Origin of the sequence: Aquabacterium sp. (assembly GCF_036279655.1) — a bacterium.
Classification (GTDB): domain Bacteria; phylum Pseudomonadota; class Gammaproteobacteria; order Burkholderiales; family Burkholderiaceae_C; genus Aquabacterium.
Genome location: NZ_DASUIT010000094.1, coordinates 1 through 42072 on the forward strand (window position 1 = coordinate 1; position 42072 = coordinate 42072).

Here is a 42072-nt window from a genome sequence, read left to right on the forward strand (position 1 = left end):
CGACGAAGCCGGGCGGCAAGGCCGACAGAGCCTCCGTCAACTCGATCCGAACCACATCGGAGCCCCCTTGCTGGGTGGCCGTGATGGATTGGATGACCGGCGCCGCCGAAGCGTAAGAGACGGCCGCGCATGCGCCAGCCATCGACCAGATCAGATGCTTGAAGTTCATAGTCATTGCGCCCCCTCCTGAAGCTGCAAGGCGGCGGGCCGCTCGATCCATTCGCCTGCGGCGTCCTGCACGATCTCGCGCAGCGAGATGTCTGTCTCGGTGATCTTCATGATCTTTCCGTAGTTCTGCCCAAGGTAGTCGCCCACCTTGACCTGATAGAGAAGGCTGTCCACCTTCAGCAAAGCGTACTGAACGCCTTTGCGTGTCACGCTACCCACCATGGACATGCTGTCCAGCGGGAAGGCTTCCAGCGGCTCCTTGCGGCGGTTCAATTCGGCCGCCACAGCAGAGTTCGGCGTGGCCATCTCCTGCCTGATCGCCACCGTCATCTTTTGAACGCTGAAGGGCTCGACAGCCTCACCCATCTCGTATTTCTGAGGATTGAATTTCTGTGGTGGCGAGATGGGCTGAACACTCGGTCGGGTCCGATCACGCTCCTGATTCATCCACTCTTGCAACTCGTCGTTCTGAGAGCCACAACCGGCGATCAACGCCAGAACCAGTGCGGCCGAAGTCACCCGGACAATGCGCGTCATGACTTGACCTCCTTTTCAGCACCGGCCTTGCCGTCCTTGTTCTTCTTGCCTTTGGCGGACAGACGCTGCGCATTGACTTCTTCCGGGTCAAGGTAGCGGAAGGTCCGCGCCGTTGCCTCCAACATCAAAGGCCCGGCTGATGCGTCTTTGCCACCACTGACCGTCACGATATTGAGATTGTTGAGGGTCACGATTCTGGACAAATTGGCGATGTCCCCCGCAAAGGAGCCAATGTCGTGATAACGCCCAGAAACCTTGATGGCAATGGGCAACTCTGCATAGTAGTCCTTGACAACCACTTGCCCTGGTTTGAACAACTCGAACTCCAGACCTCGCCCCAGGCCCGCCTGGTTGATGTCGGACAGCAGCGCATCCATCTCTGCCTTGCCTGGGAGTTGCTTCTCCAGCTGCGTCACGTACTCTTGCACCTGAACACGCTGCTTCTTGAGCTCACTCAGGTTCACCGCCTGCGCGAGCTTGGTCTGGTATTCCACCTTCAGCGTAGGCTCCTTGGCGCGCTCTCCCTCCAGCTCATCCGATTGAGCGGACAGAAGGAGCAACCAGCCTGCAATCAGCGCAGCGACAATCGCTGCAGCAAACGCTGCCACCTTGGGCAAAACGGGCCATTGCCCAGGCTCGTTGGGATTGAGCCCCTTGAACTGGTCTTGCGCTTCGGCAAACCAGGCATTCAGATCGATATTGAGTTTGGGATTGGCCATGGTTTCTCCGCACTCAATTCACTTGAGGAGCCGAAGCCCTGGATGCAGGTGCCGAGGCACCGCTGGCTGCCGCGCCTGCCGCCTGTGGACGCTTAAGCCCCACCTTGACGGAAAACTCGAACAAGCGCTTGGGATTCTTGCTGTCCGCGAGCGTCACGGATGCGGCCTTGATCTCCTGCAACTCAGGGCGCTCCAGCCACTGCGAGTTGTAAGCCGTATGGCGCAGGAACTCTGACACGCGCTCGTTGGTCTGAGCCACCCCACTGACCATCACCGAATCACCATCTTGCCTGATCTGCTTGAGGAAGATCCCTTCGGGCGTCTGACGCACCAGTTCATTGAGCAAGTGCACGGGCAGGTTGCGATCGGTCTGAAGGTCTTCGACGGCCTTTTGACGGGCCTTCAAGGCTTCGATCTCCTCCTTGAGGGTGGAAACATCCTTGATCTGCTCGTCAAGCTTGGTGATTTCCGACTTGAGGAACTCGTTGCGGGCCTGCTGGGAGCTGATCATCTGCTGCTGCACCGCGTACCACAGTGCCACCAGCACCAGGCCTGCCACCGCCGACAGACCCAGACCAATGTAGAAAGCCTGCTTGCGCAGGCGACGTTTTTCTTCGCGGTGCGGCAGGAGGTTGATCAAAATCATGCCAGGAACCTCCGCATCGCCAGACCGCAGGCCGTCAGGTAGGACGGCGCTTCACGGCGCAGCTTGCTTTCACGAACGGCCGAGCCCAGCTTCATGCCATCAAATGGATTGACCACCATGGACGCAAAACCGGTGAGCTCGGTCACGCGCTCCTTGAGGCCGGGCAGCGAGGCCGTGCCCCCCGCGAGCATCACGTAATGGACCTTGTGGTGCGGGGTACTGGTGAAGAAATACTGCAACGCTCGGCCAATTTCCTGAGACAGGCTGTCGACAAATGGTGACAGCAGACTGGACTGGAAATCTTCCGGCAGATCACCCGACAGTTTCTTGCTTTCGGCCTCTTCGAACGAAAACCCGTACTGGCGAGAAATCAACTGCGTGAGCTGCGCCCCGCCAAAGGCCTGGTCGCGGTCGTACAGCAACTCGTCGTCACGCAGCACTTTCAGGCTGGTGGTCTCGGCGCCGATTTCAAACAGGGCCACCAGGGCGTCCTTGCCTTCGCCCGGCAGAGCGGCGATCAGGCGACGCATGGCCAGGCGCGACGCGTAGGACTCGATGTCCAGCACGGCCGGCTTGAGTCCGGCGGATTCCGCCAGACCCTGGCGATCCTGCACCCGGTCCTTGCGAGAGGCGGCAATCAGGACTTCCACATCCCCTGCGGAAGTGGGACTGGGGCCGACCACGCAGAAATCCAGGCTGACCTCATCCAATGAGAAGGGGATGTACTGGTTGGCTTCGGCCTCGACCTGCATCTCCAGCTCTTCTTCACGCAGACCACCCGGCAGCATGATCTTCTTGGTGATCACGGCCGACTGGGGCATGGCCATGGCCACGAACTTGGTGCGTGTGCCACTTTTGGACACGACTTTGCGGACCGCCTCGGCGACCTCGTCAAATTTCTCGATCTGCCCATCGGTGATCCAGCCCTTTTCAAGGGGCTCGGAAGCGAATCGCTCCAGGATCATCTCGCCAGCGGTGTTCTGGCTGAGTTCGACAAGCTTGACGCTGGACGAGCTGACGTCAAGCCCGACCATGGGCGGGTGCTTGCGGCCCAGCAGCGTGTCTAAGAAGCTCACACAATCCTCCACGCACTCACAAAGAGCGCTGGAAAGTTAATAAATCACTTCAATGCTAGCAGCAAAGTTTTTGTCTATGAAACTGAATGTAGCCCGGCTTTCCCCCTAGTCGTTGCGCAATCAAGACGGCTTACAAGCGGTTTCAAGGTTTCTGCACACCGCTCAGGGCTTCCTATAATCCCTTCTCCGAGTCTTGCATCGACCTTGATGAGTGCCCCTACCCCCCGCCCCGCATCTCCCTCGCCTCGCGCACCGGGCCCGCACTCGAACAGTTGGTGGATACAGTGGCTGCTTCGCCCCCTGGCCTGGCTGGTGGGGCTGGCCGTCGCCGGCGGGCTGGCCGCCACCATGCTGATCTGCATGGGTCTGGCCGTGATCTACCCCAATCTGCCGTCGCTCAACGGCCTCATGGATTACCGACCCAAGATGCCGCTGCGCGTCTATTCGGCTGACAACACCCTCATTGGCGAGTTTGGCGAAGAAAAACGCACCTTCCAGCCCATCGCCCAGATGCCCAAGGTGATGAAGGAGGCCGTGCTGGCCATTGAAGACGCACGCTTTTACCGCCATGGCGGCGTGGACTACATCGGGGTGTTGCGTGCCGGTCTGGCCAATTTTGGCGAGGCGCGCAGCCAGGGCGCCTCGACCATCACGATGCAGGTGGCCCGCAACTTCTACCTGTCGACCGAAAAGACCTTCTCCCGCAAGATCTACGAGATCCTGCTGGCACTCAAGATCGAAGGCATGCTGAGCAAGGACCAGATCCTGGAGCTCTACATGAACCAGATCTACCTGGGCCAGCGGGCCTATGGCTTTGCCGCCGCCTGTGAAACCTATTTCGGCAAACCCCTCAAGGACATCACTGTGGCCGAAGCCGCCATGCTGGCGGGTCTGCCCAAGGCCCCCTCGGCCTACAACCCGCTGCGCAATCTCAAGCGAGCCACGATCCGGCAGCAATACATCCTGGACCGGATGCTCGACAACGGCTTCATCACGGCTGAGCAGCACGCCAAGGCCAAGTCGGAGACCCTGGTCTATCGCAGCAAGGCCCCCGTGTCGCGTGAGGGTGAATATGTGGCCGAGGCAGCTCGCGCCCTGATGTATGAGCAATACGGCGCGGAGGCCTACTCGCGCGGCCTCAACGTCTACACCACGGTCAAGATGAGCGATCAGGTGGCCGCCACCCGCGCCTTGCGCAAGGGCCTGCTGGACTTCGATCGGCGCCAGGCCTGGCGGGGCCCCGAGGCCTACATCGACCTGCCCGCAGACCCCAAGCAAGTGGATGTCCGCGTGGCCGAGGCCCTGGAAGAACACCCCGACAGCGACAACATCAAGTCAGCCGTGGTGCTCAGCGCGGAGCCCCGTCGGGTGGTGGCACTGCTGCAGTCCGGGGAGTCCATCGACATCCGCACCGAAGGGCTCAAAGGGCTGGCAGCCGCCTTGTCGGACAAGGCACCCCCCAAGCAGCAGATTCGCCGCGGCGCCGTGGTGCGCGTGTATCAAAATAGCAACAATCAGTGGCAGATCACCCAGTTGCCTGAGGTCGAAGGCGCCCTGGTGGCCATCGATCCCCGATCTGGCGAAGTGCGCGCCATGGCAGGCGGTTTTGATTTCGAACGCAACAAGTTCAACCACGTGACGCAGGCCTGGCGCCAGCCGGGCTCCAGTTTCAAGCCCTTCATCTATTCGGCCGCGCTGGAAAAGGGCTTCACCCCGGCCACCACGGTCAATGATGCACCCCTCTTCTTCGATGCCGGCACCACGGGCGGTCAGCCCTGGGAGCCCAAGAACTACGACGGCAAGTTTGAAGGCCCCATGCCACTGCGACGGGCACTGGCCAAGTCCAAGAACATGGTCTCCATCCGCATCCTGAAGTCGGTGGGTCCTCGCTACGCACAGGACTGGATCACCCGGTTCGGTTTCGAGGCCGACAAGCACCCGGCCTACCTGACCATGGCGCTGGGCGCCGGCTCCGTGACGCCCCTGCAGATGGCCGATGCCTATGCGGTGTTTGCCAACGGCGGTTACCGCGTCAACCCGACGCTGGTGACCAGGGTGACCGACTCGCGCAATGCCGTGCTGGCGCAGCACCGCCCGGCGGTCCTGGACGAGTCCATGCGCGCCATCGACGCACGCAATGCCTTCCTGATGTCCAGCCTGCTGCAGGAGGTGACGCGCTCCGGCACGGCCGCCCGTGCCCAGGCCAGCCTGGGGCGCCCCGATCTCTACGGCAAGACCGGCACCACCAACGATTCGATGGACGCCTGGTTTGCCGGCTATACCGCCCGCGTCGTGGCGGTCGTGTGGATCGGGCATGACCAGCCACGCAAGTTGGGTGACAAGGAAACCGGCGGCGGCCTGGCCCTGCCCGTCTGGATCGACTTCATGCGCACGGCCCTGCGCGGCATGCCCGTGGAAGAGCCCACGCCCCCCGAGGGCGTGATCAACATCGGTGGTGAATGGTTCTACGAGGAATACACCGCCGGCACCGGCGTGCGTGAACTCACCCCTGATGAAAACGATGCTGCGGCGCCGGACGCGCCCAATGCGGATGAAAAACGCAGCATCCTCGACCTGTTCGGCGGCAAGCCGGAGGTACAGCCCTGAATCCTCCCGGCGACCGCCGCCGGGCGCTCAGAAGTTCAGGGCCCTCCCGCTCTGTTCAGAGGCACAGGCCGACAGCACGGTGAAGAAATCCTCTCCGGTGCGTGTGTCCAGCCAGCGCTGTTCGCCGGCATACTTGAAGTGGTAGCCGCCACTGCGCGCCGCCAGCCACAATTCGTGCAGCGGCGGCTGGGTGTTGATGATGAGTTGGCTGCGATCGGGCAGCGTGAGGGTCAGCATGCCGCCGGAGCGCGCGCTGTCGATGTCGATGACATCGCCATCCAGCCAGCGGTCAATGGTGGCCTCCACCCTGGACAAGGTCGTGCGGGCCGCCTCAAGATACATGGCATCGGGCCAGCCCGAGGGCGTTTCGTGATCAGACATGGGTCATCCTTAAAATCAGCGCATGAACAGCTTGTCAAAAATTGTAGTGAGCCCGGACACGGACCGGCGTCACGCACGTCAATGGCCCCTGGGAACCGTCGGCATGGTACGTCTTGTCGGCCTGGCCTGCGCGATCACCCTGATCGGCACGCCCCTGAGCGGATGTGGACAAAAAGGGCCGCTGGTCCTGCCATCACCGACAGAGGCTGCCGCCTCCGCAGCCTCGGCCTCCCGCTGAACTTCCTTTTTTTATCCTTCCGCACACGATGTCCTCCCCCAAGCTGCCCGGCGCCCCCTTCCTGGCCTACCGCGATCAGGAATTGCACCTCGACCAGATCAATCTGAACCAGTTGGCGCACGAACACGGCACGCCGCTGTATGTCTACTCACGCCCCGCCATGCTGGCGGCACTGGCCCCTTATCAGCGCGCGCTGACGGGCCGTGCGCACCTGATCTGTTACGCCATCAAGGCCAACTCCAATCTGGCGGTGTTGCAAACGTTTGCGCAGGCCGGTTGCGGCTTTGACATCGTCTCGGCGGGCGAGCTGGCCCGTGTGCTGGCTGCGGGTGGAGAGGCGACCAAGGTGGTTTTCTCCGGCGTGGGCAAGACCCGCGCTGAGATGAAAACCGCCATCGAGGCGGGCGTGAAGTGCTTCAACGTCGAGAGCACCGCCGAGCTGGAAGTGCTCTCGCAAGTGGCCCAATCGCTCGGCCAAGTGGCCAGGGTGAGCCTGCGCGTGAACCCCGACGTGGATGCCGGCACCCACCCCTACATCTCGACGGGGCTCAAGGGCAACAAGTTCGGTATCGCTCACGAGGTGGCGGTGGCCACCTACCAGCGGGCCGCCCAGTTGCCCGGCATCGAGGTGGTCGGCATCGATTGTCATATCGGCTCGCAGATCACCGACACCGGCCCCTACCTGGACGCCCTGGACCGCGTGCTGGACCTGGTCGAAGCCATCGAATCACACGGCATCCGGATCCACCACCTGGACCTGGGCGGCGGACTGGGCATCACCTACACCGACGAAGTGCCTCCCGCCGCCGATGAACTGATCGCCTTGCTGATCTCGCGCATCGATGCGCGCGGCCATGGTCACCGCGAACTCATGTTCGAGCCTGGCCGCTCTCTCGTGGGCAATGCCGGTGTGCTGCTGACCGAAGTGATGTACCTCAAGCCGGGCGAACAGAAGAACTTCTGCGTGGTGGATGCCGCCATGAACGACCTCATGCGCCCGGCGCTATACGAGGCCTATATGGGCATCGTCAACACCCGATTGAGTGGTGACAGCCCGGAAGTCTGGGATGTGGTGGGCCCGGTGTGCGAGTCGGGTGACTGGCTGGGGCGTGATCGCAGCCTGGCGGTTCACAGTGGTGACGTGCTGGCCGTGCTGTCCGCTGGCGCCTATGGCATGACCATGGCCAGCAACTACAACACCCGTGGCCGTGCGGCCGAAATCATGGTGGACGGGGATCAGACCTGGGTGATCCGCCAGCGCGAATCGGTGCAGGAATTGTTCGCCAAGGAACGGCTGATTCAAACAAATGTTTGATGGCCGGTGGTTTAACAGCGGGTCGCCTTGAGGGGGCAAAACCCCCTCAAACCGTTGCCACACAGCAACGAAAACGTCGTTTTTAGGTCAACCCCAGGCCCACGCAACCCCCAGGTCTGGTGGAATGGCATCCAGCTTCCTCACGGAAGTGCGGGGTGGTGGAAGTCCTTGCGCGGAAGTTGCCCCACCCTTACGTTCAACATTGGAGATACTCTTCATGAAAAAGTCACTCATCGCTCTGGCCGCTCTGGGCACCCTTGCCTCCGCCGCCATGGCTCAATCGTCGGTCACGGTCTACGGGATCATTGACCTGGGTCTGGTCAAGCAAAACCGTGCGGATGCCGAGTACGCCCTGGGTGGCGTCGGCATGCAAAACGAAGAGCTGAATGTGGCTCAAGCCACGAAGTCGCGTATCGGCTTCCGTGGCGTCGAAGACCTGGGCGGCGGCCTGTCGGCCAAGTTCGGCCTGGAACACCGTCTGCAACCGGATGTGGGTGCGACCAACACGTCGGGCGGCAACCAGTTCTGGGACATGTCGATCGTCGGTCTGACCAGCCAGACCTTTGGTGAAATCACCCTCGGTCGTGACTACGGCCCCACCTTCTACGCTCAGTATCTGCTGGACCCCTGGCTCAACCAGGGTATCGCTGAAGTCGGCGGCACGTCCTACGCCTTCGCGGGTTACAACGCGGGCAACCATCAGGCTCGTCTGAACGACGCCATTTTCTACAAGGCCAAGGCAGCCGGCTTCACTTTCATGGCCGCAGCCTCCATGTCTGAAAAAGACGGCACCGACAATCGTTACGCCGTTGGCGCCATGTACGAAGCTGGTCCGCTGTTCTTGACGGCTGCCTACGATCAGTCTCCCTCGCAGATCAATAACGACGAAACCGACACCTTGTTCATCATCGGTGGTGCTTACGATTTCGGCGCAATCAAGCCCCGCGTGAGCTTCGCTCAGTCGAAGATCCAGACCCCGTTTGGCGGTGAAGCCAAGCCCAAGTCCTTTACCCTGGCCGCCACGGCGCCGCTGGGTGGCGGTCTGCTGAAGGTGGGTTACACCCAGATCGATTGGGACAATCCCAACCCCTTGCTGCAAGCAGGCATTCTTGGCAAGCTGCTCGACAGCGATAGCAGCAATGACGCTGCAGCCGTTGGTGCGCGCACCGCTCTCTTGGCCGCCGGCGACACCAAGCAGCGCAAGTTCTCGCTGGGCTACGAGTACAGCCTGAGCAAGCGCACGGCCATCTACACCGATGTCACCAGCGGCAAGACCAAGAACAGCGACACCGTGACCGGCATCGATCTCGGCATCCGTCACGCTTTCTGATCTGAGTTCGCTCAGTTCCTGACAGTCAAAAGCCCCGCGCAAGCGGGGCTTTTTTCATGCCCAAAGCATTCGCACACACCACCGCATCGCCACCCCAGATGCGAAAAAGCCCTGCCGGCGACCGGCAGGGCTCACACAAAGAAGCTGCAATGCCTGCGGAGGGCTGCGATCAGAAGGAGTGGCGGATACCGAAGGCGATGCCGTGGGCGTTCTTGCCATCGTCCGTGGCCTGACCGACGTTCAGCTTGACCTGGTCGTCGTTGGACACGGTGGTGATCAGGGCATACAGGGCGGTGCGCTTGCTCAGGTTGTAGACGCCCTTGATGGCCACAATGGTGGCGTCGTCCTTGTTGTTGGCGGTCTGCTCCTGGTCCTTGACCTGGGCCACGGAGGCCTGCAGGCTGAAGTCCTTGGTGACAGGCACACCGACCTTGATGCCGAACAGGGTGCGGTCTTCTGCCGTGCCCGAGGTGCTGTCCTGGTTGTAGTAGGCCGTCAGCTTGGCGGCGCCGAAGTCGTAAGAACCGTACAGCAGCACACCCTTGTCGGTCTTCTTGGCCGACGAGGTGTCGGTCTTGGCATTGATGTAGCCCAGGCCGGCACCGAAGGGACCGGCTGCGTATTGCACGTTCAGGCCGAAAGCGGTGCCCGAGCCTGCGGTGGCATCGTCCTTGGCTTCGGTGCCCACGGCAGCAGAGGTGCCCGTGGCGGTGCTGTACTGGATTTGCGCGGTCAGACCGGGGACCACAGCAGGCACGTAGTAGGTGATGGCGTTGTCCAGGCGACGGTACTTGTCACCCGCAAACGTCTTGGCGATCTTCAGATCGTCATAAGCCTGAGCGCCCAGGATGGCGCTGTTGCCGGCCAGCAGGCCGATGGACGAGTCGATGCGCCCCAGGCGCAGTTCGCCAAAACCACCTTCCAGGCCGACCCAGGCGGCACGATCCCAGAAGCGAGGGGTGTTGCCCTGGATACCGGTGTCCACCTTGACGTTGTGCTCCAGCACGAACTTGGCCTTCAGGCCATCACCCAGGTCTTCCACACCCTTGAAGCCCAGACGCGAGCTGGCGTAGTTGTCAGAGGTCACGCGGGTCACCGACTCGGTGCCCTTGACGCTCTCGATGGAGGCGTCCAGCACGCCGTAGATGCTCACGGATTGAGCCAGGGCTGCGCCAGACAGGGACAGCAGAGCGGCCGCAGCCAGGATGGTCTTCTTCATTCAATTCTCCAAAATCACGACAGGTTCTGACATCAATGCGCCAGGAGGGAGCATCGCGCCAGACTCGAAGTATCGGAACGCAGCCCACGCAGACACAAGGAAGCATTGCGTCTATGCATATGAGCGCGAAGCGCCGCCGAACCGAACGAATTGCAACAAAACTGTTCGAATGGTTTTGTGACAGTTCCGTCACGTATCGTGATCTCATCGGATCTGTTGCGCACTTGCAACATCCATGACTCACCACACCACGCGGCCATGAAAAAGCCCCGCTGAAGCGGGGCTTGGGATGCCTGCCCTGACGGGCAGACGGATACAGGCAGAACGCCTGATCAGAAGGAGTGACGGATACCGACGGCCAGACCGCTGCTGTTTTCACCGGCAGAGGTGGTCACACCCGCCACGCCCAGGTTCGAGCCAGCGTCGTTGTCGACCGTGGTCAGCAGGCCGTACACCGCCGTGCGCTTGGACAGGTTGTAGTTCAGCTTGAGCGACACGATGGTGGCGTCGTCTTCGCCAGCAGACTTGGCAGCGTTCTTGACTTGCGACACACCGGCCATCAGCGTCAGCTGGTCAGCCAGGGGCACCCAGACCTTGGCACCGAGCAGACGCTTCTGCTCGGCAAAGGTCGAGCGGCTGTCCACGTTGTAGTAGCCCAGCACCTTGGCCACGCCAAAGTCGTAGGAGCCATAGGCCAGCGCGGCCGAATCTTCATACGAACCGGTGGCGCCGGCCTTGACGTTGATGTAACCCGCGCCCAGGGCGAAGGGACCTGCCGCGTACTGAGCATTCAGGCTGTAGCCCTTGCCCAGGTCATTGGCGCTGGACTCATCGCCAGAAGCACGCGTGGTGTACTGGATCTGAGTTGTCAGGCCGGACACCAGCGTGGGCAGGGTGTAGGTGATGGCGTTGTCAAAACGACGGTAGGTATCGCCAGCGAAGGTCTTGGCGATCTTGAAATCGTCATAAGCCTGAGCACCCAGGATGGCGCTGTTGCCGGCGATCAGGCCAATGGCCGAGTCGATGCGACCCAGGCTCCAGTTGCCGTATCCAGTGTCCAGACCCACCCACGCTGCGCGGTCCCAGAAACGCGAACCGCTGCCAGCGGAACCGACGTCCGCGCCCACCGTGGATTCCAGAGCAAACTTGGCCTTCAGACCACCGCCCAGATCCTCCACCCCCTTGAAGCCCAGGCGCGAGGTGGCGTAGTTGCTCGAGGTCACGCGCGTGACGGAGTCATCGCCCTTGACGCTTTCAACCGACAGATCCACGACACCGTACAGGGTCACGGAGGATTGAGCCAGGGCAGCGCCCGAAGCTGCCAGCAGAGCCGCAGCGGCCAGAACAGATTTTTTCATGTGATCTCCAAGATAGGGTCAGGAAAAGATAGCCTGGGTTACTACCTATCCCCGGCAATTAGGAAAGTATCCCCCGTTCAACGGAGCTGACGCAAGCCCGATCCTCACAAAACCCGTCCGAAATCGCGATAATCACTGTATGAGCATACAGACTGACGATTTTGAGCAACACCTCCCCTCGCCATCTGGCAAGGTCGTGGCGGACAGCCCTCGGGTGCTGGGCGGGTCGGTCGCCTCGCCCCAGGAGGACGCCATGGAGCGCGCCCTGCGCCCCAAGGACCTGGATGAGTACGTGGGGCAGGCCAAGGCCCGCGAGCAGTTGGAGATTTTCATCGGGGCAGCCCGCAAGCGTGGCGAGGCGCTTGACCATGTGCTGCTGTTCGGCCCGCCCGGCCTGGGCAAGACCACTTTGAGCCACATCGTGGCCACCGAGTTGGGCGTGAACCTGCGTCAGACCTCCGGGCCGGTGCTGGAAAAGCCCAAGGATCTGGCCGCCATCCTGACCAATCTGGAGCGCAACGATGTGCTCTTCATTGACGAGATCCACCGCCTGAGCCCGGTGGTCGAAGAAATCCTCTACCCCGCGCTGGAGGACTATCAGATCGACATCATGATCGGCGAGGGCCCGGCGGCCCGGTCCATCAAGCTGGATCTGCAGCCCTTCACCCTGGTGGGTGCCACCACCCGTGCCGGCATGCTGACCAATCCGCTGCGGGACCGTTTCGGCATCGTGGCGCGGCTGGAGTTCTACACCACCGAGGAGCTCACGCGCATCGTGACGCGCTCGGCCCGGCTGCTGGGCGCCCCCATCGACGCCGATGGGGCCATGGAGGTGGCGCGCCGCTCACGGGGCACGCCACGCATTGCCAACCGCCTGCTGCGCCGCGTGCGGGACTATGCCGAGGTCAAGGGCAATGGCCGCATCACCAAGGACATGGCGGACAAGGCCCTGGCCATGCTCGATGTGGATCCGCTGGGCTTTGATGTGATGGACCGCAAGCTGCTGGACGCCATCGTGCACCGCTTTGACGGCGGGCCCGTGGGGCTGGACAACGTAGCGGCGGCCATCGGTGAGGAGCGCGACACCATCGAAGATGTGATCGAGCCCTATCTGATCCAGCAGGGCTTTCTGCAGCGCACCCCCCGGGGGCGCATCGCGACCGCTCAAGCCTTTGCCCACCTGGGGCTCAAGCCGCCGCAAGCCCAGGGCGACTTGCTGAGTTGACGAGGACGATCAGCGACGGCGCAGGATGTGAATGTATTCGTCCTGCCCGGCCACCTGCTCGGCCTGCTGGTCCAGCAGGTCGTTGCCGGTCTGGCGGGCAAAGGCCTGAAAGTCGCGCACCGAGCCCGGGTCGGTGGCCAGCACCTTGAGCACTTCACCGCTTTGCATGTCGGACAAGGCTTTCTTGGCCCTCAGGATGGGCAGAGGGCAGGTCAGTCCGCGCGCGTCGATTTCCTTGTGGATGTCCATGTGGGGTCCCTTGTGTGGGTGTGATTGTAGGGAGCCCCGTTCAGGCCGGGAAGACACCCGTCGACAGATAACGATCCCCCCGGTCACAGACGATGAACACGATGGTGGCGTTGTTCAGGGTGCGTGCCAGTTGCAGGGCTGTCCAGCAGGCGCCTGCGGCCGAGATGCCGGCAAAGAGGCCCTCTTCACGCGCCAGGCGGCGGGCCATGTCTTCGGCGTCGGCCTGGCTGACGTGGATGATCTCGTCGACCCGGCTGGGCTCATAGATGCGGGGCAGGTAAGCCTCGGGCCATTTGCGGATGCCCGGAATGCGCGAGCCCTCCATGGGCTGGGCGCCCACGATGCGGATGGCCGGGTTGCGCTCCTTGAGGAAGCGCGAGGTGCCCGTGATGGTGCCGGTGGTGCCCATGGCACTGACAAAGTGGGTGATCTGCCCCTGGGTGTCGGCCCAGATTTCAGGGCCCGTGGTCTCGTAATGGATGCGCGGGTTGTCGGCGTTGGCGAACTGGTCGAGCACCACGCCCTTGCCCTCACGCACCATCTGGTCGGCCAGATCCCGGGCGTATTCCATGCCACCGCTCTTGGGGGTCAGGATCAGCTCGGCACCGAAGGCCTTCATGGTCTGGGCGCGTTCGATGCTGAGGTCCTCGGGCATGATCAGCACCATGCGGTAGCCCCGGATGGCGGCCGCCATGGCCAGGGCGATGCCGGTGTTGCCCGAGGTGGCTTCGATGAGGGTGTCGCCGGGCTTGATCTCGCCACGCTCTTCGGCCCGGCGGATCATGCTGATGGCAGGTCGGTCCTTGACGGAGCCCGCAGGGTTGTTGCCTTCGAGCTTGGCCAGGATCACATTGCCGCGTTCGGCGTTGTCGAGACCGGGGAGGCGCTGCAGGCGCACCAAGGGAGTCTTGCCGATGACGTCTTCAAGCGTGGGGTAGTTCATCACCGCTATTGTGGCAGGCCCTCAAAGCCCGACGTGGCAGGCCGTGTTTGGCGCAAACCATCGTTGTTGCGCATCAGCCATGCGGTGCAGCATGCATGAATGCTGCGGGTGGTGCCCCAGGTCGGAATCGAACCGACACTCCTTGCGGAACCGGATTTTGAATCCGGCGCGTCTACCAATTTCGCCACCAGGGCCCCGGTGAGAAGACCAAAAGCATAGCACAGACCGGCCCGTGCCGACGCGTTCAGTGCGGTCGCTGAAACTGGACGGAGGCGGCCCGCCCGGGCAGGGTCAACTGGGCTTCCTGGGCCGGTGTGCGTGCCACGATCTGCCCCCGACGCACCACCAGCAGGCGTGTGGCGCGCAGGCGGATGGCTTCGATCGGGTCGCGGGCCTGCAGCAGCACCATGTCGGCCTGGCAACCGATGTCCAGACCGTAGCCCGCCAGCCCCAGGATGCGCGCAGGCACCGTGGTGACGGCCTCGAAACACTGGCGCATGGCCTCGCGTCCGGTGAGTTGGCCCACATGCAGGCCCATGTGGGCCACTTCCAGCATGTCAGCGCTGCCCAGGCTGTACCAGGGGTCCATCACGCAGTCGTGCCCGAAAGCCACGTCCACGCCCGCCGCGATCAGCTCGGGCACGCGGGTCATGCCCCGGCGCTTGGGGTAGCTGTCGTGACGCCCCTGCAAGGTGATGTTGATCAAGGGGTTGGCAATGGCCGCCACGCCCGCCTCACGGATGAGGGGCAACAGTTTACTGACGTAGTAGTTGTCCATGCTGTGCATCGAGGTCAGGTGCGAGCCCGCCACCCTGCCCTGCAGACCCAGCCGCTGGCTGTGAAAGGCCAGGGTCTCGATGTGGCGGGACATGGGATCGTCTGTTTCGTCGCAATGCATGTCCACCTGCAGGCCCCGCTCGGCCGCGATCTCGCACAACAGACGCACCGATTCAGCCCCTTCGGCCATGGTGCGCTCGAAATGGGGGATGCCCCCCACCACGTCCACCCCCATGTCCAGCGCACGCTGCAACTGACTCAAGGCGCCTGGGCAACGCAGCACGCCATCTTGGGGAAAGGCCACCAGTTGCAGATCCAGATAGGGTTTGACGCGCTCACGCACATGCAGCAAGGCCTCCACTGCCAGCAGGCGCGGATCGCAGACATCGACATGGGAGCGGATGGCCAGCAAGCCCTTGGCGACGGCCCAGTCGCAGTAGTTCAGGGCCCGCTCGACGATCGCGTCCTGTGTCAGTGTGGGCTTGAGTTCGCCCCACAGGGCGATGCCCTCCAGCAAGGTGCCGCTCTGGTTGACCCGGGGCAGGCCATACGACAGGGTCGAGTCCATGTGGAAATGGGCATCGACGAATGGCGGGGAAAGCAGTTGCCCCTGAGCATCGATGTCCTGCACCGCCGAGACTGGCAAGGCCGTGCCGATGGCGGCGATCCGCCCTTGAGCCACGGCCACGTCCTGATCGACCCGGCCGTCAGGCAAGGTGCAATGTCTGAGGATGAGATCCAACAAGAAAGGCTCCTTGCGAGTATGGCAAGGAGCCTAGCAGGGATCAGGCCAGGGCGCACGGTGCGCCCCATGCTCAGAAGGTTTCCCAGTCGTCGCTGTCCTTGGTGCCGGACGATGCGCTGGTGGCGGTCACGGGCGCCGCCAGTTGAGGCGTGAGCAGCGGGGCGCGCACCGCCGGTGCAGCGGCCTTGCGCACAGGTGTGACCGGCGCTGGCGCCTTGGCTTTGGGCGCCATCGGTTTGACCGCCGTGGTGCTGTGGTGCTTGACCTGCTGGATCACTTGCTGAGCCTTGACCTGAGCTTCGTGCGCATGGCGGGTCTTGAACACACTCACGGCCTGGGTCAGGCGCTCGGCCTGGACCTTCAGGCTTTCTGCGGCGGCCATGCTTTCTTCCACCAGGGCCGCGTTCTGCTGCGTCATCTGGTCGAGCTGACTCACGGCCTGGTTGACCTGGCCGATGCCCTGGCTCTGCTCGGTGCTGGCATGGGCGATCTCGCCCACCAGATCGGTCACCTTGCGCACCTGGGTCACGACATCGTTCATGGTGGTGCCTGCCGTGCTGACCAGATCGCTGCCGGCATTGACCTTCTCGACGCTGTCACTGATGAGGGTCTTGATCTCGCGGGCTGCCTGGGCGCTGCGTTGCGCCAGGGAGCGCACCTCACCGGCCACCACGGCAAAGCCACGACCCTGCTCGCCCGCACGCGCGGCTTCCACGGCGGCATTGAGCGCCAGGATGTTGGTCTGGAAGGCGATGCCGTCAATGACGCCGATGATGTCGGAGATCTTCTTGCTCGACGACTGGATGCCGTTCATGGTGTCGACCACCTGGCTGACCACCTCGCCACCCCGCGCCGCCACGGCGGACGCTGCACTGGCGAGTTGATTGGCCTGATGGGCGTTGTCGGCGTTGGTGCGCACTGTGCCGGACATCTCCTCGATGGAGGCGGCGGTCTGCTCCAGGCTGGAGGCCTGCTCTTCGGTGCGTGAGCTGAGATCGACGTTGCCCTGTGCGATCTGGGCCGATGCGGTGGCGACCGAATCGGCGCCCATGCGCACCTGCTGCACCATTGATGCCAGGCTGTCGATCATCTGGGACAGGGCGCTTTGCATGTCGCCGATCTCATCCCGACGGTTGTGATGCACGGCCTGGGTCAGATCACCTTCGGCCACGCCCTTGAGCACATCCACAGCCTGCTGCACCGGCACGGCAATCATGCGGCTGACCACCACGGCCATGAGCAAACCGACCACAATGGTCGCGACCATCACGCCGATGACGGACCACGTCGCCGTCCGGTAGGCCTGATGAGCCTGTTCCGCGGAGGTCTGGCCTCCCTCACGGTTGAGCGCCACCAGCTTGCCGATCTTGGCGCGTGCACGCCCCAGCACCTCATGTTGCTGCCCCATGGCCATGGCATAAGCGGCCTCCCCGTCGCTGTCGCGCGACAAGGCCATCACCTGGCGCTGGATGTCGAGGTTGGCAGCCCAGTCGGCCTTGAACTCCTCCCATTGGGTCTTTTCTTCCGGGCTGGAGAGCAAAGCGGTGTAATCGGTATCGGCCTTGGCAAACCGTGCCAGAACCGCTTCCAGCGCAGCATCCTGCTTCGCCATGCCCGCGTCATCCTCTGCGAGGATGTGCAGCAATTCGATGCGTCGTGTGTCTTCCAGCAGACCATTCACTTCGGAGAGCACCGCCACGCTGGGCAACCAGTTGTCCCCCAGCTCCGTGGCGGCACTGTCGACCGTTTCGAGCTGCTTCAGGGAGAACAGTCCCATGACCGCCGTCATCGCCAGGATGAGTGCGAAGGACACCATCAACTTGGGCAGCAGGCGCAAATTAGCAAACCATGACATGAAAGATCTCCTCAGCACGATGAAGTACCCTGCAGGCCAAACAGCATGCACGCACGACGTCAGTGTGAGCCGCCTCGCGAGGATCTAAACCTCGAGGAGACGAGCAATCTCCACGTATTTTTCAGATTTGTCAGCGGGTGCCGTAGAGACGGTCTCCCGCATCGCCCAGGCCCGGCACGATGTAACCCTGTTCATTGAGGTGGCTGTCCAGGGCGGCGGCAAACACCGGTACATCGGGGTGCACCTCATGCATGTGGCGCACGCCATCGGGCGCTGCCAGCAGACACACCAGGGTGATCTGCGTGCACCCTGCGTCCTTGAGGCGCGCCACGGCGGCTGCACAGGAGTGCCCCGTGGCCAGCATCGGATCGACCATCAGGACCTGCCTGCAGGCCAGGTCGTTGGGCACCTTGAAGTAGTACATGGCCGCCTCCAGGGTGTCTGGATTGCGCTCGATGCCGATGTGCCCGACCCGCGCCAGCGGGATGACGTCCAGGAAGCCTTCCAGCATGCCATTGCCAGCCCGCAAGATGGACACCAGGCACAGTTTCTTGCCGCTGATGACAGGCAGTTGCGCCGTGGTCATCGGGGTTTTGATCGTGACCAGCGCCGTGGGCAAGGCCCGGGTGGCCTCGTAGGCCAGCAACTGGCTGACCTCACGCAGCAGTTGCCGGAAGCTGTCGGTGCCGGTGCTCTCGGAGCGCAACCAGGTCAGCTTGTGCTGGATCAGGGGGTGATTGACCACCGTCAGATTGGGAAACTCGAGGGGCATATTGAAGGTTCTCCTGACCCACGGGGCCGTTGTCGCTGTCCACTCAAGCGAGGACCGTACCAGGAATACCGGGTCAGAGAGATGACAACACCGGCGATCAGGTCGGACGCGGCACTCTATGATGACGGCTTCACTGATGCTGATTGTCGATCAAGATGCCGCCTCTGCCCCCCGTCACCCAGGCCCTGTTGCTGATCAACGTGGCCCTGTATTGCCTGGACATCGCGCTGGGTGAGTCTCTGTCGCGTGGCTGGTTGGCCTTGTGGCCTCTGGGCAGTTCCCACTTCATGCCCTGGCAGGTCGTGACCTATGCCTTCATGCATGGGTCGATGATCCACATCTTCCTGAACATGATGGCGCTGTGGATGTTCGGCGGCGAGCTGGAGCGGATCTGGGGCACGCGTCGCTTCATGCAGTTCTATGGCGCCAGCATCCTCATGGCCGCCGTGACGCAATTGCTGATGGCTCTGGTGACGGGCTCAGTCGCACCCACGGTGGGGGCCTCGGGCGGCACCTTCGGCTTGCTGCTGGCCTTTGGCATGATGTTCCCCAACCGCACCATCATGCCGCTGTTCCCGCCCATCCCCATGAAGGCCAAGTACTTCGTGGCGATCTATGGCGCCGTTGAGCTGTTCCAGGGCGTGACCAACACCCAGTCGGGTGTGGCCCATTTTGCCCACCTGGGCGGCATGCTGGGCGGCTGGCTGGTGATCCGCTACTGGCGTGGTCAGTTGCCCTTCTCACGCCTGCCCCGAGGGCCTCGCCGTCGTCCTTGAGGACCAGGCAATGCCCGTGGCAATCAGCAGCAGCGCACACGGGTGATACCAACGGGGTGTCTGGCCCAGCAGCAGCCATGACCACAGGGCCGCAAACACCGGGATGAGGTTGCCGAAAAAGGCCGCCACGGTGGGCCCGACCGCCTGCACACCCAGACCCCAGCCCCGGTAGGCCACGATGGACGGGCCCAGGGCAATGAAGAGCAGCCCCCCCAGCGTCGTCCACCAGGCGGCAGGCCCTTGCGGCCAGGACACGGCCTCGGCACGCCAGGACGCCTCCACCCCCGAGCAGGCCACGGCCCACAGCAAGCCAAAGAGCACTTGCAGCCACAGGAAACCCGCCCAGTCCCAGGTGGGGCCCCTTGTCATGGATGAGGGGGGCCGGGCCAGCAGCCAGCTGTAGAGCGCCCACACCAGGCTGGCCAGCAGCATCAGCAGGTCACCGGGGACCAGATGGACCTGCCGCAGGACCTCCCATCGCCCCTGGGCCATGACCAGCACCACCCCCGACATGCAAAGCAGGGCGCCCAGCGCCTGGCGGGCGGTGAACGCCTGCCCAAAGCCGAGTGCGCCCACCAGCATCATCCACATGGGCATGCTGGCGCCAATGAGGGTGACATTGATGGGCGAGGAGGTCTGAAGGGCCAGATACTGCAGGGCGTTGTAGCTGCCCACCCCCAGGGCACCGATCAGGGCCAGATACGGCAGCCGCTGCCTGAGAGCGGCCTGATCACGCAGGACGCGCCAGCCCCAGGGCGCCAGGATCGCCGCGACCAGGGCCCAGCGGAGGGTGTTCATGAGCACCGGCGGCACATGATCCACCAGCACGCGCCCCACCACGGTGTTGCCCGCCCACATCATGGGCGGCAGCACGAGGTAGCTCAGGGTCTTGGCGTCGAGTTTCACATCGGGATCCTGTGAGGAATCCCGGGATTAGAGCAGAGGTGCGCTGCGGCTCAGGGTGCTCGGGTGGCGGCGCGGTAGGCATGCCAGGAGGCGTGTCCCACCACCGGCCCCGCGATCAGCAAACCGATGAAACCAGGCAGCATGCCCAGCAGCACGACCACGGACAGCAGCAGGCCCCACCACAGCATGACGCCGGGTTGGCTCATCACCAGCCGCAGGCTGCCCAGGCCGGCCGAGATGGCGTCTACCGACTCGTTCATGATCATGGGGATGCTGACGACGCTGATGCCGAAGATCAGGCCGGCAAACACCGCCCCGACCGCCAGGTAAGTGATCACGAAGGGCAGGTACTCCGGTGTGAGCAGGAAGGCCAGGGAGCCGCCAAAATCCGGCACGCCATCGAAGCTGACGGCAAAGATCACCATGGCCGAGCGGCCCCAGAGCATCTCGACGATGAGCAGGATGAAGCCGAAGGTGGCCAGGGCACTGCCCTTGCCTCGCCAGGCCACCAGGGAGGCGCCCAGCGAGGGTGACTCGCCACGCTCCAGCGCGCGGCTGGTGTGGTACAGGCCCAGACAGACCAGGGGCCCCATGAGCAGGAAGCCCGCAGAGAGCGCCAGGGTGTAGGCCGGTGCAAACCGGAACACCGCCAGCAGGGCCCAGCCCATGAGGGCAAAACAGGCGCCATAGAACAGGCCGATCGCCGGCGCCCGTGTGAAGTCGCGCCAGCCCGCCATCAGCCAGTGCAGGGGATCGGCCCAGGCCAGGGTCTGCAAGGGGCGGTCGAAAGGATGATCGGACGGCGCGGCCACGGCCATCGGTGCCGCCCCATCGTCACCCGCCTGGCGCACATCGCCACCCGGCGCCGGAGACGCTGCATCCTCAGGAGCCTCTCGCCCCCCCACCTTGACCGACGGTATCGACTGCGTCACACCCATGGACCACTCCTGTCTAGGACGTTGCAAGCACAGTACAAATTACTGCTTTAGATCAAGGCGAGCCATCAGGACTTACGTTAACCCTTCTGCCGTTGGTGGAACAGACGGTCCAGCGCCAGGTAGACCACCGGCGTGGTGTAGAGCGTGAGCACCTGGCTGAGCAGCAGCCCCCCCACCACGGCATAGCCCAGGGGTTGACGCAACTCGGCGCCGGTACCGAAACCCAGCATCAGCGGAATGGCGGCCAGCAAGGCGGCCAGCGTCGTCATCATGATGGGTCGGAAGCGCACCACGCAGGCCTGCTGGATGGCCTGGCGCGGGCTCAGGCCCTGGTCACGCTGGGCCTGCAGGGCGAAGTCCACCATCATGATCCCGTTCTTCTTGACGATGCCGATGAGCAGCACCACGCCGATGAGCGCCATGATGGAGAAGTCCTGGCCGCTGAGCCACAGGGCAGCCACGGCACCGATGCCGGCGGAAGGCAGCGTCGAGAGAATGGTCAGCGGGTGCACGAAGCTCTCGTAGAGCACGCCCAGGATGATGTAGACCGCCAGCAGCGCGGCCAGGATCAGCAGGGGCTGGGTGGCCAGCGAATCCTGGAAGGCCTGGGCCGCGCCCTGAAAGCGCCCGCTGACGCTGTCGGGCACCTGCAGCTCCTGGCGCACGTCGTTGAGCAGTTTGACCGCGTCGCCCAGGGCCACGCCCGGCGCGAGGTTGAACGACAGGTTGACGGCCGGCGACATGCCCAGGTGGTTGATGCTGACGGCGCCGGTTTCGGGCGGCTCCAGGCGGGCCACCTCGGCCAGCGGCACCATCTGCCCGGTCTTGGCCGAGCGCAGGTGCAGCCAGTTCAGGCTGTCGGTCTGGCCGCGCAGGGCGGGGTCGATCTCGAGGATGAGCTGGTACTGGTTCTGCCCGGTTTGCGTCTCGGCGATCTGGCGCTGGCCGTAGGCACTGTAGAGCACCTGGTTGATGTCGTCGACGCTCAGGCCATGGCGGGCCGCGGCAGCGCGGTCGATCGTCAGGCGGGTGATGCCGGCGCCTAGTTGCAAGTCATTGGAGACATCGCGGAACTGGGGCATGCGGGCCAGGCGCTCGGTGAGTTTGTCGGCCCACTGGCCCAGGCTGGCGCTGTCGTCGCCCAGCAGCGCGTACTGGTATTGGGTACGCGGCGAGCCGGTACCCAGGTTGATGTCCTGCGCGGCCCTGAGGAACAGCGTGATGCCGGGCACCTGCGAGGTCTTGGCGCGGACACGATCGATGAATCCCTGGGCGGACACGTCGCGATCGGAGCGGTCCTTCAGAACGACGAAGAAGCGGCCACTGGAGAGGTTGCTGCTGCCGCTGGTAGCGCCCACCGTCTGGTTGTAGCCCAGCACGGCCGGGTCTTCGTCCAGAATGCGGGCGAGCGCCGCGTGCTTCTCGACCATGGTCTCGTAGGACACGTCCTGTGCTGCGACGGTGGTCCCCACCACGAAGGCCGTGTCCTGCAGTGGGAAGAAGCCCTTGGGGATGAGCGTGTAGGCCGCCACGGCCAGCCCCATGGTGGTGAAGAACAACCCCAGCATGAACCGGCTGTGGTCGAGCGCCCAGCCCACGCTGCGGCCGTAGGCGTCGATCAGGCGCTGCACCCAGCCACCTGCGTGATGGGCCGGTGCGCTGGACATCCAGCGGGAGGCCAGCATGGGCGCCAGCGTGAGCGATGTGATCACCGACACCGCGATGGCCGCCGTGACCGTGACCGCGAACTCGCTGAACAAGCGCCCCACCACCCCGCCCATGAAGAGCAGCGGGATGAAGGCGGCCACCAGCGACACGCTGATGGACAGCACGGTAAAGCCGATCTCGCCCGAGCCCTTGAGCGCCGCCTCGCGCATGGGCAGGCCGTGTTCGAGGTGGCGGTGGATGTTTTCGACCACCACGATGGCGTCATCGACCACAAACCCCATGGCTATGATGAGCGCCACGAGGGTCAGGTTGTTGAGGCTGAAGCCCAGCACGTCCATGGCCGCCACTGTGGCGATCATGGACACGCCCAGCACCGCCGTGACGATGAGGGTGGCCGAAACCTGACGCAGGAAGGCGCCCATCACCACCACGACGAGCACGAAGGTCAGCGCCATCGTGAGTTCGACCTCGTGCAGCGACGAGCGGATGGTGCGGGTGCGGTCGTTGAGCACCTCGACCGTGACGCTGGCGGGCAAGCGCGCCGTCAGCTCGGGCAGCGCCGCCTGGATGCGATCGGCCGTGGCGACGATGTTGGCGCCGGGCTGGCGGCGAACGATGATGCCCAGGCCAGGCTGGCCGTTCTGCCAGGCGCCCACGAAATCGTTTTCGGCGCCAGCGATGACCTTGGCCACATCCACAATGCGCACAGGCACGCCCTTGCGGTCGACGATGGTGAGCTGCTCGAAGTCCGCGGCATTGAAGAGTTGGTCATTGGTGGCCAGGGTGCTGGTGCGATCAGCGCCCAGCAGCACCCCCTTGGGCTGATTGACGCTGGCCTTTTGCACCACCGCGCGGATGTCGGCCAGGCTCAGGCCATGGGCCGCCAAGGCCGCGGGCGAGGCCTGGATGCGCAGGGCCGGTTTCTGCTGCCCGGAGATGGCGACCTCGGAGACGCCATCGATCTGGCTGAGGCGGCGCGCCAGCACGGTCTCGGCCAGATCGCTGAGTTCGATCAGGCTGAGCACCTCGGACTGCATCTTCAGGATGAGCACGGGGCCATCGGCCGGGTTCACCTTGCGCCAGGTGGGCGGCGAGGGCATGTCGTCGGGCAGCTTGCCGGCCGTGGCATTGAGGGCCGACTGCACTTCCTGTGCGGCCTCGTTGATGTCTTTGTCGAGCGTGAACTGCAGCGTGATCGAGGTGCTGCCCAGCGAACTGGTGGACGACATCTCGGTGACGCCCGGGATGCCGCTGAGGCCCACTTCCAGCGGCGTGGCCACGGCCGAGGCCATGGTCTCGGGGCTGGCGCCAGGCAGGCGGGCGCTGATCTGGATGGTGGGGAACTCGGCTTCAGGCAGCGGGGCCACCGGCAGGCGCGGGAAGGCAAACAGGCCCAGCAGCACCAGGGCCAGGGTCAGCAGCGTGGTGGCCACAGGGTGCGCGATGCACCAGGCCGACAAGCCGCGTCGGAGGGGGGCGTGGGTCTCCATGCTCATGGCGGCGCTCAGGGCTGGCGGGTCGCGCGGGCGGCGCCTGTGCCGTCCAGCACCTTGACGCTGGCCTGGGGTTTGAGGCGCGACTGGCCATCGACCACCACCAGATCGCCGGCCTTCAGACCGTCGGGCTGTGGCTCGATCACGACCACGGCATCGGACTGCCAGCGTGGCTGGACCGGCACCATCTGTGCCTGGCCCTGCACCACTCGCCAAGCCACGCTGCCCCGCAGCCCCCGCTGCACAGCCTTGGCCGGCAGGGTCAGGGCGCCTGGCATGGCACCCGTGCTCAAATCGACCGTCACGAACTGGCCGGGCCAGAGGCGATCGCCAGAAGGCGCCAGCTCGGCCTTGAGCTTGAGGGTGCCGGAGCCCGCATCGACGGCGTTGTCGGTGGACTGCAGACGCCCGCGGGCCAGGATGGGGCCCCCTTCGCGCTCGGCCACGGTCACCACGGCCCCACCCGCTTGCTGGGTGGCTCGCCGCACATCGGCCAGCCGGGTTTGGGGCGCATGAAACACCACCACCAGGGGTTGCGTCTGCACCAGCGTCACGATGCCCTGGGCATCGGTGGGGCGCACCACATTGCCGACATCCACCTGGCGCAGGCCGACACGCCCCGTGAACGGGGCCGTGATCACGGTGTAGGAGAGTTGCGTCTGTGCCTGGCTGAGGCTGGCCTGCTGCGACTGGACCTGGGCTTGCAACTGGGCCACCTGAGCCTGCTGCTGATCACGCTGCTGGGTGGACACGGCCGACGCAGCGACCAGGCCCTGAGTGCGCTGCAGTTCCAGTTGGGCCAGATCCAGTTGGGCCTGCAGGCGACGCAATTCGCCCTGCGCCTGCGCCACCTGGGCGCGCAGGCTGCGGTCATCCAGGCGGGCCAGAACCTGCCCCTGGCGCACCACCTGGCCTTCCGTGAAGCGGACCTCGGTCAGCAGCCCTTCGATGCGGGCGCGTACCACCGCCTGCTGCGAGGCCTGCACCTGCCCCACGGCACTGAGCGACAAGGCCTGATCCTGAACGACCACGGGCGCGACCTTGACCGGCACGGGCGGTGGCGCCTTGCCTTGGGCTTTCTGGGCCACGGAGGGCGCAGACAGCCACCACAGCCCCACGGCCAAACTCAAGGCCGAGAGAGCCCCCACGTTGTTCCAGCGAAGATCGGTCAAGGCGCGCATGAGACGTCAGGCAAAAAGTGTGGCCTGATCGTAAATGACAAGGCGCCCGAGCCAGGCGCCGCCCTCATGCAAAGATCGCGTAAAGCCATGCGCAAACAGCGCTTGCCCTGGGCTGAAACGACCAGCCCTGATGCCACGCAGCCCCTCAGCTGCGTCGCACGCGCACGATCTCGTCCAGGATCAACAGGGCCGCACCGATCGAGATGGCGCAGTCGGCGATGTTGAAGGCCGGGAAGTGCCCACGGTAGAACAGCGGCGAGAGGATGGCCCAGTGGAAGTCCAGGAAGTCCACCACGTAGCCGTGCACCATGCGGTCGATCACATTGCCGATGGCCCCCCCCATGATCAGGGTCAGCGCCCAGGAGAACATGCGCTGGTGGCCGTGCTGGCGCAGCATGTAGAGGATGAAGCTGACCGCTGCCGCGCCCAGCCCCACAAAGAACCAGCGCTGCCAGCCCCCCGCCTGCGCCAGGAAGGAGAACGCCGCGCCGGTGTTGTGCACCCTCACCAGGTTGAAAAAGCTCGTGACCGGACGGGAATCTCCCAGATCAAAAGCGCCCAGCACCACGATCTTGGTGATCTGGTCCAGCAGCACGATGATCAGGGCGATGCCCAGCCAGGGCAGCAAGCCGCCCCCACCTGCCTTGCGCGTCGCCATCAGGCCACCTTGCGCACTTCACCCGCACCGTGCAGGTTGCTGTCGCAACGGCCGCAGAGGGTGGGGTGTTCCGGGTTGATGCCGACATCGTCACGGTAGTGCCAGCAGCGCTCGCACTTGGTGGCACCCGACGGGGTCACCTGGATGCCCAGGGCGTCGCCCAGCGCCAGGGTGACCTTGGAGACGATGAACACGAACTTGAGGTCGTCGCCCAGGCTGGCGAGCAGCGCATGGTCGTCGCTGGCCGCCGTCACGGTGATCTCGGCCTGCAGGGAGGCGCCCACCAGCCCTTCGGTGCGCACGGCCTCGATGTCCTTGTTGACCAGATCGCGGATCTCGCGGATGCGGGCCCACTTGGCCAGCAAGGCGGCATCGGCCTCAGCACCCTGGAAGTCCCAGTAGGTCTCGGTGAAGATGGAATCGCCACCGTGGAAGACCTTCCAGGCCTCTTCGGCCGTGAAGCTCAGGAAGGGCGCCATCCAGCGCAGCATGGCGTTCGTGATGTGCCACAGCGCGGTCTGCGCCGCACGGCGAGCCTGGCTGTTGGCGGCGCTGGTGTAGAGGCGGTCCTTGAGCACGTCCAGGTAGAAGGCTCCCAGGTCTTCAGAGCAGTAGACCTGCAGCTTGGCCACCACGGGGTGGAACTCGTAGCGCTCGTAGTGGGCCAGGATGTCGGCCTGCAACTGGCCGGCACGGGCTAGGGCGTAGCGGTCGATCTCCAGCAACTGGTCCAGCGGCACGGCATCGGTGGCCGGATTGAAGTCACTGGTGTTGGCCAGCAGGAAGCGCAGGGTGTTGCGGATGCGGCGGTAGCCGTCGACCACCCGGGCCAGGATCTTCTCGTCGATGCCCAGATCGCCCGAGTAGTCGGTTGACGCGGCCCACAGGCGGATGATCTCGGCGCCCATCTTGCCGCTGATCTCCTGCGGCGCCACAACGTTGCCGACCGACTTGGACATCTTGCGGCCCTGGCCGTCGACCGTGAAGCCGTGGGTCAGCAGGCCCTTGTAGGGTGCGCGGCCATAGATGGCACAGGCGGCCAGCAGGGAGCTGTGGAACCAGCCGCGGTGCTGGTCATGGCCTTCCAGGTAGAGATCAGCCTCGTGCAGCTCGTCATGACCGGCCTCGGGGTGGCTGCCCTGGGCAGGGTTGAGCACGTGGAAGAAGGAGGTACCCGAGTCGAACCAGACATCCAGGATGTCGGTGGACTTGGCATAGTCAGCGGCCTCGGCACCCAGCCACTGGGCCGGATCCAGCGTGGACCAGGCTTCGACGCCGCCTTGCTCGACCAGGTCGGCAGCCTTGTCCATGAAGGCCATGGTCTGCGGGTGCAGCTCGCCCGTCACCTTGTGCAGGAAGAAGGGCAGCGGCACGCCCCAGTTGCGCTGGCGGCTGATGCACCAGTCGGGCCGGTTGGCGATCATGTCGCGCAGTCGGGTGCGGCCGTTCTCGGGGTAGAAGGTGGTGTGGTCGATGGCCTCCAGCGCGGTCTGGCGCAGGGTCTTGGGAGCCTTGTCGGTGGCGAACACGCCCTCGCCTTCGTCCATGCGCACGAACCACTGGGCCGCAGCGCGGAAGATCACGGGCGTCTTGTGGCGCCAGCAGTGGGGGTAGCTGTGGACGATGTCCTGAGTGGCCAGCAGGCGGCCATGCTCGCGCAGGGTCTCCAAGATAACCGGGGCGGCCTTCCAGATGTGCTGGCCGCCGAACAGGGGCAGCTCGGCCTCATAGACACCATTGCCCTGCACGGGGTTGAGGATGTCGTCGAACTTCAGGCCATGGGCCACGCAGGAGTTGAAGTCGTCCACGCCATAGGCGGGCGCGGCGTGCACGATGCCGGTGCCATCTTCAGCGCTGACGTACTCGGCCAAGTAGACGGGCGATTCACGGTCATAGCCCTTGTCCACATGGGCCAGCGGGTGCTTGAACTTCAGGCCTTCGAGCTTGGCGCCCACGGTGGTGGCCACGACCTTGCATTCGTCGGCTTCGAAGCCATAGCGGGCCACGGCCTTTTCCACCAGCGACTCCGCCAGCACCAGCAGGCCCTTGGGCGTGTCGACCAGGGCGTAGCTCAGCTCGGCGTGGACGTTCAAGGCCTGGTTGGCGGGGAGGGTCCAGGCGGTGGTCGTCCAGATCACGGCGAAGGCGTCTTTGCTCAGCGCGCTCAGGCCAAAGGCGGCTGCCAGTGCGGCTGGCTCGGCGCTCAGGAAGGCCACGTCCAGCGTTTGCGATTTCTTGTCGGCGTATTCGATCTCGAACTCGGCCAGCGATGAGCCGCAGTCAAAGCACCAGTACACAGGCTTGAGACCGCGGTAGACGTAGCCGCGCTCCATGATCTTCTTGAGCGCGCGGATCTCGTTGGCCTCGTTGCCAAAGTCCATGGTGCGGTAGGGATGGGCCCAGTCGGCCAGCACGCCCAGGCGCTTGAAATCGGTGCGTTGGCCGTCGATCTGCTCGGCGGCGTAGACACGGGCCTTGGCCTGCACGTCATCACGGCTGAGGTTGCGACCGAAGGTCTTTTCGATCTGGTTTTCGATGGGCAGGCCGTGGCAGTCCCAGCCCGGCACATAGATGGCGTCCAGGCCCTTGAGCTGGCGCGCCTTGACAATCATGTCCTTGAGGATCTTGTTGACGGCGTGGCCGATGTGGATGTTGCCGTTGGCATAAGGCGGGCCGTCGTGCAGCACGAACTTGGGGGCGCCCTGGCGGGCGGCGCGCAGCTTGTCATACAGGCCGTTGTGTTCCCACTCGGCCACCCAGCCGGGTTCACGCTTGGGCAGATCCCCCCGCATCGGGAAGGGGGTGTCGGGCATGTTCAGCGTGGCGCGGTAGGCGCTCTCGGCGGGCTTGGCAGACTTGTCTTGGCTCATGAAGATTCTCGGCGAAGGAACACGACGGGGCGGGCATCACAAAAGGCCCCATTGCCGTCGGTTTCCATGGGATCAGGTCAGCCGCACACCACGCTCGCATGACGAGGCTGGGGCCGCGGCCAGGTTGGGCGTCTCAGACCGTCAGCGTCAAATTCGATCGCGTGTGGTCTGGCGGCGCTGCGCCTGGAAAAAGGACTTTGCATCGGCAATGTCCTTGTGGATGGCCGCCTGCAAGGCATCCAGCCCGTCGTAACGGGCCTCGTCTCGGAGTTTGTGCAGGAGTTCCACGCGCACGATTTTACCGTAGCCCCCTTCACTGCCCAGGACGGCCGGCCAATCGAAGCAATGGACCTCCAGCAGCACCCGCCCGGCATCTTCCACCGTGGGGCGCACCCCCAGGCTGGCCACGCCCTCCAGGGGCTGCTCGGCCAGGCCATGCGTGCGGACCACGAAGATGCCCGAGGTGGAAGGCCGCTCGTGCCCGAAACGCACATTCATGGTGCGGCAATCGAGGCTGCGGCCGAGCTTGGCGCCGTGGATGACATGGCCACTGATGGTGTAGGGGCGCCCCAACAGGCGCTCGACCTGGGCCATGTCTCCCGCTGACAGGGCATCACGCACCACCGAGGAGGACACCCGCAAGCCGTGAACCTCGTAGCTCATCATGCGGGCCACATCAAAGCCCCGCGCGCTGCCGGCGGCATCGAGCATGGCGTAGTCACCGGCGCGTTTGGCGCCGAAACGGAAGTCATCGCCCACCAGCACATAGCGGGCATGGAGCCCCTGCACCAGCACCTGGTCGATGAAGGCGTCCGGGCTGAGTGCGGCCATGGTCTCGTCAAAAGGCAGGATCACGACCTGATCGACCCCGCAGCGCTCCAGCTCCATGAGCTTGTCGCGCAGGGTGGCGATGCGGGTGGGGGCCAGCTCAGGGCGCCCGCTTCGGGCCGCGAAGTAGTCCCGAGGATGGGGCTCGAAGGTCAGCACCGTGCTGGGCAGGCCCCTGTGCTGTGCCTCGTTGCGCAGCAGGGCGAGCATGGCCTGGTGCCCCCGGTGGACCCCGTCGAAATTACCGATGGTGAGCGCGCAGGCAGGCGCCAGCTGAGCGTGGTGAAAGCCGCGAAACACTTGCATGGAAGCGATTATCCGCCAGAGGATCAGGGCAGCACGATCGCCGGATCCTCGATCCAGCGCCATTGGCCCAGGGCCAGGTCCTCGGGCAGGGTCAGGCGGCCAATCGCACTGCGGTGCAGGCCCTCCACCCGGTTGCCCACGGCCGCCACCATGCGCTTGACCTGATGGTATTTGCCTTGCAGCAGGGTCAGGCGCAGGTGCACGGTCTCGCCCTCGCCCACCCGCTCGGCAGCGTGGGCGGCCACGGGCTCGGGGTCGTCGTCCAGCACCACGCCCTTGAGCAACTGGTCGCACATCAGCTGGGTCACGGGGTGTTTGCAGGTGACCTCATAGACCTTGGGCACATTCTTCTTGGGAGACGTCAGTTGGTGCAACAAGGGGCCGTCGTCGGTCATGAGCAGCAGGCCGGTGGTGTCCTGATCCAGGCGGCCCACGGGCTGCAGGCCACGCTTGCGCAGGGGCGCGGGCAGCAGGTTGTGCACGCCGGGCCAGGCACCGGGTTTGAGCGAACACTCATACCCCGCCGGCTTGTGCAGCATCACCAGGGCTTTGACATGGGTCACCCAGGGCTGGCCGTCCACGACCAGGGCCAGGCGGTCCTGCGGGAACACTGCGTCCGGGTCATCGACCACCTCGCCATTGACCTGCACCAGGCCGGAGCAGATCAGCCCCTCGCACTCGCGACGGGCGCCAAAGCCCTGTTCAAAGAGGATCTGATCGAGCGTGTCGTGCCCGGCGGGCAGTCGAGGGCGTTTGGCCATGGCGGTACGGAGCGTCTGAATCTGGCAAAACCGTGATTGTGCTGCCATGATGCGCAGATCGCGACATCCGGTGCGGAGTGTTTCTTGAAAGTTCATCACCTCAACTGCGGATCCATGTGCCCCCTGGGGCAGCGCTTGCTCACCGGCGAGGGTGGCTGGCTGTCGCCTGCCCACCTGTGCTGCCATTGCCTGCTGATCGAAGGGCGCGACAGCCTGATCCTGGTGGATACCGGCCTGGGCACGGGCGACGTGGCCCAGCCCTCACGCCTGGGGCTGGGGTTCAACCTGGCCGTTCGCCCCCGCCTGATGATGGAAGAAACCGCCCTGCACCAGATCCGCGCGCTGGGCTTCGATCCGCGCGATGTGCGGCACATCGTGCCCACCCATCTGGACCTGGACCACGCAGGCGGCCTGGGCGACTTCCCTCAGGCACAGGTGCATGTGTTCGCGCGCGAGCACGATGCAGCCATGGCGCGAGATTCTCTGCAGGAGCGCGAGCGCTACAAGCCTGCCCAATGGGCGCATGGCCCGCATTGGGCCCGCCATGAGGTGCAGGGCGATCGATGGATGGGCCTGGAGGCCATTCGCACCCTGCCCGGCACCGACGAGGAGGTGTTGCTCGTGCCCCTGACCGGGCACACCCGCGGCCATTGCGGCGTGGCCGTCAAGGCCGACGAAGGCTGGCTGCTGCACTGCGGTGACGCCTACTTCCATCACGGTGAAACCGACACACCGCCCCACTGCCCCGTGGGCCTGAGCGTGTTCCAGCGCCTGGTACAGATGGATGGCCCCACACGGGTGGCCAACCAGCAAAGGCTGCGTGAACTGAAGCGGGACCATGGGCATGAGGTCTCCCTCTTCTGCGCCCATGACCCGGTTGAGCTGGCGCGCTGGACACCAGCACTTCAGTGAGGCGAGGGCTCAGGCGAAGACGCCTGCGCTGTCCTCCATGCGGGCCGACACCTCACCCAGGTGATGCAGAGTGTCGCCCAGCGACAGTTCCATGCAGGTCAGGCGCTTGAAGTAGTGCGCAGCGGCATACTCGTCCGTCACACCGATGCCCCCGTGCAACTGGATGGCCTGCTGGCCCACAAAGCGCATGGACTGGCCCAGCTGGACCTTGGCCTGGGCCAGGGCCCGGCGGCGCTCGGCGGCCGGCGCCGTGAGCTTGAGCGTGGCGTAATAGCTCATGGAGCGGGCCAGCTCCAGTTGCATCTTCATGTCGGCCGCACGGTGACGCAGGGCCTGGAAGCTGCCGATGAGCACACCAAACTGCTTGCGGGTGTTGAGGTAGTCGACCGTCAGGGCCAGCAAGCTCTCCATGGCGCCCACCGCTTCGGCGCACAGGGCGGCGATGCCGATGTCCACCATGTGCTCCAGAGCGGGCCAGCCCTGGGCCAACACCAGGGTCGCGGACGCCTGCTGAAGCGTCAGCTCGGCGGCACGTGCGTTGTCCTGCAGGGCATGCACCGCCAGGCGCACGCCAGCAGCCCCGCGCTGCACCAGGAACAGGGCGATGCCCTGGGTGTCATCCACCCCACCCGAGACGCGTGCCGGCACGATGTAGGCCTCGGTGACGCCGTCGTCGCCCCCCACGGGGACCAGGTTCTTGGTGCCCGTCAGCGTCCACTGCCCTACCGCGTCCTGGCGGGCCTGGGTGTGCACCACGTTCAGGCGATGGCGCGCACCGCGCTCCTGCAAGGCTGGCAGCACACGAGCCTGGCCTTCGGCGATCAGCGGCAGCCAATGGGATCGAATGTCGTCAGGGGCATGGTCACGCAGCAGGCCCGCCCCCATCAGTGAGGCTGCGGCATACGGTGCGGCCACCATCCCCCGGCCCAGCTCTTCCATCACGACCATGGCCTCCACGGGGCCCATGTCCATGCCGCCAAACTCGCCCGGCACCGCCAGGCCCAGCAGGCCCAGCTCACCCAGGGCCTGCCAGGCAGAGCTCGGGTCGATGCCCTGGCTGCCCCCGGCCAGGGCCAGGCCGCGACGGTGTTCGAAGCCGTAATCCTTGCTGACCCAGCGTTGCACCATGTCGCGCAGTTGTTCCTGATCGGAGCTGAAGTCAAAATCCATGATGAGGTCCTCTCCTGCGATCAGCCCAGCAGAGTCTGGGCGACGATGTTGCGTTGCACTTCGTTGGAGCCACCGTAGATCGAGGTCTTGCGGTAGTTGAAGTAGTTGGAGGCCAGCGGTGCCAACTGCACGCGCCCACCCGGGAAGCCCCCGGCAAACTGGTCGCCCTGCCAGCCGGCGTCCATGGCCTCGTGCAGGAAGGGCAAGGCGCCAGGGCCCGCCGCCAGCATCATCAGCTCGGTGTAACGCTGCTGGATCTCGCTGCCGCGGATCTTGAGCAGCCCGGCCACGTCCAGGGATTTCTTGCCGCCTTGCTCGGCGCTCAAGACGCGCAGCACCATCATTTCCAGGGCAACGATGTCGACCTCCAGCAAGGCGATCTGGTCACGAAAGCGCAGGTCCTCATACACGCCTTCGGCCTTGGCGATGCGCTTGAGGCGCTCCAGCTCGCGCTTGGCGCGGTTCACATCGGCGATGTTGGTGCGCTCGTGGGCCAGCAGGTATTTGGCATAGGTCCAGCCCTGGTTCTCCTGACCGACAAGGTTGTCAACCGGCACCTCGACGTTGTCGAAGAAGACCTCGTTGACCTCGTGTTCACCATCCAGGGTGATGATGGGGCGAACGGTCACCCCGGGCGATGTCATGTCGATCAGCAGAAAGGAAATGCCTGCCTGGGGCTTGCACTCGGTGTTGGTGCGCACCAGACAGAAGATCCAGTCGCCGTGCTGGCCCAGCGTGGTCCAGGTCTTCTGGCCATTGACGATGTACTTGTCGCCCTGGCGCTCGGCACGTGTCTTGACAGAAGCCAGGTCCGAACCGGAACCCGGCTCGCTGTAGCCCTGGCTCCACCAGACCTCGCCACTCATGATGCCGGGCAGGAAGCGCCGGTGCTGCTCGGGCGAGCCAAAGGCCATGATCACGGGCGCCACCATCACAGGGCCGAAGGGCACGATGCGGGGCGCCCCGGCCATGGCGCATTCTTCTTCGAAGATGTGGCGCTGGATGGCATCCCAGCCGGGGCCGCCGAACTCCTTGGGCCAACCGTAGCCATGCCAGCCCTTGGCGCCCAGGATCCGGGCCCAGCGTTGCTGGTCGCTCTTGTTCAGACGCAGCGCGTTGTGCACCTTGTGGGCGATGTCTTCGGGCAGGTTGGCGCGCACCCAGGCTCGCACGTCCTGGCGGAAGGCTTCTTGTTCAGGGGTGAAGTTCAGGTCCATGCGGGAGTCCTCATGCTGAAAAGGCCTGGATGCCGGTCTGGGCGCGGCCCAGGATCAGCGCGTGCACATCGTGGGTGCCCTCGTAGGTGTTGACCACTTCGAGGTTGACCACATGGCGGATCACGCCGTAGTCGTCGGAGATGCCGTTGCCGCCGTGCATGTCGCGCGCCACGCGGGCGATGTCCAGGGCCTTGCCGCAGTTGTTGCGCTTCATCAGCGAGGTCAGTTCGGGCGCGGCCACACCCTCGTCCTTCATGCGCCCCAGGCGCAGCGCGCCTTGCAGGCCCAGGGCGATCTCGGTCTGCATGTCGGCCAGTTTTTTCTGAATCAGCTGATTGGCGGCCAGCGGGCGACCGAACTGGATGCGGTCCAGGGTGTACTGACGAGCCGCATGCCAGCAGAACTCGGCAGCCCCCATCGCGCCCCAGGAGATGCCATAGCGTGCCGAATTGAGGCAAGTGAAGGGGCCCTTGAGGCCCTCGACATGGGGCAGCTCGTTTTCTTCGGGCACAAAGACCTTGTCCATCACGATCTCACCCGTGATGGAGGTGCGCAGGCCCACCTTGCCGTGGATGGCTGGTGCGCTCAGGCCCTGCCAGCCCTTTTCGAGGATGTAGCCACGGATCTTGCCCGCGTCGTTCTTGGCCCAGACCACGAAGACATCGGCCACCGGCGAGTTGGTGATCCACATCTTGGCCCCCGTCAGCTCGAAGCCGCCAGGCACGCTGCGGGCACGCGTGATCATGCTGCCGGGGTCGGAGCCGTGATTGGGCTCGGTCAGGCCAAAGCAGCCGATCCACTCGCCACGGGCCAGGCGGGGCAGGTATTTCTGCTTTTGCGCCTCGGAGCCAAACTCGTGGATGGGCACCATGACCAGGGAGGACTGCACGCTCATCATCGAGCGATAGCCCGAATCCACGCGCTCGACCTCCCGCGCCACGAGGCCATAGCAGACATAGTTCAGGCCTGCGCCGCCGTATTCCGTGGGAATGGTGGCGCCCAGCAGACCGAGCTCCCCCATCTCCCTGAAGATGGCCAAGTCGGTCTGTTCATGGCGGAAGGCATCGCGCACGCGGGGCATCAGACGGCCCTGTGCGTAATCGGAGGCGGCCTGCTGCACCTGACGCTCATCGTCGGTGAGCTGACTGTTCAACAAAAAGGGATCATCCCACTGGAAGCTGGCCTGGCGGGTACTCATGTCTTGTTCTCCTCGGATGATGTCGACTCTCACACACGTTCCATGACCAGGGCCAGGCCCTGGCCCATGCCGATGCACAGGCTGACCACGGCATAGCGGCCCTCACGGCGCTGCAGTTCACGCGCCACGGTCAGTGCCAGCCGCGCGCCCGAGGCGCCCAGCGGATGACCCACGGCAATGGCGCCCCCGTTGGGGTTGACGCGCGGATCGTCGAAAGCCAGCCCTAGTTGCTGGAGGCAACCCAGCACCTGACAAGCAAAGGCTTCGTTGATCTCGATGACGTCCATGTCGGACAGGGACCGGCCCGCGCGCGCCAGAGCCAGGGTGATGGCGCCCACCGGGCCCAGACCCATCACACGCGGATCGACCCCGCTGGCCGCAGCCGCCACCAGCCTGACCAGAGGCCGGACCCCAGCCTGCTCGCCCACACGCGCGCTGCCGATCAGGAGCGCCGCGGCACCATCGTTGATGCCCGAGGCATTGCCTGCCGTGACGACCCCGCCCTCGAAGAGCGGACGCAGTTGGCTGAGCGACTCCAGGGTCACGTCGGCGCGGGGATGCTCGTCGGTATCGACCACCCTGGGGGGCGTCTTGCGGCCCGTGGACACGCGGATGGGGTGGATCTCGCCCTGGAAGAAGCCTTCGGCCTGGGCACGCGCGAACCTGGCCTGCGACGCGGCCGCGAAGGTGTCGGCGGCCTGGCGGCCGATGCCCAGATCGCGCGCCACGTTGTCGGCGGTCTCCGGCATGGTGTCGGCGCCATGGGCCTCCAGCACGCGAGGGTTGGGAAAGCGCGCGCCAATGGTGGTGTCAAAGACCTGAATGTCACGGCTGTAGGCCTTGTCGGCCTTGGCCATGACAAAGGGGGCGCGGCTCATGCTCTCGACGCCGCCTGCCAGATACAGATCGCCCTCGTGGCAGGTGATGGCGCGGGCCGCGTCGATCACGGCCGCCAAGCCACTGGCACACAAGCGGTTGACGGTCTGCCCCGGCACGGAGGTGGGAAAACCCGCCGCCAGCACCGCATTGCGACCGACATTGCGGGAGTCCTCCCCCGCCTGGTTGGTGTTGCCCAGGATGACGTCGTCCAGTTGCGCGGGCTCCCAGGGGGAGCGCGCCAGCAGCGCGGTCATCACCTCGGCGACCAGATCGTCCGGGCGGACACTGGACAAAGCGCCGGCGTGACGCCCGAAGGGGCTGCGCAGACCGTCGTACAAGTAGGCGTCGAGCATCAGAAGCTCCTGGGCGTAAGCGGTGATCAGCCAAAGCGGCAGTTCTGCAGTGCAGAACAATGCCGCACCACGGACGCGAGCCAGTCTAGCAGTGCACTCCCCGCTTGTGGCAGCCTCCAGCCCCCATGAACACGCCTGTCACCCCATCCGCAACCCAGAAGGCCGGGATGTACTGCAGTGCAGAACCGATCAGTAGCGCTTGGTCAGGGTGAGCTGCTCGTTCTCACGCTTCATCTGAAAACGCGTGAGGAAGCTGTTGCCCAACAGGATGTGGGGCATGGAGCCCGGCAAGACCGAGGCTTCCACATCGTAGGCTTCGACGTCCTGGATCCGCACTTTGGCCAGACGAACGCGGTAGGCCGTGACCACGCCGTTGGCCGTCCCGCTCAGCATGCGCTGACCTTGTTCGAACTTGATGCCCAGGCGCCGCGCATCGTTCTGCCCCATGGCCACGGAGGTCGCCCCGGTGTCCACCAGGAACTCGACCGCCTGCCCGTTGATGCTGCCCTGGGTCACAAAATGCCCGCCGCTGCCGGCCGTGAGCACGATCTGTGAACCGCTGGCGCCGCCGGCGCCACCTCCGCCCACACTGACGGGAGCGCCGCCCAGGTGCACGGTCTGGCGCTTGCCCGCGATCTCGACCACGGTTTGATCGCTGGACACGCTGATCACCTTCACGCCCTGCCAGCTGTCGCCCGAGGCCACCGCCTTGGGTGCACCGCCATTGACCACCAGCAGGGCCTTGCTGCCCATGCCACCGGTCATGGCCACACTCTGGGCCTGGGCGGCCGAGGCCAGCGCGACACTGAAAAGCAGTGCCGCCAGATGTCGCCCGCAAACTCCCTGCATGACCATGGCATCTCCCTGTGAATGAATGGTTGTTGTCAGTCGCGGAAGTTATCGTACGACAAAGGAGCTTCGGTGATGTCCTTCTTGATCAGTGCAATGGCCGCCTGCAGGTCGTCGCGCTTGGTGCCCTGCACCCGGACCACATCGCCCTGGATGCTGGCAGTGACCTTCATCTTGCTGTCCTTGAGTTGCTTGACGATTTTCTTGGCCAGCTCGGACTCGATGCCGGCCTTGACCTTGATGGTCTGCTTGACCTTGTCGCCGCCCATTTTTTCGGGCTTGCCGATGTCCAGGAAGCGCACGTCCACGCTGCGCTTGGCCATCTTGTTGGTCAGGACTTCACGCACCTGATCGAGCTGGAACTCGGCATCACCCAGAACGGTGATTTCCTTGTCTTTGTCCTTGAACTCGATGGCCGCGCTGGTCCCCTTGAAATCGAAGCGTGTGCCGATCTCCTTGCTGGTCTGATCGACCGCATTTCGGACCTCCACGAGGTTGGGATCGAGCTTCACATCAAAACTGGGCATGGTTTTCTCCTTTGTGTCTGCGAAAATTCTGCCATGCACACGTCCCTGGCCGTCGAACACGGCACCAATCTCAAGCCTTTCAACACCTTTGGTCTGCCCTGTGTGGCGCAGACCCTGGTGCACATCACCTCGGACGCGGACGTCCGCCGGGTGGTGGACGACCCTGTCCTGGGGCGTGGCCCGAAGTTCATCCTGGGTGGTGGCAGCAATCTGGTGCTCACGCGGGACCTCTCGGCCTGCGTGCTCAAGATCGAAGTGCTGGGTCGCCGCCTGGTCGAGACCCGTGACGATGCATGGATTGTGGAAGTGGGGGCAGGCGAATCATGGCATGCCACCGTGCAATGGTGCCTGGAACAAGGCCTGCCCGGGCTGGAAAACATGGCCCTGATCCCGGGCACCGTCGGGGCCGCGCCGGTCCAGAACATCGGGGCCTATGGGCTGGAGCTCAAGGACCGGTTCGAATCGCTCGATGCGGTGGACCTGATCACCGGGCGCAGCATCACCTTGCGCGCCGAGCAATGCGGTTTTGGCTATCGGGATAGCATCTTCAAGCGCCATCTGGCCGGAAAGAGCGTCATCACCCGTGTACGCCTGCGTTTGCCGCGCCCCTGGCAACCCGTGGTGGGCTACCTGGAGCTGGAGCGCAAGATCGCTGAAACAGGCATCACCGCGCCCAGTGCCCAACAGATCTTTGACTGGATCTGCGCCGTGAGGCGCGCCAAGCTGCCCGACCCGGCCGTGATCGGCAATGCCGGCAGCTTCTTCAAGAACCCTGTGGTGACGCCCGAGCAGTGCCGCGACATCATCAACCGCGACCCCGAGATCGTGCACTACCCCATGAGCGATGGCAGCTTCAAGCTGGCGGCCGGCTGGATGATCGATGCCTGCGGCTGGAAGGGCAAATCCATCGGCCGCGCGGGCGTCTACGAAAAACAGGCGCTGGTGCTGGTCAACCGGGGCGGCGCCAACGGGGCCGAAGTGGTCACCCTGGCGCGCGCCATCCAGGAGAGCGTCTATGGGCGCTTTGGCATCCGCCTGGAGCCCGAACCCGTGGTGGTCTGATCCACCGGGGGCCCGATCGATCAGCCGAAATGGCAGATGTAGTGGTAGGGCTCGCCTTCCACCTTGATCTCGAAGGATGAGTTGCCAGGCACATTGAAGCTCTCACCCGCACCGTAGGTGGTCCAGGTGTCAGAGCCCGCCAGCTTGATGGTGGCTTGGCCGGCAACGGTTTCCATGATCTCGGGTGCGCCGGTATTGAAGGTCAAGGTGGCGGGCAGGATCACGCCGACGGACTTGCGGACGCCATCGGCCAAGGTCACGGTGTGCGACACGCACTTGCCGTCAAAGTAGACATTGGCTTGGGTGGCAACGGTGCCAGCCAGGGTGGTGGTGGTCATGAAGGGGTCTCCGAAAAAAGAACAGGCCGATGCCTGGGCATCGGCCTGAAGGGTTGGCTTACTTGGCGGACTTGGCAGCGGCCTTCTTGGCTGCCGGCTTGACCGCCACAGCCTTCTTGGCAGCAGGCTTCGCTGCGGGCTTCTTGCCAGCTGCGGGCTTGGCCTTGCTGGCTGCTGCGCGGGCGGCCTTCACATTGGCGCCAATGCGCAGGCGCAGGGCGTTGAGCTTGATGAAGCCTGCCGCATCGGCCTGGTTGTAGGCGCCGCCGTCGTCGTCAAAGGTCGAGATCTTGGCGTCGAACAGGCTGTCGGTCTTGGACTCGCGGCCCACCACCAGGATGGTGCCCTTGTAGAGCTTGAGCTTGACCGTGCCGTTGACGGTTTCCTGGCTCTTGTCGATCAGGCCTTGCAGCAGCTCGCGCTCGGGGCTGAACCAGTAGCCGTTGTAGATCATGCGGGCATAACGCGGCATCAGGTCATCCTTCAGCGCCAGGACTTCGCGGTCCAGGGTGATGGATTCGATGGCACGGTGACCCGACAGCAAGATGGTGCCGCCCGGGGTTTCGTAGCAGCCACGGCTCTTCATGCCCACATAGCGGTTCTCGACCTTGTCGAGGCGACCGATACCGTGCTTGCCGCCGATTTCGTTCAGCTTGGTCAGCACCTGGGCGGGGGACATCTTCACGCCGTCGATGGCGACCACATCGCCCTTGGCATAGGTCAGCTCGATGATCTGGGGCTTGTTGGGCGCCTTCTCGGGCGACACCGTCAGGCGCCACATATTGGCTTCGGGTTCGAAGTTCGGGTCTTCCAGCACGCCGCCTTCGTAGCTGATGTGCAGCAGGTTGGCATCCATCGAGTAGGGGGCGCCGCCCTTGCGCTTCTTGAAGTCCACCGGGATGCCGTGCTTGTCGGCATAGGCCAGCAGCTTCTCGCGGGACAGCAGGTCCCACTCGCGCCACGGTGCGATCACCTTCACGCCAGGCAGCAGGGCGTAGGCACCCAGCTCGAAGCGGACCTGGTCATTGCCCTTGCCGGTGGCGCCATGAGAGATGGCATCGCCACGGGTCTTCTTGGCGATCTCGATCAGGCGCTTGGCGATCAGGGGACGGGCAATGGAGGTGCCCAGCAGGTATTCGCCCTCGTACAGCGCGTTGGCACGGAACATGGGGAAGACGAAATCGCGCACGAACTCTTCACGCAGGTCTTCGATGAAGATGTTCTCGGGCTTGATGCCCATCTTCAGGGCCTTGGCACGTGCGGGCTCGATCTCTTCACCCTGACCGATGTCGGCGGTGAAGGTGACCACCTCGCAGTTGTATTCGTCTTGCAGCCACTTCAGGATGATCGAGGTGTCCAGACCACCGGAGTAGGCCAGAACGACTTTTTTCACCTTCTGGGATGCAGCGGCAACAGGCTTGGCCACCGGCGTGGCCACAGCGGCGGTCTTGGATGCCTTGGCAGGCTTGTGGGTCTTGGCTGTCTTGGACATGGTCTCGATCTCGAATCTGACGAAGCCTGCGATTTTAGGCGCCCTCAGAGGGTGGATTGCACCCACCGCCTCGCAAAACCGCGGGAATCTGCCCTCCCCACCCCCTTCAGCCGACCAGACAAAGTGGTCAAGAGGCGTGAATAGCCCACGATCGCCCCCCAATTCAACGTACCGCCAACTGTCCCCTGAGCGACCATTACATCTGTATACGTGGATCTGATCACTGCGCCAATCAGATCGATTCCAACCGACGCGCGGCTTTCATGGTGTGCAATGCGAGGCCCTCCCCGATCGAAACCCCCTCACAGGCGCCCGAGGTACGAACTCGAAGAGCTTGAACCCCGTCGACTGTTCTCGGCAGACCCGCTGGTCGGGGCGCTGCTGGGGACGGGGTTCGCGCTTGACACCGGGGGCACCGCGGCAAGCATCGACGTCGTGGCGGAGTCTCTGCGCGTGGTTCAGGCCGTCGCGCCACAATCTGCACAGTCAAATGCCACGGCTCCTGCCAGAGAAGTGGTGTTCGTTGACATGGGCATTGATGACGCCAGCGTCATTCTCAGTGACTTGCACAAGCAACAGGAGCAAGGGCGACCGATCGATGTCGTGGCGCTGTCATCCCAGGACGATGGCATCTCCATCATCACCAGTTACCTGAATCAACAGACGGACAAGATCGGCGCCATTCACATCCTCAGCCATGGCGATGCCAACGGCCTGCAATTGGGGAGCACATGGCTTGACGAAAGTACGCTGAGCGCCAGACTGGGCGCCATATCGAGCTGGGGCGCCAGCCTGACCAGCGAAGCGGACTTGCTGCTGTATGGCTGCCAGTTGGCCAGCGCTCCGGGTGGCATGGCCTTGATCGATCAACTGGCACTGCTCACGGGCGCCGACGTTGCGGCCAGCGACGACTACACCGGATCGGCCTTGTTGGGCGGCGACTGGATCCTGGAGTACACCACCGGCGAGGTCAACCACACTGACATCCTGACGTTTCAGGCTCAGGGGCAATGGCAGCACGTTCTGGCCACGGTGACATTTCAGGAAGGTGTCAGCAGCTATACAGGCACACAGGACACCTACATCGACAAGGCCGCGCCAACCACGTCACACGCCACCAGCACCGGTCTGCAGGTCGACGACGGCACGCCCAATGACATGCAGTCCCTGGTCCGATTTGACAACATCATCGGATCGGCGCAGATCCCCCTGGGATCAACGATCACCTCAGCCACACTGACGGTCTATGTGACCAACAACGATACGGCCGACGACGTCACCATTCACAAGATGCTGGTGACCTGGGACGAGAGTTCGACCTACAACTCTTTGAGCAGCGGCGTGGCCACAAACGGCGTGGAAGCAGACAGCTCAGGCCTGTTCACGCTGGATGCGGGTATATCGGGTGCGGCCAATTTCACCGGTCTGGCCTCATCGGTCCAGGCTTGGGCCAACGGCGGCACCAACTATGGTTGGGTCATCGTCACCGGTGACGCCAACGCCGACAACTGGACCTTTGCCAGCTCGGAG

General features: G+C 64.4%; 37 protein-coding genes and 1 tRNA gene. 9 read left to right on the forward strand and 29 right to left on the reverse strand.

Annotation, left to right across the window (positions count from 1 at the left end):
* Positions 1–171 precede the first annotated feature (171 nt).
* The 4 genes from VFW84_RS11235 to VFW84_RS11250 are packed head-to-tail and all read right to left on the reverse strand — an operon-like array spanning position 172 to position 3104.
* The gene (locus VFW84_RS11235; protein WP_329680545.1) at positions 172–705 is read right to left on the reverse strand and encodes a pilus assembly protein PilP; all 534 of its coding nucleotides are present in this window, start codon (positions 703–705) and stop codon (positions 172–174) included.
* Positions 702–1424, reverse strand: a complete 723-nt coding sequence (locus tag VFW84_RS11240; RefSeq protein ID WP_329680546.1) for a type 4a pilus biogenesis protein PilO — start codon at positions 1422–1424, stop codon at positions 702–704. The genes VFW84_RS11235 and VFW84_RS11240 overlap by 4 nt, the downstream gene beginning before the upstream one ends.
* A 13-nt stretch (positions 1425–1437) precedes the next feature.
* Positions 1438–2070, reverse strand: coding sequence for a PilN domain-containing protein (locus VFW84_RS11245; RefSeq protein ID WP_329680547.1), 633 nt, complete (start codon positions 2068–2070; stop codon positions 1438–1440).
* Entirely contained in the window at positions 2067–3104 is a 1038-nt protein-coding gene (locus VFW84_RS11250; protein WP_414638964.1) for a pilus assembly protein PilM, read from the reverse strand. Before VFW84_RS11250 ends, VFW84_RS11245 begins: the two co-directional genes overlap by 4 nt.
* Positions 3105–3353: 249 nt before the next feature.
* Between VFW84_RS11250 and VFW84_RS11255 the strand changes: the two genes are divergently transcribed.
* Positions 3354–5753 carry a penicillin-binding protein 1A gene (locus VFW84_RS11255; RefSeq protein ID WP_329680549.1) on the forward strand — a complete coding sequence of 800 codons (2400 nt, stop codon included), beginning with the start codon at positions 3354–3356 and terminating at the stop codon, positions 5751–5753.
* Positions 5754–5780: 27 nt separating this feature from the next.
* Here VFW84_RS11255 and cyaY read toward each other — a convergent pair whose 3' ends face one another.
* Complete coding sequence (gene cyaY / locus VFW84_RS11260) at positions 5781–6134, reverse strand: iron donor protein CyaY (RefSeq protein WP_329680550.1); 354 nt, start codon at positions 6132–6134, stop codon at positions 5781–5783.
* 103 nt (positions 6135–6237) lie between these two features.
* Here cyaY and lptM point away from each other — a divergent pair, with 103 nt between their 5' ends.
* The 3 genes from lptM to VFW84_RS11275 all read left to right on the forward strand — a co-directional run bounded on the left by lptM (position 6238) and on the right by VFW84_RS11275 (position 9017).
* Complete coding sequence (lptM, locus tag VFW84_RS11265) at positions 6238–6372, forward strand: LPS translocon maturation chaperone LptM (protein WP_329680551.1); 135 nt, start codon at positions 6238–6240, stop codon at positions 6370–6372.
* Between the two features lie 28 nt (positions 6373–6400).
* Positions 6401–7687, forward strand: a complete 1287-nt coding sequence (gene lysA, locus VFW84_RS11270; RefSeq protein ID WP_329680552.1) for a diaminopimelate decarboxylase — start codon at positions 6401–6403, stop codon at positions 7685–7687.
* A 217-nt stretch (positions 7688–7904) separates the two neighbouring features.
* On the forward strand, positions 7905–9017 hold the full coding sequence (locus tag VFW84_RS11275) for a porin (protein ID WP_329680553.1): 1113 nt from the start codon (positions 7905–7907) through the stop codon (positions 9015–9017).
* A gap of 169 nt (positions 9018–9186) precedes the next feature.
* On the opposite strand, the gene VFW84_RS11280 is transcribed toward VFW84_RS11275, so the two are convergent.
* On the reverse strand, positions 9187–10236 hold the full coding sequence (locus tag VFW84_RS11280) for a porin (RefSeq protein WP_329680554.1): 1050 nt from the start codon (positions 10234–10236) through the stop codon (positions 9187–9189).
* 332 nt (positions 10237–10568) lie between these two features.
* Entirely contained in the window at positions 10569–11594 is a 1026-nt protein-coding gene (locus tag VFW84_RS11285) for a porin (protein ID WP_329680555.1), read from the reverse strand.
* Positions 11595–11733: 139 nt separating this feature from the next.
* Here VFW84_RS11285 and ruvB point away from each other — a divergent pair, with 139 nt between their 5' ends.
* A complete protein-coding gene (gene ruvB, locus VFW84_RS11290) occupies positions 11734–12819 on the forward strand; it encodes a Holliday junction branch migration DNA helicase RuvB (protein ID WP_329680556.1) in 1086 nt (361 codons plus the stop codon).
* 9 nt (positions 12820–12828) lie between these two features.
* Here the strand turns inward: ruvB and VFW84_RS11295 are convergent, their stop codons facing one another.
* The 6 genes from VFW84_RS11295 to upp all read right to left on the reverse strand — a co-directional run bounded on the left by VFW84_RS11295 (position 12829) and on the right by upp (position 18160).
* The gene (locus VFW84_RS11295) at positions 12829–13068 is read right to left on the reverse strand and encodes a sulfurtransferase TusA family protein (RefSeq protein ID WP_329680557.1); all 240 of its coding nucleotides are present in this window, start codon (positions 13066–13068) and stop codon (positions 12829–12831) included.
* Positions 13069–13108: 40 nt separating this feature from the next.
* Positions 13109–14011, reverse strand: a complete 903-nt coding sequence (gene cysM, locus VFW84_RS11300) for a cysteine synthase CysM (protein WP_329680558.1) — start codon at positions 14009–14011, stop codon at positions 13109–13111.
* A gap of 109 nt (positions 14012–14120) precedes the next feature.
* A tRNA-Leu gene (locus VFW84_RS11305) sits at positions 14121–14205 on the reverse strand.
* 50 nt (positions 14206–14255) lie between these two features.
* Positions 14256–15533 carry an amidohydrolase family protein gene (locus VFW84_RS11310; RefSeq protein WP_329680559.1) on the reverse strand — a complete coding sequence of 426 codons (1278 nt, stop codon included), beginning with the start codon at positions 15531–15533 and terminating at the stop codon, positions 14256–14258.
* A 70-nt stretch (positions 15534–15603) separates the two neighbouring features.
* On the reverse strand, positions 15604–17388 hold the full coding sequence (locus VFW84_RS11315; protein WP_329680560.1) for a methyl-accepting chemotaxis protein: 1785 nt from the start codon (positions 17386–17388) through the stop codon (positions 15604–15606).
* Between the two features lie 130 nt (positions 17389–17518).
* Complete coding sequence (upp, locus tag VFW84_RS11320; RefSeq protein ID WP_329680561.1) at positions 17519–18160, reverse strand: uracil phosphoribosyltransferase; 642 nt, start codon at positions 18158–18160, stop codon at positions 17519–17521.
* A gap of 155 nt (positions 18161–18315) precedes the next feature.
* Between upp and VFW84_RS11325 the strand changes: the two genes are divergently transcribed.
* Positions 18316–18936, forward strand: coding sequence for a rhomboid family intramembrane serine protease (locus VFW84_RS11325; protein WP_329680562.1), 621 nt, complete (start codon positions 18316–18318; stop codon positions 18934–18936).
* Here VFW84_RS11325 and VFW84_RS11330 read toward each other — a convergent pair.
* The 8 genes from VFW84_RS11330 to VFW84_RS11365 form a co-directional block, all read right to left on the reverse strand.
* Positions 18901–19842, reverse strand: coding sequence for a DMT family transporter (locus tag VFW84_RS11330; RefSeq protein WP_329680563.1), 942 nt, complete (start codon positions 19840–19842; stop codon positions 18901–18903). The two genes, VFW84_RS11325 and VFW84_RS11330, sit on opposite strands and share 36 nt — an antisense overlap.
* Before the next feature lie 50 nt (positions 19843–19892).
* Positions 19893–20780, reverse strand: coding sequence for a DUF2189 domain-containing protein (locus VFW84_RS11335; RefSeq protein WP_329680564.1), 888 nt, complete (start codon positions 20778–20780; stop codon positions 19893–19895).
* A gap of 77 nt (positions 20781–20857) precedes the next feature.
* The gene (locus tag VFW84_RS11340; protein WP_329680565.1) at positions 20858–23944 is read right to left on the reverse strand and encodes an efflux RND transporter permease subunit; all 3087 of its coding nucleotides are present in this window, start codon (positions 23942–23944) and stop codon (positions 20858–20860) included.
* Between the two features lie 8 nt (positions 23945–23952).
* Entirely contained in the window at positions 23953–25122 is a 1170-nt protein-coding gene (locus VFW84_RS11345) for an efflux RND transporter periplasmic adaptor subunit (protein WP_329680566.1), read from the reverse strand.
* Between the two features lie 145 nt (positions 25123–25267).
* Complete coding sequence (lspA, locus tag VFW84_RS11350; RefSeq protein ID WP_329680567.1) at positions 25268–25780, reverse strand: signal peptidase II; 513 nt, start codon at positions 25778–25780, stop codon at positions 25268–25270.
* Positions 25780–28650, reverse strand: a complete 2871-nt coding sequence (ileS, locus tag VFW84_RS11355; protein WP_329680568.1) for an isoleucine--tRNA ligase — start codon at positions 28648–28650, stop codon at positions 25780–25782. The genes lspA and ileS overlap by 1 nt, the downstream gene beginning before the upstream one ends.
* Before the next feature lie 147 nt (positions 28651–28797).
* Complete coding sequence (locus tag VFW84_RS11360; protein WP_329680569.1) at positions 28798–29784, reverse strand: bifunctional riboflavin kinase/FAD synthetase; 987 nt, start codon at positions 29782–29784, stop codon at positions 28798–28800.
* Positions 29785–29807: 23 nt separating this feature from the next.
* Positions 29808–30545: a pseudouridine synthase gene (locus tag VFW84_RS11365; protein WP_329680570.1), complete on the reverse strand. Its 738-nt coding sequence runs from the start codon at positions 30543–30545 to the stop codon at positions 29808–29810.
* A gap of 84 nt (positions 30546–30629) precedes the next feature.
* Here VFW84_RS11365 and VFW84_RS11370 point away from each other — a divergent pair, with 84 nt between their 5' ends.
* Positions 30630–31457 carry an MBL fold metallo-hydrolase gene (locus VFW84_RS11370; RefSeq protein ID WP_329680571.1) on the forward strand — a complete coding sequence of 276 codons (828 nt, stop codon included), beginning with the start codon at positions 30630–30632 and terminating at the stop codon, positions 31455–31457.
* Positions 31458–31466: 9 nt separating this feature from the next.
* Here the strand turns inward: VFW84_RS11370 and VFW84_RS11375 are convergent, their stop codons facing one another.
* From VFW84_RS11375 to VFW84_RS11400, 6 genes are all read right to left on the reverse strand, one after another.
* The gene (locus tag VFW84_RS11375) at positions 31467–32627 is read right to left on the reverse strand and encodes an acyl-CoA dehydrogenase family protein (RefSeq protein WP_329680572.1); all 1161 of its coding nucleotides are present in this window, start codon (positions 32625–32627) and stop codon (positions 31467–31469) included.
* A gap of 20 nt (positions 32628–32647) precedes the next feature.
* Positions 32648–33844: an acyl-CoA dehydrogenase family protein gene (locus tag VFW84_RS11380; protein WP_329680573.1), complete on the reverse strand. Its 1197-nt coding sequence runs from the start codon at positions 33842–33844 to the stop codon at positions 32648–32650.
* 10 nt (positions 33845–33854) lie between these two features.
* Entirely contained in the window at positions 33855–35042 is a 1188-nt protein-coding gene (locus VFW84_RS11385) for an acyl-CoA dehydrogenase (protein WP_329680574.1), read from the reverse strand.
* A gap of 29 nt (positions 35043–35071) precedes the next feature.
* A complete protein-coding gene (locus tag VFW84_RS11390) occupies positions 35072–36277 on the reverse strand; it encodes a 3-oxoadipyl-CoA thiolase (RefSeq protein WP_414638965.1) in 1206 nt (401 codons plus the stop codon).
* A 186-nt stretch (positions 36278–36463) separates the two neighbouring features.
* A complete protein-coding gene (locus tag VFW84_RS11395) occupies positions 36464–37129 on the reverse strand; it encodes a retropepsin-like aspartic protease (RefSeq protein ID WP_329680576.1) in 666 nt (221 codons plus the stop codon).
* 29 nt (positions 37130–37158) lie between these two features.
* Positions 37159–37650: a YajQ family cyclic di-GMP-binding protein gene (locus tag VFW84_RS11400; RefSeq protein ID WP_329680577.1), complete on the reverse strand. Its 492-nt coding sequence runs from the start codon at positions 37648–37650 to the stop codon at positions 37159–37161.
* Between the two features lie 45 nt (positions 37651–37695).
* Between VFW84_RS11400 and murB the strand changes: the two genes are divergently transcribed.
* A complete protein-coding gene (gene murB, locus VFW84_RS11405; protein WP_414638966.1) occupies positions 37696–38712 on the forward strand; it encodes a UDP-N-acetylmuramate dehydrogenase in 1017 nt (338 codons plus the stop codon).
* A gap of 20 nt (positions 38713–38732) precedes the next feature.
* Here murB and VFW84_RS11410 read toward each other — a convergent pair whose 3' ends face one another.
* Both VFW84_RS11410 and VFW84_RS11415 read right to left on the reverse strand, forming a co-directional pair.
* Positions 38733–39050, reverse strand: a complete 318-nt coding sequence (locus VFW84_RS11410; protein ID WP_329680579.1) for a pyrimidine/purine nucleoside phosphorylase — start codon at positions 39048–39050, stop codon at positions 38733–38735.
* A 58-nt stretch (positions 39051–39108) separates the two neighbouring features.
* The gene (locus VFW84_RS11415) at positions 39109–40542 is read right to left on the reverse strand and encodes an argininosuccinate synthase (RefSeq protein WP_329680580.1); all 1434 of its coding nucleotides are present in this window, start codon (positions 40540–40542) and stop codon (positions 39109–39111) included.
* 273 nt (positions 40543–40815) lie between these two features.
* Here VFW84_RS11415 and VFW84_RS11420 point away from each other — a divergent pair.
* Positions 40816–42072: DUF4347 domain-containing protein (locus VFW84_RS11420; RefSeq protein ID WP_329680581.1), on the forward strand; the 1257-nt coding region annotated here is incomplete at its 3' end.

Excerpts from the sequence above, each read along its gene's own strand:
- VFW84_RS11385 (WP_329680574.1), bottom strand. The coding sequence starts at position 35,042 with ATGAGTACCCGCCAGGCCAGCTTCCAGTGGGATGATCCCTTTTTGTTG.
- VFW84_RS11280 (WP_329680554.1), bottom strand. The coding sequence starts at position 10,236 with ATGAAGAAGACCATCCTGGCTGCGGCCGCTCTGCTGTCCCTGTCTGGC.
- VFW84_RS11375 (WP_329680572.1), bottom strand. The coding sequence starts at position 32,627 with ATGGATTTTGACTTCAGCTCCGATCAGGAACAACTGCGCGACATGGTG.
- VFW84_RS11345 (WP_329680566.1), bottom strand. The coding sequence starts at position 25,122 with ATGCGCGCCTTGACCGATCTTCGCTGGAACAACGTGGGGGCTCTCTCG.
- VFW84_RS11250 (WP_414638964.1), bottom strand. The coding sequence starts at position 3,104 with ATGGTCGGGCTTGACGTCAGCTCGTCCAGCGTCAAGCTTGTCGAACTC.
- VFW84_RS11415 (WP_329680580.1), bottom strand. The coding sequence starts at position 40,542 with ATGTCCAAGACAGCCAAGACCCACAAGCCTGCCAAGGCATCCAAGACC.
- VFW84_RS11400 (WP_329680577.1), bottom strand. The coding sequence starts at position 37,650 with ATGCCCAGTTTTGATGTGAAGCTCGATCCCAACCTCGTGGAGGTCCGA.
- VFW84_RS11255 (WP_329680549.1), top strand. The coding sequence starts at position 3,354 with ATGAGTGCCCCTACCCCCCGCCCCGCATCTCCCTCGCCTCGCGCACCG.
- lspA (WP_329680567.1), bottom strand. The coding sequence starts at position 25,780 with ATGGCGACGCGCAAGGCAGGTGGGGGCGGCTTGCTGCCCTGGCTGGGC.
- VFW84_RS11380 (WP_329680573.1), bottom strand. The coding sequence starts at position 33,844 with ATGGACCTGAACTTCACCCCTGAACAAGAAGCCTTCCGCCAGGACGTG.
- VFW84_RS11240 (WP_329680546.1), bottom strand. The coding sequence starts at position 1,424 with ATGGCCAATCCCAAACTCAATATCGATCTGAATGCCTGGTTTGCCGAA.
- ileS (WP_329680568.1), bottom strand. The coding sequence starts at position 28,650 with ATGAGCCAAGACAAGTCTGCCAAGCCCGCCGAGAGCGCCTACCGCGCC.
- VFW84_RS11315 (WP_329680560.1), bottom strand. The coding sequence starts at position 17,388 with ATGTCATGGTTTGCTAATTTGCGCCTGCTGCCCAAGTTGATGGTGTCC.
- VFW84_RS11335 (WP_329680564.1), bottom strand. The coding sequence starts at position 20,780 with ATGGGTGTGACGCAGTCGATACCGTCGGTCAAGGTGGGGGGGCGAGAG.
- lysA (WP_329680552.1), top strand. The coding sequence starts at position 6,401 with ATGTCCTCCCCCAAGCTGCCCGGCGCCCCCTTCCTGGCCTACCGCGAT.
- lptM (WP_329680551.1), top strand. The coding sequence starts at position 6,238 with ATGGTACGTCTTGTCGGCCTGGCCTGCGCGATCACCCTGATCGGCACG.
- VFW84_RS11410 (WP_329680579.1), bottom strand. The coding sequence starts at position 39,050 with ATGACCACCACCACCCTGGCTGGCACCGTTGCCACCCAAGCCAATGTC.
- VFW84_RS11245 (WP_329680547.1), bottom strand. The coding sequence starts at position 2,070 with ATGATTTTGATCAACCTCCTGCCGCACCGCGAAGAAAAACGTCGCCTG.
- VFW84_RS11285 (WP_329680555.1), bottom strand. The coding sequence starts at position 11,594 with ATGAAAAAATCTGTTCTGGCCGCTGCGGCTCTGCTGGCAGCTTCGGGC.
- VFW84_RS11365 (WP_329680570.1), bottom strand. The coding sequence starts at position 30,545 with ATGGCCAAACGCCCTCGACTGCCCGCCGGGCACGACACGCTCGATCAG.
- cyaY (WP_329680550.1), bottom strand. The coding sequence starts at position 6,134 with ATGTCTGATCACGAAACGCCCTCGGGCTGGCCCGATGCCATGTATCTT.
- VFW84_RS11295 (WP_329680557.1), bottom strand. The coding sequence starts at position 13,068 with ATGGACATCCACAAGGAAATCGACGCGCGCGGACTGACCTGCCCTCTG.
- upp (WP_329680561.1), bottom strand. The coding sequence starts at position 18,160 with ATGCCCCTCGAGTTTCCCAATCTGACGGTGGTCAATCACCCCCTGATC.
- cysM (WP_329680558.1), bottom strand. The coding sequence starts at position 14,011 with ATGAACTACCCCACGCTTGAAGACGTCATCGGCAAGACTCCCTTGGTG.
- VFW84_RS11360 (WP_329680569.1), bottom strand. The coding sequence starts at position 29,784 with ATGCAAGTGTTTCGCGGCTTTCACCACGCTCAGCTGGCGCCTGCCTGC.
- VFW84_RS11395 (WP_329680576.1), bottom strand. The coding sequence starts at position 37,129 with ATGGTCATGCAGGGAGTTTGCGGGCGACATCTGGCGGCACTGCTTTTC.
- ruvB (WP_329680556.1), top strand. The coding sequence starts at position 11,734 with ATGAGCATACAGACTGACGATTTTGAGCAACACCTCCCCTCGCCATCT.
- VFW84_RS11340 (WP_329680565.1), bottom strand. The coding sequence starts at position 23,944 with ATGAGCATGGAGACCCACGCCCCCCTCCGACGCGGCTTGTCGGCCTGG.
- VFW84_RS11325 (WP_329680562.1), top strand. The coding sequence starts at position 18,316 with ATGCCGCCTCTGCCCCCCGTCACCCAGGCCCTGTTGCTGATCAACGTG.
- VFW84_RS11275 (WP_329680553.1), top strand. The coding sequence starts at position 7,905 with ATGAAAAAGTCACTCATCGCTCTGGCCGCTCTGGGCACCCTTGCCTCC.
- VFW84_RS11235 (WP_329680545.1), bottom strand. The coding sequence starts at position 705 with ATGACGCGCATTGTCCGGGTGACTTCGGCCGCACTGGTTCTGGCGTTG.